The organism is Flavobacterium hydatis (assembly GCF_000737695.1).
In the GTDB taxonomy this organism is placed as follows: domain Bacteria; phylum Bacteroidota; class Bacteroidia; order Flavobacteriales; family Flavobacteriaceae; genus Flavobacterium; species Flavobacterium hydatis.
Genome location: NZ_JPRM01000006.1, coordinates 230,686 through 288,356 on the forward strand (window position 1 = coordinate 230,686; position 57,671 = coordinate 288,356).

Genomic DNA, 57,671 nt, shown 5'->3' on the forward strand with positions numbered 1-57,671 from the left:
AGCAACTTCAAACATTTGTACTGCACAGGTATTATTATCTGTAATGGCAGGAATGTATGCAGTATATCACGGACCAAAAGGATTGCAATACATCGCAGACAAAGTTCACGCTGCAACTGCAACACTTGCAAACGAATTAAAAAAATTAGGTGTAGAGCAAACTAATACTGCATTCTTTGATACTATCGTTGTAAAAGCTGATGCTAAAAAAGTACGCACAATTGCAGAACAAAACGAAATTAACTTTTACTACATCGACGATAACACAATTTCTATTTCGTTAAACGAAACAGTGAGTGTTGCCGAAGTAAACGAAATCATTTCTGTTTTCGCTACAGCTACAAATCAACAAGCTACAACAATCGATAGCTTAACAAATACAAATCATTTCCCAGAGCATTTAAAAAGAACATCATCATTTTTAGAGCACGATGTTTTTAATAAATACCATTCAGAAACAGCTTTGATGCGTTACATCAAAATGTTAGAACGTAAAGATTTAGCTTTAAATCACTCGATGATTTCGCTTGGTTCTTGTACGATGAAACTGAATGCAGCTTCAGAAATGTTACCATTAAGTAGCCCACAATGGAACAACATTCACCCTTTTGCTCCGCTTGATCAAGCACAAGGATATCAGGAAATGTTGAAAAAACTAGAGCAACAATTAAATGTTATCACAGGTTTTGCTGGAACAACTTTGCAACCAAACTCTGGTGCACAAGGAGAATATGCAGGTCTTATGGTTATTCGTGCTTATCACCAATCAAAAGGAGATCACCACAGAAACATTGCTTTAATTCCTTCATCTGCACACGGAACAAATCCTGCATCTGCTGCAATGGCTGGAATGAAAGTTATCGTTACTAAAACTTTAGAAAACGGAAATATCGACGTAGAAGATTTACGTGAAAAAGCAATCTTGCATAAAGACAATCTTTCTTGTTTAATGGTAACTTACCCATCTACACATGGAGTTTACGAAAGTGCTATTAAAGAAATTACACAATTGATCCACGATAACGGAGGTCAAGTATATATGGATGGTGCAAATATGAATGCTCAGGTAGGATTAACAAATCCTGCTACAATTGGAGCTGACGTTTGTCACTTAAACCTACACAAAACATTTGCAATCCCTCACGGTGGTGGTGGACCAGGAGTTGGACCAATTTGCGTTGCGCCACAACTAGTTCCATTTTTACCAGGAAACCCAGTTATAGCAACAGGAGGAGATCATGCCATTACAGCTATTTCTGCAGCTCCATGGGGTTCAGCATTAGTTTGTTTAATCTCTTACGGATACATCTCGATGTTAGGAGCCGAAGGTTTAAAAAGCGCTACACAACATGCCATTTTAAATGCTAACTACATCAAAGAAAAATTAAGCGGTCATTACGAAACTTTATATTCTGGAGAAATGGGTCGTGCAGCTCACGAAATGATCCTAGAATGTCGTCCTTTTAAACAAAAAGGAATCGAAGTTACAGATATTGCAAAACGTTTAATGGATTATGGTTTCCATGCTCCAACAGTTTCTTTCCCAGTTGCAGGAACATTAATGATTGAGCCTACAGAGAGTGAAAACTTAGAAGAATTAGACCGTTTTTGTGATGCTATGATTTCTATTCGTAAAGAAATAGAAGCTTCGACTATCGAAGACAAAAACAACGTATTAAAAAATTCTCCACATACATTAGCAATGCTTACTACAGATGTTTGGGATTTCCCATACACAAGAGAGCAAGCAGCTTTCCCATTAGACTATATTGCCGAAAACAAATTCTGGCCAACTGTACGCAGAGCCGATGATGCTTTTGGAGATAGAAATTTAGTATGTAGTTGCGCTCCTATTGAAGCCTACATGGAAGAGTAAAAACAAAAGCTATTCTTACAAATGCCTCGATTAATCGAGGCATTTTTTTTTGATATAATAAAATATTTTTAAAATAAATTTCCAATCAGCTCCAATTTACTCAATAAAAAACTCAAAAAACCTGAATATTAATTAATAAATAACCAATTATTCCCTTAAAACAGAAATTATTCCATAATTATATGCATGCATAGTAAATATTATGGTTGTAATTATTATTTTATTTCTAAATTAGCCTAAATTATTTTGGAAAACTGCATAATGAAAATAAAAATAACTGGAATAGGTAGCTATATTCCGCATAAAGAAATAAAGAATACGGATTTTGATAAACATGTATTTTTAAACGAAGACGGAACTCCTTTTGGCTACCCAAACGAGGTTGTCATTAATAAATTCAAAGGTATAACAGGAATTGAAAACAGACGTTATGCCGAAGATCAATATACTTCTTCCGATTTAGCATTCTTCGCTTCACAAAAAGCAATCGAAAATGCCAAAATCGACCCAGAAACTCTTGATTATATTATTTTCGCACACAACTTTGGTGATGTAAAATACGGAACAACCCAATCTGATATTTTACCAAGTTTAGCAACACGTGTAAAAAATAAATTAGGAATAAAAAACCCTAAATGTGTAGCCTACGATATTCTTTTTGGATGTCCAGGATGGATTGAAGGCGTACTACAAGCAAATGCTTTTATCAAATCTGGTATGGCAAAAAAATGTTTGGTTATTGGAGCTGAAACTCTTTCTAGAGTTGTAGATGATCATGATAGAGATTCTATGATATACTCAGATGGAGCTGGAGCATCAGTGATTGAAGCTTCTGATGATGAAACGGGATTATTATCTTACGAAAGCGCCACTTTTGCAAGTGAAGAAGCTGGATATTTATACTTCGGTAAATCATATAACCCAGATTTAGACCCAGACACGAAATACATAAAAATGTATGGTCGTAAAATATATGAATTTGCATTAAGCCAAGTTCCGGCGGCTATGAAAAGCTGTTTAGACAAAAGCGGAATCGCCATTGATGATGTAAAAAAAATCCTAATACATCAGGCAAACGAAAAAATGGACGAAGCAATTATCCATCGTTTCTACAAATTATACGGCAAAACTCCACCAGAAAACATCATGCCTATGTGTATTCATGATTTAGGAAACAGCAGCGTAGCAACAGTTCCAACACTTTATGACCTATTAATACAAGGAAAATTAGAGAATCATGAAATTAACAAAGGCGACGTTGTAATTTTTGCATCTGTTGGAGCAGGAATGAACGTAAATGCTTTTGTATATCGATATTAGTTAGTTTACAGTAACACTATTCAGTTGCAGTTTACAGTATGCTAAACTGATTACTGAGACTGAATACTAAAAAGTCCGCATTTTAAAATGCGGACTTTTTAGTATATTTGCACCCTAATTAAAACTAAGAACGAGAGATTGCTTCGTTCCTCGCAATAACTATGTACGAAAAAACATTTCCGAATAAACGATTCAAACATACTTTAGAATTTCTAAAAAAACACATCACAACATCCGAAACTGTTTTGGATTTAGGAGTTGAAAATCCGTTTTCTAAGATCATGAAAGCCGAAGGATTTAAAGTAAAAAATACAACTGGCGAAGATTTAGATATCGACCAAAGCGTATTTTCTACCGAAAAACAAGATGTGGTTACTGCTTTCGAAATCTTCGAACATTTGCTAAATCCATTCACAATCTTAAACGAAATAAAATCAGATAAACTTTTTATCTCGATTCCTATGCGTTTATGGTTCTCGCCAGCATATCGTAGTAAAACAGATATGTGGGACAGACACTATCATGAATTTGAAGATTGGCAATTAGACTGGCTTCTTGAAAAAACAGGTTGGAAAATTATCGACAAAGAAAAATGGACTAATCCGGTAAAAAAATTCGGAATCCGTCCTTTATTAAGAAGATTTACCAATAGATACTATATTGTATACGCAGAAAGAAAATAGTTTTCAGTATCAGTTTCCAGTTTATTAAATATGAAATATTACATTGTTATACCGGCACATAACGAGCAAGAACTTATTGGCTTAACGCTGCAATCATTGATTTCGCAAACCGTTTTACCAAAAAAGATTGTTGTAGTCAATGATAATTCAACCGATAAAACGGAAGAAGTTGTATTGAATTATGCCAAAGAAAATCCATATATATCATTGGTAAACAAAACCTCGAGTGCTATACATTTGCCAGGAAGCAAAGTAATCCAAGCATTTCATAAAGGATTTGAAACCCTTGATGATGATTATGATATCATTGTAAAAATAGATGGAGATTTAATTTTTCCACCTAACTATTTCGAAACTATCACCTCTCACTTTCAATCTGATCCTAAAATCGGAATGGCTGGAGGATTTTGTTATATAGAAAAAAATGGAGATTGGGTATTAGAAAACCTAACTGATAAAGACCATATTCGCGGCGCATTAAAAGCTTATCGAAAAGAAACTTATCAGCAAATTGGAGGTTTAAAAGCCTCAATGGGTTGGGATACGGTAGACGAATTACTTTGTAAATATTATGATTGGAAAATAGTTACTGATTCTTCTTTACACGTAAAACACCTTAAACCGACGGGGGCAAACTACAACAAAACAGCTCGTTATAAACAAGGTGAAGCTTTTTACACCTTAGGATACGGTTTTTGGATCACAGCGATTGCATCTGCAAAGTTGGCTATGATGAAGAAAAAACCTTTACTATTCTTTGATTACATTAAAGGATTCCTGAAAGCAAAAAGAGCAAAAACACCATTATTGGTAACTGATGCACAAGCAAAATTCATTCGAAATTATCGTTTGAAAAAAATGAAAGAAAAGCTTTTTTAGTTCAAGCATTCAAAAAACTATAAATTCAAAACCGTAAACTGGCAACTATTTTCGTAATTTAGCCCATATTCGTAAAAACTATGATGCTCATTCGTTATTTATCCCAAATAGGAAGATACTTCTTGATGCTTAAAGAAATTTTCAACAAACAAACCAAATGGTCTGTGATGAAAAAACTAATCTTTAAAGAAATTGATGACTTAATTATTGATTCCCTTGGTATTGTTTGTTTCATTTCATTCTTCGTAGGTGGAGTTGTTGCAATACAAACCGCATTAAACTTAACAAATCCATTAATTCCTAAATACTTAATTGGTTTTGCAACCAGACAATCTGTAATTTTAGAATTTGCTCCAACATTTATTTCTGTTATTATGGCGGGAAAAATGGGATCTTTCATTACATCAAGTATAGGAACTATGCGTGTTACAGAGCAAATCGATGCGCTGGAAGTTATGGGTGTAAACTCATTAAACTATCTTGTTTTCCCTAAAATAATTGCTTTATTACTATATCCATTTGTAATTGGTATTAGTATGTTCTTAGGTATTTTTGGTGGTTGGCTTGCTGGAGTTTACGGCGGATTTACAACTAGTGATGATTTTATAATGGGTGCTCAAATGGAGTTTATTCCGTTTCACATTACCTATGCGTTTATTAAAACCATAATTTTCGCCATGTTATTGGCAACAATCCCATCTTTTCATGGTTATTATATGAAAGGTGGAGCGCTAGAAGTAGGAAAAGCAAGTACAGTAGCTTTCGTATGGACATCTGTATCGATTATCCTTTTTAATTATATACTAACACAATTGTTATTAGGCTCATGATAGAAGTAAAAAACATAGAAAAATCATTTGGCGACAGCAAAGTACTTAAAGGTGTTTCGACCGTATTCGAAACCGGAAAAACGAACCTAATTATTGGGCAAAGTGGATCTGGAAAAACCGTATTATTAAAAAGTTTATTAGGTATTCATACTCCAGATTCTGGAACAATTGAGTTTGATGGCAGAGTTTATTCTGAACTTGATCCAGATGAAAAAAGAGAATTACGTACAGAAATCGGAATGGTATTTCAAGGAAGTGCTTTGTTTGACTCTATGACTGTAGCCGAAAATGTAGCTTTCCCTCTTAAAATGTTTACCAAAGACACGGGTTCTAAAATTCAGGATCGTGTAGATTTCGTTTTAAAAAGAGTAAATCTAATTGATGCACACAAAAAACTACCTTCGGAAATTTCTGGAGGGATGCAAAAACGTGTGGCTATTGCCCGCGCCATTGTAAACAACCCAAAATACTTATTTTGTGATGAACCAAACTCTGGTTTAGATCCAAATACTTCGACTTTAATTGATAATTTAATTAAAGAAATCACCGAGGAGTATAACATCACTACTGTAATTAATACACATGATATGAACTCTGTGATGGAAATTGGTGAGAATATTTTATTCTTAAAAAATGGAGTAAAAGAATGGCAAGGTACTAAAGAAGAAATTTTCGTAACCGATAATAAAGCTATTGTCGAGTTTGTTTATTCTTCTAATTTGTTCAAAAAAGTAAGAGAAGCTTATTTAAAAGGATAATCACCTTTATATATTATGTTAAAAATCCCAAATTTCAATCTAAATAAAATTGAAATTTGGGATTTTTATATTTGCGTCTAATCGTAGATTTTAATCTCTGGCAACCAACAACTCGACTTCGGCATTTGGATTAAAAAGATATGTTCTTCCTGAGCTTATTTCTAAACATTCAAAGCGTTTTGTTCTTACGGCTACTTTCTTAAAAACTTTCCCGTTGTGAATTCTGAAAACACTACCGTATGGAATCTCAAAAATATAATTTTTATCATTCTGCTTGTCGTATTGCTTCAAAGCCAATGATAAAGTAGTATCAGTATCACTACTTGCCGTTGGGTTCTTAAAATGTCTCGCAAGCAGTGGCAACAAGTGACTAGGAAATATCTCTGGACGAATAAAAGGAACCATCAATCGCTGAAAAGAATATTTCCATTCATTACCATGAGGTTTAATTTTTCTTCCAAATTTTTCGAACGCAACCAAATGCGAAATTTCATGAATTAATGTAATCAGAAACTTGTATTTATTCAAGCTAGAATTTACTGTAATCTCATGTTTACCGCTTGGCCCTTTTCTATAATCACCGTGACGAGTTTGCCTTTCGTTTACAATCTTAAGATGTACACGATTATCAACAATCAAGTCAAAAACAGGCTTTACGGCGTGTTCTGGGATATATTTAGATAGCGTTTCGTTCAAAACAATTTTTATTATAAATTATGAATTATGAGTTATAAGTTTTCTTTAAAATAATAATGCTTCACAACACCTTCTCTCAAAATCAAAACTTCTTATAACTTATAATTAATTACGGATTAGTAGAAGAAACTTCTAATACTTTACCGTTAAAATATTTATTTCCATTTAATGTAAAATCATAAATATAAGTTGCCATTCCGTTAGCCGAAATTGGCGCTTGATATCCTGGGAAAGCTTCTTGTAACATTTCTGTCTGAACAGAACCTAATGCCAAAACATTAAATGAAATTCCTTTTTCTTTATATTCTTCTGCCAATAATTCCGATAATGTAATTACAGCACCTTTGCTAGAACTATAAGCAGCAAGTCCTGCAAATTTAAGACTTCCGCGAACTCCTCCTATAGAACTTATGGTTACCACATGACTTCCTTTTTGAAGATAAGGCAAACAAACTCTCGTAAGATTTGCTACCGCAAAAACATTTACTTTATAAATACTCTCAAAATCTGTCTGAGTAGTTTCTGCAAAAGGTTTTAAAAGCAAACTTCCCGCATTATGCACTAATGCATCTACTTTTTTCCAAGTCGAAGAAAGAAAATCTTCTACTTTATATAATTCAGATTCATTAGATAAATCAATAGAAAGACAAGTTACATTAGAATGCTCCAAAAGCAACTGAGGAATTTTTCTAGAAATAGCCAATACTTGATGTCCCGCATTTGCAAATTGCAATGCAAGCTCATAACCAATCCCTCTACTCGTTCCTGTAATAATAATATTTTTCATGTAGCAAAAATAAGGAAAACCAATAAAAAAGCATAGTTTATTTAGTCATCAAAATCTCTTTTGTCGGAGAACTTGCCATATGAGTCACTGCAGGCAACAATTCCTGAATAAATGAAGTCATATGAGGAATATCCATAACTTTAAATTCATCCGAAACATGATGATAAAATTCAAAATTTTCAAAATCGAAAGTACTTATCGATTGGCAAGGAACTTTGAATGCTTCGAAAAAAGGATAATTATCTGATCTAAAAAACAATTGATATTCGGCTTCTTTAGGTAAGAATCCAATCGTTTTATCACCTGTATATTCATTGATTTTTGTCGCCATATTCGATTTATCAAAACCAGTAATGTAGGCTAAGAAATCTCGTTTCATTGGCACACCAATCATTTCTATATTAAGCTGTGTATATAAATTAAAGTTTTTAGCTTTAAGCTTTGTCGCCAAATGCTTAGAACCTAAAAGCCCTTTTTCTTCACCAGCAAAAAACACAAAAAGTACGCTTCGTTTATTCGATTTAGTTTCGCTAAAATATTTAGCCATTTCTGCAACAGCCGTAACTCCTGAAGCATCATCATTTGCTCCGTTATTTATAAAATCACCATTAACTCCTTTTTTATCAATCCCGATATGATCATAATGCGCGCTCAAAATCACAAATTCATTTTTCAGTTTCGCATCTGTTCCTTCTACATATCCAACTATATTATATGCAGGAGTTTTAAACGTAGATAATGTATCACGATAAGAAGAGAAATAAGGTTTAACCTTATTCTTTTTAAAGAAATCTTCCAGATAAATAGCAGCCGCTTCAATTCCCTTAGTTCCAGTTTCTCTACCTTCTAATTCATCCGAAGAAAGATATTTTAAAATCGACGCAACATCATTTTCTTTTACTTTATAAGTAATTTCTAACTTAGAAGCTGTTTGCGTAGTTTCGGTTGTAACTGTATTATTGGATTTACATCCAAAAAAGATAAAGGGAAATAAAAGTACTAGTTTTTTCATTATGTAAAGTTTTGGTTTATCTATATAATTTTAATGCTTAGCTACAACTAATTTTAACACATAGAAACATAGCTTTTTTATTCTCAAAAAAGACATTTCACTTATTTAAAAAACACATAATAAGCTATGCGAAAGAAATCTATTTCTGCTTGGTATTCTTATTTCACACATAAATTCTATGTTCCTATGTGTGAAATAAAATTTTATAGATTAGGTCAAGCTCATTATAGATTCTTATATAAAAATAAGTATGTGCTAAGTTGTAAATATAATTATTTTTTATTGCAAAAATAAAACCCTTTCAAGGCCGAAAAGCCGAAAGGGTTTTTATACAATTAATAAGAATACAATTATCCCGCGATAACTGCTCTTGAAATTACTATTTTTTGAATTTCAGAAGTTCCTTCATAAATCTGTGTAATTTTTGCATCACGCATAAAACGCTCAACATGATACTCTTTTACGTATCCGTTTCCACCATGAATTTGTACCGCCTCTACAGCCGTATCCATTGCAACTTGCGAAGCAAATAATTTTGCCATTGCACCACTTACATCATAGTTATTATGTTGGTCTTTATCCCAAGCTGCTTTCATACAAAGATGACGTGCTGCTTCGATATTTACCGCCATATCTGCTAATTTAAAAGCAATAGCTTGGTGATTGCAAATTTCAGTTCCAAAAGCTTTACGTTCTTTAGAATATTTTAAAGCAAGTTCATAAGCACCAGAAGCAATTCCTAAAGCTTGAGAAGCAATACCAATTCTTCCACCTGCTAATGTTTTCATTGCAAATTTAAAACCAAATCCATCTTCACCAATTCTGTTTTCTTTAGGTACTTTTACATCACTAAACATTAATGAATGAGTATCTGAACCACGAATTCCCATTTTTTGTTCCTTAGGACCAACAGAGAAACCTGGCATATCTTTGGTCATGATTAAGGCATTGATCCCTTTATGTTTTTTCTCAGCATCAGTTTGTACAATTACAATATAAACAGATGCAGTATTACCATTAGTAATCCAGTTTTTAGTACCGTTTACTAAATAATGGTCACCCATATCAATTCCAGAAGTTTTTTGTGATGTAGCATCACTACCAGCTTCAGGCTCACTTAAGCAAAATGCACCGTGAATTTCTCCAGAAGCTAACCCTGGTAAGTATTTTTGTTTTTGTTCTTCGGTACCAAAAGCCTGAAGTCCCCAACAAACTAATGAATTATTTACCGACATTACTACAGAAGCTGAAGCATCAACTTTCGAAATCTCTTCCATAGCAATTACGTATGAAGTTGTATCTAAACCACTTCCTCCGTATTTTGGATCAACCATCATTCCCATGAATCCGAGTTGTCCCATTTTTTTTATTTGTTCCGTAGGGAAAATTTGCTTTTCGTCTCTTTCTATCACACCTGGTAACAATTCGTTTTGAGCAAAATCTCTAGCAGCTTGTTGAATCATTAAGTGCTCTTCGGTAAGATTAAAATCCATAGTATTATAAAATAAAAGTTGCTTTTTGTTAAAAAAATATATTCAAAGGTACTTTTTTATACTGAAATTTTCAATTCTGAATTGCATTTTTGACTAAAGAAAAACGAACACTATATCGTTATCGTAATAATATCAAGAACTTCGCCTAGTGAAGCCAGTTTAGCAACTCATAAAATTTTAGATGAAGAAGCACTAATAGTTACCAAAAGTCGCAAAAAATGAGATAATTACATCTGAAATTTCATCTAAAAATAATCTAAAAAAGCCTACTCTACATTGTAAAAAAAGCAACTAAACCTGTTTAAGCCAAAATTCATGTTCAAAAAACTAAACAATTTCGGTGACCATAACAAGCAATAAAATTCTATATTCCGATTACAATTATACTATGCAAGCATAAAAAATGCTCTTTTAAAGAAAAAAAGATGAAATATAACTCCAATTTCGATCAATAAATGTCATTTTCGACCATAATATCCTCATCAAAAAATAAGATAATTCAGCGAATATTTTCATTTCATAAACAACTAACAGCCAAAACAATAACTTTCAAATGGATATTTTCTTACATAAGTGATTTTCGCAAAAAATACAGCCCTTTTACCATTAAAATATAGAAATTAAAAGTATTTTTGTCAAAATCACATAAATTACGAGAATATGAAAAACTTATTACTATTACTTACAGTAATTTTAACTTTGCAATTCACAGAGGTAACGGCTCAAAAATCTTTCGATATTGATGGCGTTACTGTTCCAAGAACAATGCAATTTCAAAGCAAGACATTATCCTTAAATGGTGCTGGTGGAAGATCAAAAATGTGGTTAGAGGTATATGTTCAAGCGCTGTATTTATCGCAATTAAGCCAAGATCCGAAATTTATTATTGATAGTGATACCGAAATGGCTATTCGAATTGAGATTACTTCTTCGATGGTATCATCAAACAAATTGACAAAAGCCATGAATAGTGGTTTCGAAAAATCGGCTGGAGATAATCTGGAAGCGTTACGCCCAAGAATCGAACAATTTAAAAGTTTTTTAAGTGATGAAATCACCCAAAAAGATGTTTTTAAACTTATCTACTATCCTATCGACTCATCTGTCTGGGTTTATAAAAATGATGTTCTGAAAGGAAAGGTTCAAGGTTTTGACTTCAAAAAAGCACTATTCGGAATCTGGTTATCAGACAAACCTGCTGATGAAAAATTAAAAAATCAACTATTAGGTAAATAATTATCTTAACTACTTAAGATTAAATAGCTCCAGTAATCAAATTTACTGGAGTAAAATTTTCATGCCTCAAAAACAAAAACCTCAAAGAAATCTCAGAGAAAAGGAATCATTTTATCTATAAGATTTATTCTTGCAAAAAAATAAAACTATTTTAAAAGCACACACACCTTTTTCAATTCATAAAAAAGGCAACTGAACTATGCTAGAGAAATAAAAAATTAAAAGTATTTTTGCAAAAAATTAAAATTCAATAAAATGAAAAACTTTTTACTATCCCTTACATTAATTCTGACTTTGCAATTTTCGACTGTTACTGCTCAGCAATCATTCGATATAGAAGGTGTTATAGTTCCAAGAACAATTCAATTTCAAAACAAAGCCTTATCGTTAAATGGCGCTGGCGCTAGATCTGCAATGTGGTCGGGACTATATGTACAAGCATTATACTTATCGCAATTAAGCCAAGACCCGAAATTTATCATTGATAGTGATACCGAAATGGCTATCCGAATCGAAATTACATCTACATTGGTATCTGCAAAGAAACTAACGAAATCGATGGATGATAACTTTAAGAAAACAGCCGGAAATAATGTAGAAACATTACGACCACGAATCGAAGAATTTAAAAGTTTCTTGAGTGATGAAATCACCAAAGGCGATGTTTACAAACTTATTTATTCTCCTATCGACACTTCTGTTTGGGTTTATAAAAACGAACAATTAAAAGGAAAAATTCCTGGGTTTGATTTCAAAAAAGCACTATTCGCAATCTGGTTATCTGATAAACCTGCCGACGATAAACTGAAAGATCAATTATTAGGTAAATAATATACAAGAAATACCGCTTCTCTTGGAAAACAAAAACAAGAGAAGTGGCATTAAATAGATTCACTTTTTTTGATTTCATGTTAGAAATCCTTCTACAAGCAATTAAATATTATAGTATTTAAACTACAAATAAATTGCTAACTTTTATATTTTACACCATACTTTAAATTACATGTACTTTTTACCTTATAAAAACAGCCATGTATTTATAATTTGAACTTCTGTTTGTATTCCAATTCTTGGTTAGATAAAATCAATTTATTTTACAAAATACAAACATCATAATCACTGAAAATAAGTCTCTTAAACTTAAAGTACTTACGCTATTCTATTTCTTAGAATACGAAACTCAGACCATAAAATATCTTTTGTAAGTAGCACAATATTTCCTCGAAAACATTCTTGGTTTCGAGTTGAACCTTTATTTACAACACCTTAAAGATCAAACAAATAAACTATGTTAAAATCTCTAGAGATAAGGCATTTCCTGAAAATCGGAATGTAAATTACTTTAAAAACATAGAAATTAGGCGTATTTTAGCAAAAATCATAAAATACCATACAATGAAAAATTTATTACTTTTATTTACATTAATTCTTACTTTTCAAGCCTCAACCGTAACAGCACAAAAAACCTTTACTATAGATGGTGTAACGATTCCGAGAACAATACAATTTCAAAGTAAAGCTTTATCGTTAAATGGCGGTGGAGGAAAATCGACGATGTGGCCAGGAACATATCTACAAGCATTATACTTATTACAATTAAGTCAGGATTCAAAATATATTCTTGATAGCGATTCACCAATGGCAATGCGTATTGAAGTTACATCTTCTACAGTATCTACACCAAAATTATTAAAAGCCATAGATGATAATTTCAAAAAAACATATTCAGGCAACATAGAAACATTGCGACCTAAAATAGAAGAATTCAAAAGCTACTTTATGGGCGAAATTAATAAAAAAACTATTTTTAAACTGGTATACTCCCCTTCGGATTCCTCTGTTTGGATTTATAAGAACAGTCAATTAAAAGGTAAAATCTCTGGCGTTGAATTCAAAAAAGCGCTCTTCGGAATCTGGTTATCTAAGACCCCAGCTGATCCAAAACTAAAGAATCAATTATTAGGTAAATAATTATTTCTGAAGCTTTTTAGTTAAAAAATTAGCATAAAATAAAGCATCTGAAATATTTTAGCAAATACACATTTCGCATTATCCAATTTTTTATATTTGTGAAAATTAAACATATCGCAGAAAATGAAAGATTTATTAAAGAAATTCGAAAATAAAGAACCTGAAATCGTATTCAATTGGAAAGATTCTGAAACTGAAGCCGAAGGATGGACAGTAATTAATTCTCTTCGAGGTGGGGCTGCCGGTGGTGGTACTCGTATGCGAAAAGGTTTGGATATGAACGAAGTTTTATCATTGGCAAAGACAATGGAAGTAAAATTTTCAGTTTCTGGTCCTGCGATTGGTGGCGCTAAATCTGGTATTAATTTTGATCCAAACGACCCAAGAAAGAAAGGTGTTTTACAACGCTGGTACAAAGCTGTTTCTCCTTTATTAAAAAGTTATTACGGAACTGGTGGAGATTTAAACGTTGACGAAATTCACGAAGTAATTCCAATGACAGAAGAATGTGGTGTTTGGCACCCGCAAGAAGGCGTTTTTAACGGTCACTTTAAACCTACCGAAGCTGATAAAATTAACCGAATTGGTCAATTACGTCAAGGTGTAATTAAGGTAATCGAAAACCCTAAATTCTCTCCAGATGTAACTAGAAAATATACTGTAGCCGATATGATTACAGGTTTTGGTGTTGCAGAGGCTATTCGTCATTTTTATGCTACTTATGGTGGTGATGTAAAAGGAAAGAAAGCAATCGTACAAGGTTTTGGAAATGTAGGTTCTGCAGCTGCTTTTTACTTAGCAGATATGGGAGCTAAAGTAATTGGAATCATCGACAGAGATGGTGGATTGATAAATGAAGAAGGTTTTTCTTTTGACGAAATCAAAGCATTATTTTTAGCAAAAGATGGCAACAAACTTGTTGCTCAAAACATGATTCCGTTTGAAGAAATTAATGAAAAGATATGGACAATTGGAGCAGAAATTTTCACTCCATGTGCCGCTTCAAGATTGGTTACTCAAAACCAAATCGATGCATTAATAGCTAATGGACTTGAGGTTATTTCTTGTGGAGCAAATGTACCTTTTGCTGATAAAGAAATTTTCTTTGGTTCTATCATGGAGCAAGTAGATAGTAAAGTGAGTTTAATTCCTGACTTTATTTCTAACTGCGGAATGGCTCGTGTTTTTGCTTATTTCATGGAAAAGAAAGTACAGATGACAGATGAAGCTATCTTTAATGATACTTCGGATACTATAAAAAATGCCATACAAAAAGCTCATGCTTTAAGTGCATCTAAAACAAATATCAGCGCAACAGCTTTTGAAATTGCACTGAAACAATTAGTATAAATTATTTTATACCATAATTTAAAGACGAACCGGATTAGATTAAAATCGATTTGGTTCGTTTTTTTTATACGATTGGTTTAAAAACTTTGCCCTCATTAAATTAAAGGTTTCACGCAGATTTACACGAATTTAAGCGGATTTATACAGATTTGATTTAATCTCTTTTATTAAAACATAAAACCCTTTTTTTAAACTTTGCGGCCTTTGCGTAAACCTTAGCGCTCTTTGCGGTAAATTCTCGCCACAGATTAAAAGGATTAAAAAGATTAAGAGTTTCACGCAGATTTGCACAGATTTAAGCAAATTAAAACAGATTCTATTTTATCTCTATTTATTAAATCATAAAACTCTTTTTAAACTTTGCATCCTTTTCATAAACCTTAGCGCCCTTTGCGGTTAATTCTCTCCGATAGATTAAAAACCTTTGCGGTTAAATACCCTACCCAAATATTTAAAAACTTTATGCTTAAATCCCTTCCCCTCTTTGATTCTAAACAATTTTCAGTAATTTTATGCGTTTTATTAATACACTTATAAAAATTCAGCATAAAAATGAGTTCACCCATTTCTTCAGATAAAAAGAAATCATTACTACTCTCTACCCTTATATATGCAACGATATTACTATTGTTGTTCTTCATCCGATTTTGGCCACCAGCAAATGGTATGACAGAACTCGCTGGAGGTGGCGGAGGTGGTGGCGTTACCGTAAACTTTGGCGATAGCGATTTGGGCTCTGGTGCAAATTATAAAAGTGAAGTTCTAGAGGTTAAAAATCACGCAAAACAAACACCTGTAAAATCAACTCCTGAAGAAGCTACATTATCTCAAGAAAATTCTACAGAAGAAAGTGTTGCTATTCCGCAAAAGGAAAAAACAAAAAAACCTATAACAGTTACCAAACCCGACCCGAAACCTGTTGTTGAAAAACCTAAAGTTTCGAATTCGACTAACGATGCTTTATCAAGTCTTTTAAAAGGTTCTAACAAAGGAGGTGATGGCGATGATAAAGTGGCAGGAAACAAGGGAAAATCAAACGGAAATTTAAGCTCTAACGGATATTACGGAACTGGAGGTTCTGGTGGTGGAACTGGCGGAGGAAACGGAACTGGCAACGGTATAGGAACAGGTAGCGGATACGGTTCTGGAAGTGGCGGAGGATCAGGAAGCGGTTCTGGTGGTGGATCAGGTTATTCTCTTGGTAACAGAAAAGCATTATCTAAACCAGCTCCAAACTATACGTGTAATGAAGTAGGAAGAGTAGTTGTAGAAGTTTCTGTAGACAGAAATGGAAGAACCATAAGTGCTATTGCAGGAATTAAAGGAACTACAAACACTGCAAAATGCTTACTAGATCAAGCTAAAATAGCAGCTATGAATACCAAATGGGATGCTAGTAGCGATGCTCCCGAAAAACAAGTTGGTAAGATTATTTACAATTTCAATTTGAATTAAAAATATAAGAACAATAAAAAAGGCTTTCTGAAATTATCCAGAAAGCCTTTTTTATTAAAAATTAAAATAAGTGTGCTCAAAACATTTTTATCTCGAATTAAATCAATTCACTTTTTACAAACGTTATCTTATCACTGATCTATCTCTAAAATTAAGAAAATTAGAAAATTCCCTAAACATAGAAATAATTTCTTCTGATGGATAATCTATAGCACCTAAGTCTATTGTTTTTGTTTTTGAAACATCATTTCTATGAATAACTAAAACCGTCGTAGTAGTACTATCCTTTCCTTTAATTAAACTTAATTCAACAAATTTAACCTGACTCCAATCAATAAATCTCAAAGATGAAAAAGGTAAAATAGATTTTCTTACCCAAACACCTTTTTTATTTACTATTAATATTGGGCCATTATCCAAAAGTTTAACCCAAGACAGAATACCAACGAGAGAAAACGCAAGAAAAGCTATAGTAATTAAACCATCAGGATTAAATTTTTCCCAATAAAAAAGCTCCTCAGATAATTTATAAAACATAAAATATGGAATACCCGTAAAAATGACAATCATCAAAGCCACATTCAAAATATATCCTTTTGCATTTATCTCTCTATTCTACAAAATGCGAATATTTTTTTTAAAACAAATACTACTTAGGACTTGTTGCGATAACAAACTTAAGATTGTTTTTAACCCCTATTTGTAACACATCTACCAAATCTTGCACTTGTAAATTAAACGGAATCCTTACGATTACTGTTTGCTCTTTATCTGTACCTAACTTAGACATTAACGTTGTTTCTAATTCTTCAAAATCTACTGGCTGTTTATCAATGTAGAATTTTTTATCTTCTGTAACTGATAAGCTTATAAATTGTTTGTTTGTTTTTTCATTTGCTTTGGCTTTTGGTAATGTCATTTTTATAACATTAGGATTTGCCAATGTAGATATAATCAAGAAAAACAATAGCAAGAAAAACATAATGTCACTTAGCGATGAAGTTGCCACCTCGGCATGAAATCTTCTTTTTCTTTTAATAGACATATCTTATGATCTTTGAATTATGTTTACAAATTCAAGTATTTGTTTCTGAATTTTTAATGCGAAATCATCTATTTTCCCATTCAAAAGGTGGTACGCACTATAAGCGATAATACCAACAATTAAACCAGAACCACTACTAATCATTTTCTCGTATAAACCTCCAGAAATATTACCAATACTAATATTCTCAGTAACCGAAATGCTATAAAATATCTTAATAACTCCCGAAATAGTACCAATAAAACCTAACGTTGGTGCAATACCTGCAATAAGTCCTAAATGACCTAAACGTCTTTCCATTTCTCCTATTTCTATATCAGCAGCACGATCCATATTCGATTCTATCTCGGCAATTGGTCTTCCTATAACCAGAACTCCTTCTTTAAGAATATTTCCTGCAGCAGTATTACTTCTTTCTACAATACTTCTTGCCATATCCAGATTACCAGAATTAAGGTTTACACCTACATCCATCATTAATCTAGGGTCAATCTTTGAAGCTTTGCTTATGTATAAATAACGTTCGATGATAACGTAAAAAGTATAAAATAATAAGATGGCAATTGGAATCAGGAATACTCCCCCTTTTAAAATAAATCCTAAAACAGAAATCTCTGTATTAGGTGCAATTTTTTCGATAACTACGTTAGATGCGGCATTTGCAATAGTATCCGCTTGTAATTGAATGAAGCTAAACATATATTAATTCTTGTATTTGATAATTAATTCTAAAAAATATTCCAATTTTGCAATAAAGATACTTTTCGCTGTTATATTAAACTAAAAAAAACGAAAATTATTTCAATCAACAACTATTTTACTCAAAATAAATGAACTATCAAGAAACTACCGAATGGATGTTCAACCAGCTCCCAATGTACCAACTACAAGGGGCTTCGGCATATAAAAAAGACTTAACCAATACATTACATTTGGTTGACCACTTAAACAATCCACAAAATTCATTAAAATGTATTCATGTGGCTGGAACAAACGGAAAAGGATCTACCTCGCACATGCTTGCTTCGGTATTGCAAGAAGCGGGTTATAAAGTAGGACTCTATACATCGCCACATTTAAAAGACTTTCGTGAACGTATTAAAATTAACGGTGAAGAAATTTCAGAAGATTTTGTGTGTGAATTTATAAGCAAACACAAATATTTTTTTGAATCTAATGATATGAGTTTTTTCGAAATGTCTGTAGGTTTAGCTTTTGATTATTTTGCTACTTCAAAAGTAGACATTGCTATAATAGAAGTAGGTTTAGGCGGAAGATTAGACGCAACCAATGTCATTACTCCTCTGATTTCAGTAATTACCAATATCGACTTAGATCATACTCAGTTTCTAGGAACTACTCCAGCAGCAATTGCAGGCGAAAAAGCTGGAATAATTAAGCCTAATGTTCCTGTTGTAATTGGCGAATATACTCCCGAAACAAAACCTGTTTTTTTAGCTAAAGCTAAAGAGACTCACTCTGAAATATATTTCGCTTCAGATTTAATTACCGAAGTTTACCCTTCAGATTTAATTGGCGATTATCAGCAACATAATAAAAAGACTGTTCAAGAAACCATACATATCTTGAATACTCAAAATGAATTTAAAGTATCTGACGAAAATCTTAAAACTGGATTATTAAACGTTGTTGCCAATACTGGCTTACAAGGAAGATGGCAACAACTTGGTAAGAATCCTAAAATAATATGTGACACAGCGCATAACAAAAATGGTCTGGCTATAGTAATGAACCAAATCCAGAAAGAGACTTTCGATAACTTGCATATTGTATTAGGAGTTGTAAATGATAAAGATTTAGATTCTGTTTTACCCCTATTTCCTAAAAAAGCACAATATTATTTCTGTAGCCCTAACTCCTCTCGAGGTTTAAGCACAGTGATTTTACAGGAAAATGCTAAAAAGTATGATTTAATAGGCAAAACTTACGACTCAGTTTCGGATGCTTTTATCGCTGCAAAGGAAAATGCGACCAAAATTGACTTTATTTTTGTGGGAGGAAGCACATTTGTAGTAGCCGAATTGCCATTAAACAAAGAGGAATAGTTCAAAAAAGAATCTTTTGAGCTAGATGATAAAAATTTATTGAAAAAATTTTATTTCCAAATAACTAAATATCAATAGCATAAAAACCAGCATTAAATTATTATTATATTTTTTTCAAAAATGTTTTGGTAATGCAGAAAACAGTCTTATATTTGCACTCGCAATCACATAACGATAGCAACCTAGTAAAATAGGGCGATTAGCTCAGCTGGTTCAGAGCACCTCGTTTACACCGAGGGGGTCGGGGGTTCGAACCCCTCATCGCCCACAGATTACTCCTTACGAAATTAAGGAGTTTTTTTTTGGCTTACCGAATGTCTAAGGATTTTAAATCCACACTATCGGATTTGGGGAGATACTCAAGCGGCCAACGAGGGCAGACTGTAAATCTGCTGTGTGAACTTCGCAGGTTCGAATCCTGCTCTCCCCACAAAAAGGGTAAAAGAAGTAAAAGGCAACTTTATCAATCTTTACAAAACCCAAAACATTAAAAAACCTGTAAATCGAAAGATTCACAGGTTTTTTGTTTTAAAGTACTTTATTGTTTTATGGGTATGGATTACATATCATAGCTGTCATCAATACCCAAACCTGCAAAATGACAAAAATCAAACACAAATAGTAGTTAGCCAGAAAAGCAGAAAACAGAGAATTCTACAACTCCCCTCCTTCAAACCTTGATCGGAATATTTTTACCGACATTGAATGATTCGGCTGGAACACTTGTACTTTTGTTATCAAAATAAAATGACAGTTTTTATCTTAACAGTTTCCATTCCAGTTTATTAAAATCCCGTATTTATACGCATAGTCCGAGAATAATAATATCTTAATTTTAAACACTTTACAATCCTTTTCTTTTAAACCTGAAGGAAACATATCTTAATATCGTAATTAGTAGATTACTGACTGCTTTGATATAACATAAAGCATTCCTATCTATACTATTTTGTTATTATAACTCTAAGTAATAAGTCTGCTTTTGATGAATGTAAAGCCCGATTATTTAATCAATAATACCCATCAAATTATGAACGATTATCCGGTACTAAATTGGGTTACACTAGAAGACAGTTTTAAAGACTACCGACCTGCTATTGGTCCGGATGGTAAATCTGTAGTGTTTGAACGAACATCCTACGCTTCTCAATTGAGGCCATTGGCCACCAAGCTCTTTATTGTTCATAATTTAGATAACGCTATTCCGCAACTTTTTCTTAATGACTGTGATTCTTTCCAACAAACCAGACCTGCTTGGACTGATGATACAATAGCATTAAATTTACAATATGACGGCAAGTCTACAGTTTGGACAGTTGATGCCACAGGCAATAACTTAAACCAGATTAAAAATACAAATCATTGTATTTACCCGCAATGGGCTATCCATTCGACATTTAAAGGTTTCGTTGTGATGAACAATAAGCTATCACATCCCCAGAGCACATTGTTAAATGCTAACGGAACTATTATTACTCCCAATCTGAATGGTAAGGATACTAATGGTAATACAGTATTAGGCGGAATGCCTGCCGTTTTCCCAAATAAATCCAAATTAATAGCGTTTGCTGGCCAGTCTTTACACCAAGGAAATACTAATTACAATCAGGAGAAAAACTATATTTTCCTTAATGCTGAGAACGGGAAAGATTTTTTATCGATGCCCATGAAACCTTTAGCTAATTTAAATCACTTCGATAAGCAATTTCAAGGGCGAGCTCCTGCTATTTCACCAGATGGAAACTATATTGCTTTCGAAAGTAACCGAGATGGCCACTACGCAATCTATTTATTTAATTTAAGTAAGCCTGAGAATCCTCCCATTAGGTTAACAGACCCAACAGTTAAACTTAATGCACAACACCCAAAATTCTTCCCTGATGGTAGTCGATTAATTTTTAGTGCAGTATATCCCGGACATATTTATAGCTCTATTGCCTGGATTGATATTTCTGAATACTTATAAGATTTTTGGTTTTCTTCCGACATTTATCATTTGATTATTATTGATAGTACTTTCATTTAAGCTATAAATCTCAAAACAATAACACTAAATAATAACTTTTTATAACGTTCCTTTGCTGGCGCGCGAGATATCGGACTTTCTTACTATTATTTTATAGTTTTTTCTTTAAGTCTTGCTTTCCATATTTCGTCCCATTCATTTTTCAAAATACTTAAAATTATTGCGTCAATTCTGTTTCCGCTTTGGTCAAAACTACGGCTTCTTAATATCCCCTCTTCTGTACAACCAACCCCTTTCATTGCGTTTATACTTCGTATGTTTTTACTATTAGCTCCAAGCCCAATCCTTATAACTCCCAATTTATCAAATGCAAAGTCGAACATTAAGTATTTGCAATTTTTATTTATTCCTGTTCCTTGATATTTTTTTCCATACCAAGTATAGCCAATTTCAATAGTATTCAGCTCTAAGACAATATTGTAAAATCTCGTGCATCCAACATATTCATTAGTCCTTTTATCAAAAATAATAAATGGATATTCTTTTTCGCTTTCTCTTTGACTGATAGCCTTGTCGATATATTTCGATAAATTTTCTTTTCCGTTTGCACCTCCAATATTAAATTCCCAAATCTCAGGTTCGTTAATTGAAAAGTCCAAAAGATATTTAAAGTCATCTGCTTTTAAAGGTCTTAAAAGCACCGTTTCATCTTCTAAAATATAGTCTGTTTTGTAGTCAAATTTTATTTCGCTCATTTTAAATCTTATGTATTTTGGTTGTCTTTAAGTTGTTTTTATAGCATTATCACCAATTCGTTTATATCATCCATAAAATTGCATCAATACAACTTCTTTTAATAGACTTTGCTCAATAACTTGGCTTTCATTGAAGCAATATAAGAATATTTTTACTACAATTAAAACCGAAACAGCTCATAAACAAGTCTGTAAGAACCATTAAGAAATTTCCCCTGCTAACTCTAGCGTCTCGCTCGTGAACACAAAAAAAGACAACAATCTAAATAAAAAACAAAACTGGCAAACCAAAATTCATCTACAATTTGCGAAAAATATCTTCATAGATAATAATTTGGATTGCGTTCACGAGCGAGACGCTCGCGTTAGCAAGTATAACCAATTTCAATGATATTCATTTCCAATACAATATTGTAAAATCTCGTGCACCTAATACAAACATTAGCGCAGTTTTTCATCAGGAACTCTTTGGAAAATTAGCACTATTTTTTATAGGAATTAATAAATCATTTTAGTTAATCATTTCTTAATCCATTACGAAAGTCATTAGTATTAACATAATTTCGTCCTATCAATTCGTATGAAATAGGCTATGTTTTAAAAAATTACTAATTACCGCGATATCTCAAAACAAATCATAAAAACAACTTTTATATTAAAAAATTGATTTACACAACACTTTTAAATATTGCGATTTTTCAAGGAATAGTCTTAGGCTTAATTATTTTAAAGTCTTCCTTATTCAATAGCAAATCAAATAAATATCTGGCAGGCTTACTATTTGCACTTTCAATCGTTTTACTAAATTATGTTTTTGAACTTGAAGATGTGTTTACATCCTATCCCTTAGTACGTTTTCTAGACGCTATCGATTGGGTATTTCTATTACCTGTTTTCACATTTCAGTTTATCATAAACCGCATTGATGATACGGTAAAAAACAGACAAAAAACTTACTTGTATTATATTCCATTTGTCTATAACAGTATTCTGAGCGTTACAATCTGTCTTGACAGTGTAGCAGGAATTTATAAAATTCCTGAGTCCTACATGTACCTAATCAACATACTTCAGCTGATTCAGCTTTTACTAGCCATTACCATCGTCCTGTTCTTACCTCTTTACTCTTATTTTATGATAAGACATTTAAAAGACCCTCAAGAGAAAAAATGGGTTATTACCTTATTAACTCTCATGTATTTGCTATTATTTGTCTGGTTAACTACATATTTGGTCGGCCTATTTTTTCATTCAGACATTTCTTTAACTATGAGTGGTATCGCTTTATCGGCAACATTCATAATGCACTGGACAGCTTATATAGGCATTTACAAATACAAGCTTGCCAAGAACAAAGATGCCATCTATAATTTTCTAAATAACGATTTAGCTCTTTCATCTGCCAGTATTCAAATTATAGAAAACAGCCAAACAGAAGAAAATAGTACTACGGAAGAACATAGAGAATCTATCACAGCAGATAATCTTTACTTTCAGAAACTGGAACTTCTTTGCAAAGAGCAACACATTTATACTGACAGTACATTAAACAGAGAAAAAGTTGCCGAAAAACTAGGCATAAGCCCAGGATATGTTTCGCAAATTATAAACACGATAACAGGGGACAACTTTGCCAATTACATAAATAACTATCGGGTTGAGGCAGTGAAGGAAATGATTTCAAATTCTGAATATGAAAACTATAATTTGTTAACGATGGGATTAGAATCTGGGTTTACCTCAAAAACGACTTTTTATAAAGCCTTCAAAAAAGTTACGGGTCAAACACCAAATGAATACAAAAACACCAGCAAATAAGTACCGATTTGTCCAATTTTAAGCTTTTGAAACCTTTTCTGTTTTTTCTTATGCGAATTTTGGCATCAAATAATTCAAATCAATTTTTATGAAAAAATTTTTATTACTAGCTGTTGTTACAGTTTTAGGGTTCACAAATGTTAATGCTCAAAAAATTAAATTTGGCGTTAAAGGAGGTTTAAACTTTGCAAATATCAGCGGAGATAATACCAAAGATGCTGATCTCGTAACATCATTTAATTTTGGTGTATTATCAGAAATTCCTATTTCAGAAAAATTCTCTTTTCAACCCGAATTAATGTATTCTGGTCAGGGATATAGTTTCAATGATAATACAGTTGCCTTAAGTTATCTGAACATTCCTTTAATGGGAAAATATTATGTAACAAAAGGATTGAGTGTTGAAGCTGGACCACAAATAGGCTTTTTGCTTGCTGCTAAAAATGAAAAGACAAACGTAAAGGATTCGTTTAATACTGTCGATTTTGGTGTTAATTTTGGTTTAGGATATAAACTTGATAACGGACTTAATTTTGGCGTAAGATATAATCTAGGATTAACTGACATTAATAATGTAGATAACTCTTCTTTTAAAAATAAAAACAGCGTATTTCAAGTATCAGTCGGTTATTTCTTTTTCTAAAGCTTAATAATTTCAGCACTTTTATCACTTAGAACTGTCTGGAAAATATTAGCTCTACCAGTTTAATTTGTATCTAGTTTTCCTATTACAGATTTTTAACATGGCCGGAGTTAAAAGTTGAAAATATAAATAATTAAACCATAAATCCTTATTCTTTTTTTGAATAAGGATTTATAGTTTAAACACGCCTAGTATAGATATTGATTGTTGTTGTTTTTAGTTTTTAAAGTAAGGCAATATGTATTTCTCTAAAATCATTTCTGGTTGTTGTGTTTTTCCGTTTCTATAATTTCCAGATGTTATAACGACAACTGTTTCTAAACGAGGAATAACAAAAATATATTGGCCTCCAGCCCCTCTAGCTTCAATAGATTCTATACTTTCTCCTTTTACCTGATAGGTATTATGCCACCATAAATATCCGTATCCATTTTTGTCTTTAGTATTTTCTAAAGCGCGATAATCCTTAAATGATTTTTTTACCCATTCTTTAGACAGAATACGTTTTGTTTTCCATTTCCCTTCGTTAAGATATAATTCTCCAAATTTCAGCATATCTTTAGAAGTGAGATACATTCCACCACCAAAATAGGGGTTTCCATTCAAATCACTAAACATGATGTAGTTCGAAATTTCTAATTTTTGAAATAAATTTTCATCAATAAATTGTTCTAATGACCCTGAAACAACAGAATCCATCGCAATTCCTAATAAATATGGATTTGCAGATCCATAATTAGCTTTAGTATTGGGTTTGTTTATCATCGGAGCACTCAATATTGTTTCAATCCAATCTTTTGATTTTTGATAGTTATCTTCAACCGCGGGAGATTTCGGATTTGCATTAATACCATAATCAATTGCATCTAATCCCGAACTCATTGTTAATAGACTTTCAAGATTTATTTTCGTTTTTAAACTATCTTTTAGAGATTGATATTTTGTAGGCAAAAAATCAAATATCGACTCTTCAACACTTTTAAATAATAATTTATCTTTAGCAATACCAACTATCGCAGATGAAATACTTTTGGACGCTGAACGCATATCGTGTGAAATATTTGCGTTATAACCATCAAAATAATTCTCATAAATAAGTTTGCCTTTTCTTGAAATTAAAACAGAATGAGTATTGGGTAATGAATCTTTTAAAATAAGGTTTTCTAATTCGTTAAGTTTAAGGATAGATGTTGTAGCATTTGTTTTAAACCCGCCTATTTTCCAGTCGGTTGTAGATTTTTTTAAATCTATTTCTGTTATTATATTATTTCCTAAATATATCCCTAATTGAATTTTATTAGGCATCAATTTTCCTTTAAATTGCAATCCGGTTTTAAAATCAGAAAAGGATATAACATCTTTCTCCTTCTGAAAATTGTCGCACCAAGTTCCCGTAAAGCGGTTGTCACCAAAGATAGGATAGGCTTGATATTCATTGTTATCACCATTTTCAACACTTAAATAAAAATCTGGTGATTTTAGTTCGTCCACCATCAAAATATTCCAGTCCCCTACAAAAAAATTGTTTTTTGATTTTGTTAATTTTAAATGATAAAGCAGGAATCCAGATTTTATAAAACCATTTATTTCTTTACCATCCTTAGAGAGAATGCCTTTAAAAACCAAATTTTCAGCAAAAGATATATTTAGCTGATAAGCATTTGTTGAATTAAAAGTATAATCAATAATGTTTGCGCTATTATAAATTTTAAACGTTGCTTTTTCAAGTCCTAAATTTTCAATTTCAACTTTTAAATTAAATACTTTCGGGTTTTCAATTTTTCCTTCCCAACTATCTGTGTATTCAGCCATATTTTGAGCATTGGCATAAAAAGAAAAAAGAATTAAGTATAAGAATAGGACATTTTGAAATTTCATTTTTTTCATAAATTTAACTGTGCAGTACAAAGATGAAATTTTTAATCTTATCAAAATTGTATAAAATTAACATCGTCAAATTTATCTAAATAATTTTGCTGGAGTTGTATTATAGATTTTTTTGAAACTTGAAATAAAATGACTTTGGTCGTAAAACCCGCATTGATAACAAATTTCTGTCATCGAAATTTTATTTGAAGCGATTAAACAAAAAGCTTTATTTATTTTTACTAATCTAATGTAATTTCCAAGACTTGTACCAAAATATCTACTAAACTCTCTGGACAAATGAATAGGGTGAATTCCTAAAATGGAACTTAAATTATTTAAAGAATAATCCATTTGTTCTTCTAAAAAAAGTTCTTTAAGCTTATTTACCCAGTCTGGTTTTTTAGAGCTCTCTTTTTCAGTTTTTTTTATGGCACTAAAAAGATCAATCATTATTGACTGGATACCTAAATCTGAATATTGATCGTTTATTTTCGATTCAATATATATTTTGTTCATCAAATTTTTAGTTAACGGATTTTTTAGACTTATGCTCCCTTCAAAATCTGTAATTTTAATATCATGATTTAAAAACCAATTCTCATTTAACTCAACATGAAAGCCTCTTGTAAATTCAGGCGGTTTTATATTATGATGTGCATCTTGCCAATTATGAAACAGTAAACTACCAGGCTCTAAATAATAAGATTCTTTTTTGTTAGATTCGAAGAGTTTACCTTGCAGTAAATAAGTGAAATATGGGTTTTCGTGATAATGCCAATCAACCTTGTTATGTGTATATTCTGTATCTGTAATAATAATATTTTCAAAATTTGACTTTTGATAATGTGTTCCGTAAAATTCTCCTTCATTTAATTTGTTCATCTCTTTTTTTAAAGCTTTTGTGATACAATGAGGACTAATTAGTAAAAACCATCACAGATTTACCCAATTTTAAAGGGCTTTCTACCATAACTAATGTTGATATTTATCTTAGCTAAGATAGAAAAAACTTTATTATCAGTAATTTAATACTCGCGCTGATAAAGCCTTATAAATAAAATTTATTTTAAAGAAAAATCTAAATTGATAAGACATAGAAAAACTCCATTAGAAATAATGGAGTTTTTGGGATGTTTTATTCTGTTATATAAACTGGTCCTATTTGGACATATTCTGCTTTTTTATTTTTCTTATTTACTAAGATTACTATGTGACTATCAAACAAATTCATGACTTTAAGTTCACTGAGTTTTTTTTTATCATTCTCATTATACATTTTTGAAGATTGAGCAAATTTCTTAAAGCAAACAATTTTCTTAGGTTTAATATTATTTACAATTTTAAATTCCTTAAAATAAATTGCACCATTTTTTATATCATTATTATCCTCAATAGTATATTGCTTTGAATCATATTTGGACTCATAAATATACTTACCATCTAATTTTAAAAAAAGGGTGTCTTTTATTTTTTCTTGCGCCTTTAAAATTGTCATTGAAAAAAAAGATAGGCAGATAATTAAAACATATGCTTTTATGATTTTTATAATATTAATTGAACCTATTCCTTAACTCTTGCCAATACAGAAACAGAAATATCAATAGATAATATTTGTATTATGGAGTTAGATTACACTCACGAACGAGATGCCCGCATTCGTAAGGAAAGCAATACTAAATTACTTTTATCATAGTCATTAGAATTTATCTAATGCGTTCAGCTGTAAAACTTTCTGCAATAACATAAGGTTGATTAAGGTAAAAATCATTTGGGCTCACATCTTCGTTACCAAAAATCAAAATTTTACTCTTTGACTTATGGCTGTAGCCTTTATCTCCTCCAATTACTTCATTATTAACTTTAAACAATAAATTATGTTTTACACAAACTTCTTTTATTGCATGATTTAGAGATTTAGGAATCCTTATGTTTCTTTTATTATATAGTTTATAATGTTCTTCAATGTTCCATAGAATATCAGTGACTGTAATCCAATTCCCTGTCTCTTTTTCCAATATAATGGAAATGTCGCCAATGAACTCATTAATATTTTCAGGTATTCCAGCTATTTCACATTGGAGTTCATTTAGTTGATACATAATTAATGCTGGATGGCTATCTAATATTATTAATTTAGTATATGGCAGTAGAATGCTCCAGAAGAAGCCGTCATATTTCTCAGTATTGCTACAAGTTATTTTCCATTCTTCATACTCAATTGGAATATCATAACTGGTCTGATTAATTGAAAAAATCATTTCCAATGTATTGTCAGATGTTTTGAAGCTGAAAGAGTCAAGTTTTAAATTACAGTTTTGGTAAAAATCATACGTTTGTGTCCTTTCAATTAAATTTTCAATCATAGAGTCTCTGTTTTTGTAATTGAACATATTAAATTAAGATGAAGATTCTTTTAAGTAGTTGTCAGTCTGTCTAAAACAATTTCTCTTCTGCTGACGCGAGCGTCTCGTCAGCAAGAGTTTAAAATTAGATATAGTATTTTCATTTTACATGTGATTTAATTACTTGATTTTATCCTTTTTCGATTCAATATTAATAACTAATATCATTTCTAAAATTGAAAACAAAATAGCTTTTTCATGAAGTATGATGTTCTACTAGTTAATTTCCATTACATTATTATAATAATATAATTCGACCCATTTACCATCTACTTTTTTTAACAATACGGCTTTCTTTTCACTAGACCCCATTCCAACTGCAAAAAACCGATAAAACAAAAAAGCATGCTTTTTATCTTGAGTAATTAATGGTCTAGATAAGTACATACCGTATCCATATTTTTGGTTTTCGGGACTGTTAATCCTTTTTTTAGGTGTTATTATTAATTTGGGGGTTGTAAAATCTCTTTTCTTCCAATTATATACCACGGTATCCGTTTGATATTTCTTTTTTAGTATTCCTATTTCTGTTGAATCTATTTCCCATGTATAAGGAGGGTATTCATTTGGTGCAAAACGGATTTCTCCTTCAAAGAGATTTCTCTGATTGTAAGCGTTTTCATAATACTTCAATGCTTCCGTTATCGGTACTGCTTCTTGAACTAAAACTTCAATATTTTTTGCTCGAGGTTCATTTTTTAAAAAATCATCAATTATTTGTTTTTCCACTTTTGTAGATGAACAAGAAATGAATAGAATGCTAAAAATTAATGTTATTAGGCTTCTCATTTATAAACAAATGCTTTTAAAAATCTGAATATTCCCAATCAACTTCATACTTAAAAACTCCATTTTTTGTTTTTTCAAGTATAAATATTTTAAAATAGGATTGAAATCCCGCAGGTGGATAAATAATTTTAACTTTTTTTATTTTTTCAACTTCTTCCTTTTTCTTTTTAAAAAACTTATATCCATCATTCTGTAGTTCACTCGGATCCTCAAGTTTTATTTTATTTAGAATATCTAATGAGCAACTTTCTTTTTTATCTTTTTTTATATCAAACTTGAATCGTTCTCCTTTAATTCCAAAATATGTCAGCCCATTTTCTTTGACCTTTGTATTACCATTTGAAAGAGAATCAAACATTACATACTTAACAGGTTTTAAAAATTTATCCCCGCCTTTATATAAAGTAAAATAATCACTGGATTTTGTTTGTGCACTTATAAGATTAATTGTTAGGAATACTAACAAACAAATATTCTTTTTCATAATTAATTACAATTAGAAGGTCCATTATAAAAATTCTCATTAATCAGATTAGTAATTTTAGTTTTCTCCGCAGCAGGTAAATTATCCCAAGCAATCGTAGTCACATCAGTATCAAGTTTCCCTAATCCTGCCCATGCAACTGCCTCATAAAAAACGCTGCTTAACCCTATCTAATTTAACAACTATTAATATTTTAATCATGAATCATTTTAGTAATAATTACCATCATTTATCTCTTTAAACACTATCCATTCTCCGTTTTCTTTTTTCATAATGACAATAGAATTAGGTAGAATAAATTGTTTTTTAGTAGTCGTTTCAGATTTTGAAAATATTACATACTCTTCATTTTTATAAAAAATTGGTTCCGAAAATGAAAAAACTAAAATTTCACCTTTTTTATCCGTCATGTACTCATTATAAACTGATGGTTTAGGGAAAACTTTTTCTTTTACGAATTTAATTTTAGCTTTACTAAAATCATTTTGATTCCATAATTCACTTTTTAGCCAAACTTCAGTATTTTTATTACGATATTTTTGATTCATTATATCCCAATATTTTTCATTATATAATGGAGGCTTTAAACCTACACTATTTTCAATCGTATTACTATCCACAACTGCAATAGATTTCTCTTTTAGGAGATCTATTGCATAATTGTTGTTTATCTTATTTTCAATAACAATAATTGTATCATTATTTTTAAGTTTAGAATTTAAATAAGCATTAATAGGTGACAAGTTTCCTTTAACGGAAGAACAACTATAAACTGATAATGTCAGTGTAATTAAATAAAAAAAATACTTTTTCATAATGCAAAAATTAATTAATAGTACATGGTTTCCCTACTGGAATTTGTCCATTAATAACAGAATTAACACTCTCACCATTATACCTTCCAACAATTCTATTATACTCTAAACTTCCCTCTGGGAATTTTGTTTTAAATATAGGCGCTTCCTGCAAACCTCCCCAAGCTAAATCTGTATAGATTTGATCAGGAACTCCTCCATTAGGAACGGGGGATCCTGTTTGAAATTCTTGTAATGCAGCTCCAATTGCATTTACATATGTATTTGCCATTTCGTCATGATGAGCAGAATCTTTAGAACCAGGGTATTTTTTATCAACAAATTTTTGAAACAAGGTTGGAAAATCGTTAAAAATTGCTGGATTATTACTAGCTGTATAATCGTCTACTAAACTAAAAAAGTAACAATGTATCATTTCATGTAATAAATTTGAAGCTCTAAATAATCGTGTTGCACTTGTATAATTTGAACTTATCTTAATATTGTACTTATTTAAACCAGAAGGAGAAGCGGCAGCTGATCTAGGAATTAGTGAGCTTGATTCTATGGTGACAGTAAATACTTTGCTAGATCCTAATTTATTTAATACAGCTGCAATATCAACATTTGCTATCTTTTTTAATTGTTCTAACACCTCTTTAGGACACGGTTCTAGATTATCGTCTGTAATAATTTGTTCTACAATTGATATAGCAATACTTGTACTGCCGCCACCACTACTGCCGCCGCCAGGAGAAGTAAAACCTCCTGGGCTTGTTCCACCAGTTACAGGAGAACGCGGACTTATGACCACTGGAGATCCCTGACTAATTGGTTTAGGCTTTCCTTTTACAGGCACCTCTCTTAAATCAATTGGGTCTGGTTCTGTTTCTGGCGATCCAGATATTTTACCATCATCTTCATAAGAAATGACAAAAAAAACAGGTGCTATTTTATTTGTTACAGCCCCTTCTTTATTAATTTCATCACTGGAACGTACTGTTAAAATTCCATTTTCAACAACTTGATTGTTTTTAAATCTGGATGCTCTTACAAAACCCGTTTTTAAATCCCATGCAGCCATGTAGCCGTTGAAATCGCCTTCTTCAATTGTTTGACTACCTGACGGAACATTTTTATCGGGATATATTTCAAACAATAATGCCTTAAAATTACCTTCATTCAATTTATAAAGATATAATTTCTGTGACCAAATTTCTTCTTTATCTTCTTTTAATTCAATAACTGGTACGATAATAGTTTCTGTTCCATCTTCTGATTTTGTACTCTTTGCTTCACTCCAATTATATTTTAAATTCTGAAATAATTCATAATTGATACCATTAGATTTGTATTGATCAAACCATATTTTCGCCGCTAGAATACTTTTCCCTTGAGGTGTTTGTTCATCAATTACCAACTTTTCGGTTTCACAACCCAATGTGATGAGAAGAAAACAGCATAGTAACATTTGTGTAATTCTTTGTAATTTATTATTCATAACATTAAAATTACCTTTTTCACTTTGCTTTATGCAGGCAGAAAAGGATTTATTAATCCTTGTACTTTTAAGACGGTTAACATTTTGTTAAAATGATATCCTGATTGCTAATATATAGTTTTTTTATTACAAAATAAATTAAACCCATTTTATATTCTTTAAAAATGTAAGTTTTTATCATTATTAAATTTACAGTGTAAATAGTTTAATGCAGCGAATCCCTAACAACCATTTTATTAATCTCATCCAGAAATTCAATTTCATCCATAGGAAGTAATTGCGTAACTATTTTTAATATTAATGCAATATCGATAGAAGAATCTTTGGTTGTTTTTGAAATTCCTACCGCTTCATGATCTAATGCCAGAATACATAATTTTAGCATATTAGAAATAACGCATGAAAGCTCACAGTAATTCGATACTCTGATTTCTGCGGTATAAATACCCACTTTATCATTTGTGGGTTTTATTGTCGTGAAATATCTAGCGATTAATTGTCTAAAGTCTTCAGGTTTATCAACTTCTTTTACTTCCATAATTTTGTTTTTTACACGTTAAACAATTACTTATATTCTCTATTTTTGTTTATTACACGCAAGGAAAGCTGACTTAGTACTGTATCGAACCATTATGGATTGTATCTTACCAAGTGGACTTGTTTTTTACCAAAACCTGTTTTTTAAAAGAATTTTAAATATCTTTGAACTATGAGCACAGCAACAAAACCGAAACATATAGGCCGAAATATTAGCCGAATTAGAGAGCTACGTGGTATGAAACAAGAGGCTTTGGCTACTGCAATTGGAGTAAGCCAACAATCTATATCTAATATTGAAGGAAGCGAAGCAGTAGAAGAAGATAAATTACAAGCAATTGCCAAAGTTTTAGGAGTTTCTGCGGAAGCAATTAAAAATTATAGCGACGAAACAGTTTTAAATAATATTCAAAATAATTACGAAGGAGCAGTAATTAACAGTGGTCCAACCGTAAATCATAATTGTTCATTCAATCCACTTGATAAAGTAATTGAACTTTACGAACGTTTAGTTCAAGCCGAAAAAGAAAAGGTTGAATATTTAGAGAAATTATTAAAAGGAAAATAAATCTTTTAAAACCACAAAAACTCCATTATTTCTAATGGAGTTTTTTTTCAACAACAATCAAACAACTAAAAGTAAAAATAAAGTCTTTAATCAATCCTAATAGTTTATTTCACTTTAGCAACTACCGATACTTCACTCGTCAGATTATCTCTCATTAAGGTTACAGAACTAAGTTTTCCGTTGCTGAAATTAAATTTTAATAAGTTTGGATAATCTATAATTTTAAATAATCCGTTTTTAAGATATACCAACTCATTATCATTTTTCCCTTTAAAATGATCCAATAACATAGATTCAACATAAAGACGGTTATTCTTTTCTACAATTTTGGTTTCCACTCCCTGTGCATAAAGGAAATCATCATACGTTCCTATTAGTTTTTCTTTTAGGCTGGCAGGCATTTCCTGAGTTTCCTCATTAGATGTCTTTCCATTCCAATCCATCAGGCTAAGAAGCTTTTTTTGTGTCTGTCCCATCACAGGAAAACGATTCGGTTTTTCGCCATTAGTAAGAAATGTAAATCCGTTTCCATCTGTCATAGTAGCAAAAACACTACCTCCTACTCCTGTATTTGAACCATTACATATAAACCAATCATAGTTATTATAACCAAAAGACTTTTGCCATCCGTAACTCCACCCGCCAACTGCATCTTTTAAAGCTGTTACTTCTGTTACTTTTTTTGCAACATTATAAGAAATCACTTTATTGTTTTTATTGCGCAAAGCATTTTGCATCTCGATAGCAATCTTAGCTAAATCTGTAGGTGTAGACCACATTCCTGATGCTCCAACTTGTGGTGTGATTGGCAAACCTGTTCTAATAACCTTTTCGTTTTCGTCATGAACAAGTGCTACATTTTTAGGGAATCCTTTTTCATCAGGCTGTATCATTGTGGTGTTTTTTAACCCAAGAGGAGAGAAAATATATTCCTTCGCCAATTCTCCAATAGGTTTATTAAAAGTATCCTCTAATGCCATCTGAACAATTACATAACCACCGCCGCTGTATGCCCAACCTGTTCCTGGCGTAAACAAGAAATCGATTTCTTTGTCATAACGTGGAATCTTTCCTAAAAGGCTTTCTTTTATTGTCGGGATTGTATCGCCTTCATAATGATCTGCAAATCCGCTTTGTGTTGTACCTGCCGTATGATTAAGAAATTGTCTCCACGTTGGGCGATTATTTTCGATAAACTTACTCTTTGGCAAATGCCAGCGTTTTAGATAACCATCTATAGGATCGTCTAATTTAATCAATCCTTTTTCTTCAAGGATAAAACAAAGAAGTGCTGTTATTGGTTTAGAAATTGAAGCGGTAGAAAAAGCAGTGTTTTGATCTATTTTCTCTTTAGAGTCTATTGATTTTACACCAAATTGGTTTGTGTAAACAATCTTGTAGTCTTTAAAAACAACAAGACTAAATCCCGCCAGTTTATGCTTTTCTAATTGTTTATCAATATTTAAACTGTCTGTAAGAAAGCTATAATCTTTCTCTTTTAGTGCTACTTTTTTGTTTGTTTGAGCACTTGCAACTGTTACTATAAGAAGTAATAAATAGATAATGTTTTTCATTGTATCGTAATTTTCAAGGTTAAGAATTTATTTCGATACAAAGATGCGGGAGAAGTTAAACCTACGCGACCGAATAAAAATATTCGAACGCATTTGTTCTTAAAAACTAGTACGAATGTTTAAAAGTACTAGTACGAGTAATTACAAAATACTAAATTACAATGCTTTGCGATAATCTGTAGGAGTAAAACCAGTGTGTTTTTTGAAAGCGGTATTAAAAGAAGATTTTGAATTAAAACCTACATCATAAAGAATTTCCAGAACGGTGACCTTACTTTTTGTAGCATCTTTTAAAATATTCATAGCACTTTCTATACGATAGGTATTAATGAAATCGTAAAAATGTTGTTCTAACCTATGATTAATTAAAAGCGAAAGATCCCTAACAGGAATTGCAATACCCTTAGAAACATCCTGAATTGTTAAGGAAGGATCTAGAAACGGTTTTTCTTCGGCCATATACTGCTGCAATTTTAATAAGTCTTCATTATATTCTTTTTCACTTATAGCTAATTGCTCATTATTTTTTTCTTCTAAAACAATATCCGAAACTAGTTTTAATTTTGAATCTATGCTCCTGAATAAACCAGGATTATTCAATGCTTTAAATAAGTACCAACAAACAACAAGTAAGTGAAGTACGAGAAGACCACTTTTTATCCAGTCAGAGACATAAAGATAATCAGAAAACTTTAAGATATTTTTTAAGAGAGCAACCGAATACAAAATAGTCAATACAACCGTAAACTGAAATAGCCAATTATAAGAATTAATACTTGTACCTGCACAATTTTCGAGATATAGTTTTTTTGCTTTTCTTAAAACCATAAAAACAGCAATGATATATACAATAAACTGAACGTGTATAAGTATATGATTGAACTGTATTTCAATCTTACTTTGAAAGTTTTGAATAAAATTAATCTTAGACGCAACATCTACAGCATAAAAACGAGGTATAAAAATTGCATTTGCAATTACAAAAGGAAGCGCATGCAATAAGTGTTTTGGTTTAAGCCTAAAGTCTGAATAACAAACAGATAACACATATAGATAAAAAACAGGAAGTTGCAAGAAAACAAACAAACTTCTTAACATTCCAAAATTTGAAGGTCTATCAATTATTAAGTTAAATAAAGTTTGGCTAGTATCTATCGCTGATAATATTAAAAAAGTAGCAAAAAGATAATTACTTATCTTATGATTTGTCTTAACAGCAAACAAAAAAAATGCAAGAAATAAAGAAATAAACAAGGAAACTACCGTTACAATAACTAATAAATCAATCTTACCCATTTATATTATTAAGGTTTAAATATATATTTTTATAATTGACACACAAAACAGTCAAACTATCCCGATCTAAATATGCCTTTACGCAATAATTTAACTTTTTTTGAGCGAATATAAGAAATATTATCACTCCAATACATCCTCTTTTTTTAAATCGAAATAGATTTTTTTTCGGTATTCCATAGACAGAACTCTACTATCAGTGAAAACATGAAATATCTTTATCACAAATAATTCTACTTAATACACATAACCTAAAAGAAATTTTACAACAATCAAATTAATTGAAATGAACAAATCAATCCATTTATTTGCCATTACCGGAGGTCCCGGATGCGGCAAAACAACTATCATCGAAGAACTAAAAAAAAGAAACTATCATTGTGTAGACGAAGTAGCTCGAGAAATAATCAAGGAACAGGTAAAATCAAACGGAAACGCATTGCCTTGGGCAGACAAAGAAAAATTTACATCATTAATGCTAGAATACTCCATCGAATCTTATATAGAAAATAAAGACAATGCATTCATCACCTTTTTTGACAGAGGAATCCCAGACACTTTAGCCTATGCAAATTTAATCGGATTAAAACCTTATACACAACTTTCAGAAGCTGTTAAAAAATACCGATATAATCCAATTGCATTTATTCTGCCTCCTTGGGAAGAAATCTACCAGACAGATACTGAACGCAAACAATCTTTTCAAGAAGCAATAGATACCTATAAAGCAATAACAAACACCTACAATGATTGTGGTTATCAATTAATAGAAGTACCCAAATTAGAAGCGAAAGATAGAGTAGATTTCATCTTATCGTCAATCAACAATCTTCTTATCTAACAAATCTTATTTTATTATCAATAATAGCATCCCAAAGCTGCAGTTTTTTCAAACTCCATTCTGCCACCGGGTAAATTCCATGTTTTCTAACCGTTCTTATTTTTATAAACTGCCAAAAACATATCATTTTTAACAAGCAAAACCCTTACCGAAAAGAATATTTTTTCTTCTATTATAACTTAATCCTAAGAATAAAAAACCTCTAATACATACAAAATTCCTTTTGCCAGCAACCATAACAAAGCTGCCATCCCAAGAAAACCCCAAGCCCATGAGCCATTTCTTCTTTTCCAACTAAAGAAGAATGTTGGAATCTCCCAATATTTAATAACAATAAAAATGCAAACTCCAATTAATGACACCCAAATCATTTCGCCTGACTTAATACTAAAACTATAAAACAAAACAGACGAAAAGAAAAGAACAGTGACAGACTGTAGGTAAAAATAGTTTTTATAATTATGGCTATAATTAACCTTTGCAGACAGGATTAAAAATGAAATAACCAACAACGAAGTCAATGCCGTTATAATATACGATAACGCAACGTTTGATTGCCATAAAAATACACCAGCTATAAACAGAGCCAGAACGGTACAAGTTGCAAGCGAATAAATACTTCTTTCTATGTAAACATCCTTATAGGGAATCAGAACTGGATAAATATATTTTTCGAGCGAACGCCAAACTGGTAATGCATAAATTGCAGCAAGACCCGCTACTACAACTTCATAATTATAAAACACGTCTTCGGGTACTTCATACAACACATACAAAATAGAAAGCGTGAGAATAATAGCAGGAAGACAAATTGTTTTTACCACTTCCCACTTATCCTGTTCCCAGAAATTATTTCTTATTTTATAAATATATCCACGAACAAGATAATTTTTAGTAAACAATGCTGTAGATTGACTCCACAATAAAAAGAACCCAACATGAATAATAACTGTTCGCAATACCATATCATCTACACGACATCCTAAAAAAACACAAACAGCACCAATCAGCAATAATTCATAAGTCAGTAAAACTTCCGAAAATAACAACTTAAACAAAGGCTCAAACTGCCTTATAAGCATCCTTATAATTGCTCCCCAATAATTACGCAACAAACCTATTACTGCACATACCGCAATAAATGCCGCTAAATACAACATCCAATTTGTAAACGATTGTGCTTGCATCCATAATTCGATAGCCGAATTTTTTACAGGAGTATATAAAACATGAGAATTTGCAAAGATTTCATTAGCCAATTTATCTCTTTCACTATCATTTAACGTAGGAAACTGACTTTTGTATTTTTCCCAATACACATTGGCATCAGAACCATTTTTCTGTAAAACTGCAAATTCATATAGAACTGTTTTTTGTGATTCGTCAAGAGATGTAATTTGGCTTGTAATACTACCAGATGTAGCTCTTGCATACATACCCACACAAAAAAATAATAGAAGTAATAATATTCTTTTCAAAACTAAAATAGATTTATCTAATCAAAAGTACTAATAATAAAACTATCCGAAACTAGCGTAAAAAACTTTAAGAATGCTATTTCGGGATCAACGCTAAATATTATGGAGAAACATATTCATTAATTATTTTTACCGCAGAGAACGCAAAGATTTTCGCAGAGTTCACTACCATTTAAGTTCTGTTTACACAATTCAAGCACACAAAGCTTTGTGAACTTTGTGTTTTTACTAAGCTTAGCATATTTAAAAACTTTGTGTTCTCTGTGTTTATTTTTTTTGCCACGAATTTACACCAATAAAAAATCTGCTTAATCTGCCTGCTTTTTTTTGCCACGGATTTAAAAACAATCAAAACTAAAATCCGCATAATCTGCGTTCCTTTCGTAGATTTCCGTAATTACTTGAAACAAATACACAATCTATTTTATTCATTACCTAAAAACGAAAAACCCGTTTGCCAAGGCAAACGGGTTTTATAATAATATAGAATCTTAGTTATTATGCTTCGAATGGAAGTATAGAAACGTATGATTTATTATCTCTTTTCTTTTGGAACTTTACAACCCCATCAACTTTTGCATGTAAAGTATGATCTTTACTAATGTAAACGTTTTCACCTGGATTATGTTTTGAACCTCTTTGTCTAACGATGATGTTCCCAGCAATAGCAGCTTGACCTCCAAAAATCTTAACGCCTAAACGTTTTGATTCTGATTCTCTACCATTCTTCGAACTACCGACACCTTTCTTGTGAGCCATGACGTATGAGTTTAAATATTGTTATTATTCTTTAGTAGCTTCTTTTTTTGCTTTTGGAGCTGCTTTTTTCGCTTTAGGAGCTTCTACTTCTTCAGTAGCTACTTCTTCTGCTACAACTGCTTTTTTAGCCGCTGCTTTTTTAGTTCCTCCTGCTGCAGTAATACCTTCAATTACAATTTGAGTAAGATATTGTCTGTGACCATTTCTCTTTTTGTAACCTTTTCTTCTTTTCTTTTTGAAAACGATTACTTTGTCTCCTTTTAAGTGTTGTAACACTTTAGCTTCTACTGAAGCACCTTCTATAGCTGGGGCGCCTAAAGTTACATTCCCATTATCATCTAATAAAAGAACTTTGTCAAAAGAAACTTTTGAACCTTCTTCATTAGCTAATCTGTGAACGAAAACCTTTAAGTCTTTGCTTACTTTAAATTGTTGCCCTGCTATCTCTACGATTGCATACATACCAAATTGATTTATTGATTTTTAAGGTTGCAAATATACAATTAATAATTTACTGTGCAATTTCTTAAAGTAAAATTATTAAACTCTCTTTAAATCCTGTTTTTCAAGACTTTTCAAATAGTTAAAAATCACTATTGTAGTAAAACACTGTTAAAGATTAATCAAAAGATAACCCGTTTCCTAAATCCTAATTAAAAAAAGTTATTTTTGGTGTAACTATTTTAATTAATCTTTACTTATTAGTTGTAAATGAAAAAATTATTAACCTCTATGAAAAAACCATTAATTATGCTAAGTGCAGCACTTATGTTAGGTGGAGTAGCTTCGGCTCAAAAAGTAGCTTTCGAAGAATACGATTTAGATAACGGCATGCACGTTATTCTGCACAATGACTCTTCGGCACCAGTTGTCGTAACCTCTGTAATGTATCACGTAGGATCAAAAGATGAAACTCCAGACAGAACTGGTTTTGCTCATTTTTTCGAACACTTATTATTCGAAGGAACCCAAAATATAAAACGTGGTGAATGGATGAAAATTGTAACTGCCAATGGCGGAACCAACAATGCCAACACATCAGACGACAGAACCTATTATTACGAAGTTTTCCCATCTAACAATCTTGAATTGGCAATATGGATGGAATCTGAAAGATTAATGCATCCTGTAATAAACAAAATTGGGGTTGATACCCAAAATGAAGTTGTTAAAGAAGAAAAAAGAACGCGTTACGACAATCAGCCTTACGGAAACATTCTTCCTGAGGTAAAGAAAAACATGTTCAAAAATCATCCTTATCGCTGGACAACAATTGGATCTATGAAAGATTTAGATGCAGCAACTCTTGAAGAATTTAAAGCTTTCAATAAAAAATTCTACACTCCAAACAATGCTGTTCTTGTAATCGCAGGAGATTTTGATAAAGCCAAAACAAAAGAATGGATTCAGAAATATTTTGGACCAATCCCAAAAGGACAAACACTACAGAAACAAACCTATACAGAAGATCCAATAACTCAACCTATCAAAGCAACATACGAAGATCCAAACATTCAAATCCCGATGTTGGTTGCTTCTTACCGAACTCCATCTATGAAAACCAGAGATGCAAGAGTGCTAGATTTAATCTCTTCTTATTTAAGTGACGGAAAAAGCTCAAAACTATACAAGAAAATAGTCGACGATAAAAAAATGGCTTTGCAAATTGGAGCAGTTGGCTTTAGCCAAGAAGATTACGGAATGTACATTTTATATGGACTACCTATGAATCCTTATACATCTGCCGATTTATTAAAAGAGATTGACGAAGAAATTGTGAAACTACAAACAAACTTAATTTCTGAGAAAGATTACGAAAAACTACAAAACAAGTTCGATAATAACTATGTTAACTCTAACTCTAATGTAGAAGGAATTGCTGAAAACTTAGCGTCTTATTATCTACTTTATGGTGATGTAAATCTTATAAATACCGAAATCGACCTCTATCACTCTATCACTAGAGAAGAAATTAGAGATGTTGCAAAAAAATATCTGAATCCTAATCAACGTTTAATTTTAGACTACGTTCCTAGCACAAAGGCACAAAATTAAGACTCTTAGAATCATGAAAAAAAGACAAATTATTTTAATCCTTTTATTCGTAACAGGAATTATGCAAGCACAAGATCGCCCGCAACCAAAACCAGGAAACTCACCCGTAGTAAACATAAAAAAACCACAAACCTTTGTTTTAGCAAATGGTATGAAAGTTTTAGTTGTTGAAAATCACAAGCTACCACGAGTAAGTTTCAACTTAACACTAGACAATGCTCCATTTGTAGAAGGGAACAAAAAAGGTGTGGATGAATTAACAAGCAGCTTGATTGGTAATGGAACAAAGAAAACAAGCAAAGAAGCTTTTAACGAAGAGATAGATTTTTACGGAGCAGGCATCAACTTTAGTTCACAAGGTGCTTTTGCAAGTTCACTTTCTAAATATTCAGGAAGAATTCTTGAACTTTTAGCTGAAGGTGCATTACAACCTAATTTTACTCAAGCTGAATTTGATAAAGAAAAAGCAAAAATACTTGAAGGACTTAAAGCCGATGAAAAAAGCGTTCCTGCAATCGAAGGAAGAGTTGTTGATGCATTAGCTTTTGGAAAAAATCATCCTTCAGGAGAATTCATCACTGAGCAAACACTAAAAAACGTAACTCTAGCAGATGTTGAAGCCAATTACAAAAATCATTTTGTTCCAGAAAATGCCTATTTAGTAGTTATTGGAGACATAAAACTCAAAGATACTAAAGCTGCAGTAGAAAAGCTTTTTGGAAAATGGGAGAAAAGAACACAACCAAAAGAAACATATCCTAATCCTGTAAACGTTTCTAATCTTCAAATTAATTTTGTAGATGTTCCAAATGCTGTACAATCTGAAATAGCATTAGTGAATACGGTAAACTTAAAAATGAATGACCCTGATTTTTTCCCTGCAGTAATCGCAAATCAAATTTTAGGCGGCGATTTTAACAGCTACTTAAACATGAATTTACGTGAAGCTCACGGATGGACTTATGGAGCAAGTTCAGGTTTAGGCAGTGGAAAATACACTACAAAATTTAAAGCTGCATCTGCAGTTAGAAACGCTGTAACTGATAGCGCTGTAACTGAATTTGTAAAAGAGATAAAAAGAATCCGAGCTGAAAAAGTTTCTGATGAAATCTTAAAAACAGTTAAAGCTGGATACATTGGTAGATTTGTAATGCAAGTTGAGAAACCTCAAGCTGTTGCGAGATATGCTTTGAACATTGAAACAGAAAATCTTCCTGCAGATTTTTATGAGAAATACATTCAAAACATCAACAATGTAACTGCCGATGAAGTACTTAGAGTAGCCAACAAATATTTCCTAATAGACAATATGAGAATTGTAATTACAGGAAAAGGCTCTGAGGTTATTCCTGGATTAGAGAAACTAAATATTCCTATTAGTTATTTTGACAAATATGCTAACCCAACAGAAAAACCAGTATTAAAGAAAGAAGTCCCTGCTGGAGTAACTGCTAAAACAGTTTTTAGCGATTACATAAAAGCTATTGGTGGAGAAAAGGCTGTTGCATCTGTAAAAACAATTGCAATGCTAGGATCAACTACAATCCCTCAGGCTCCTTCTCCATTAAGTTTTACATCTAAAATGGATGCAAAAGGAAAAATGATGGTTTCGCTTGCTATGGGACCTATGAATTTAATGAAGCAAGTTGTTAACGAAAAAGGAGCTTACATCGAGCAACAAGGACAACGAAAAAATCTTGAAGGAAAGGACCTTACAGATATGAAAGCTAGCGCAGTTCCGTTTGAAGAACTACAGCTTTCTAAAAAAGACGGATTAACAATAGATCATATCGAACCGATTAACAACAGCGATGCTTATGCTATAAAAGACGGCAAAACAACTTATTTTTATGACACCAAATCAGGATTAAAAGTTGCTGAATCTAAAACTGCTGAGCAAGCCGGACAAACAGTTACTCAAACTACAAATTTTGGAGACTATAAAGAAGTAAAAGGAGTTAAAGTTCCTTTTAATATCGTTCAGAATGTAGGTTTTGAATTAAACATCAAAATGTCTCAAGTAAAAATCAACGAAGGAGTTTCTGATGCAGATTTCCTTTAGAAGATTCTGAGACACTAAGTTTCTGAGATACTAAGATTCTCAAAAGCTTTGTCAAAGTTTTAAACTTTGACAAAGCTTTTTTTTGTGTTTTACTTTTTACAAATAGCATTTCGCCACCAAAAATCTACTTCTTCGCAGACAGATAAACTCCTATTAAAACAATAAAAGCACCCAAAAGCTGAATTGGCGTAAGCGATTCATTATCTAGAAAGCCCCAGAAGAAAGCCACTATAGGTATTAAATAAGTTACCGATGTAGCAAATACTGGTGATGACATTTGTATTAATTTAAAAAACAAAACATTCGCGATTCCCGTTCCTACTACTCCAAGGATAATTATATACAGGATTGAATTCTGCACTTTCTCATCATGCATCACTTCTCCAAAACCTGTAAAGCTCAAAATTACAATTGAAGGAATTAGCAATACCGCAAAATTTCCTGTAGTAATACTCAAAGAGCTTAAATCTGGCAAATATCTCTTAATCAGGTTTACATTTATTGCATAACAAAGTGAAGCAATCACAACCAAAATAGCATAATAATAGTTTTGCTCTGGATGGCTTAACGCTCCGTTAAAAACTAAAAGCAAACAACCTATTAAACCAATAAAAACACCAAAAATTTGTCGCCTTTGAAATTGAATTCCAAAAATAACAGCCCCAATTACCAATGTATTTAATGGTGTAAGCGAATTTAAAATTGCAGTGATCGAGCTATCAATTTGAGTTTCGGCAATAGCAAAAAGATAGGCAGGCGTAAAAGTTCCGAACAAAGAAGTCAAAGCGATATATTTCCATTGTCTTTGCGGAATTTTAGCCAAACTCTTAAAACCAACTAGCAATAAAAACACAGCTGCAAAAATAATTCGCAAAGAACCCAATTGAATTGCAGTTAAACCAACAAGTCCCTTTTTTATCAATATAAAAGAACTTCCCCAAACCAAAGCCAATACTGTTAAGTAAACCCACTTCAATTGTCTTGAATCCATAATAGCTGTTTTAATGCAAAATTGTAATAAATTTATGAATTCCCCATTCGTTTTTTATTAATTTTGCGAACAAAGCCTCTTTTAAACTATTTAAAACAAAACAATATGAAAATCGTAAAATCAATCGCAGCTTTAGCAATTGCCAGCCTTTTGTTTATAAGCTGTAAAAAGAATGAAAATGAAGCAGAAACTAAAGAAGTAGCTACAACTGAAGCAGCTGCCCCTAAAGCACACAAAGAAATTGCTGCTCAGAATGTACAAACTGCAAGCTTTAATATCGAAGGAATGACTTGCGCAATGGGATGTGCTAAAACTATCGAAAGCGAATTATCTGACTTAGATGGTGTACAAGAAGCAAAAGTAGATTTTGAGAAAAAAACTGCTACTGTAACTTTTGACAAAACTATTCAAAATCCAGAAAACTTAACTAAAATAGTTCAAGCTACCGGAGACGGAAAAACATATAAAGTTTCGAATATGAAATCGTAATCCCAACGATTTTAATCATAAAAAAAAAGAGCATTCATAACGAATGCTCTTTTTTTATAACTCTATTTTTTTCTACTTCCACTTAATAGTTTCCATTAGATGTTGCATATCGTTTTTAATATAACTTGCTGCTGGCATAATCGAATCAAAATTAGGCTTAGCATAAAAGTAAACCGAACCCGTTACAAAGTGCTTAATACTGTCTGTGATGTAAAATTGTGAGTTTGTAGCTGCGTTCCCATCAACTTGGTAAAACATACCATATAATTTTTTATCAGGGTTTAAATACGGCTGTTCTAATATATCATCTGCTTTTATAACATGCTCATAGGTTAACTTCTGAGCATCTTTTAATAATTTATTAATATCACCATTTACTGGTTTATAAGTAAGATAAATTGTCGCCTTCATTTTTGGGTATGAAATTGTAAATCCGCAATCCTTCTCCCCTTTTATAACCGCATCAGCATTCATTTCAAAAGCAAACGGACATTGATTTTCAAAATTCACATATTTAGCTTCTGCGTAGTCTAACCTTAAATAACTTGCAGGTTTTGGCACAACATCGTCTTTACAACTAAATACAGTTATCGTCATTATAAAAAGTGCGATTATGGCAATTGATTTTTTAAGCATTTTTATTCTATTGTTACTTTTATTTGTTTTATTCTTTTACTATCTACAGCTTCTATTGTAAAAACACAGTTCTGGAAAGTGATTTTTTGATTTTTCTTCGGGAAGTTTCCAATGATTTCCAAAATAAAACCTCCTAATGTTTCGGCTTCTCCTTTTTGTATCTCAAACAAATCTTCATCAACATCAATGATTCTGTAAAAATCTTTTAAATTTATTTTCCCTTCAAACAGGTAATTTTTTTCATCTATTTGAGAGAAATTAATATGTTCATCGTCAAACTCGTCACTAATATCTCCTACAATTTCTTCGATTACATCTTCTAAAGAAACCAATCCCGAAGTCCCACCATACTCATCAACAACAATTGCCAAATGACTTTTCATACTCTGAAAGTCTTTAAGCAAATTATCTAACTTTTTATTTTCAGGCACAAAAAATGGTTCACGTATAAGTGTTACCCAATCAAAATCTTTCTGATCTATATAAGGTAGTAAGTCTTTAACAAACAAAACTCCTTCTATCTGATCAATATTATCTCTGTAAACAGGAATTCTAGAATATCCTTTTTCTATTATTTTAGGATAGATCGCCGAAAAAGGCTCTGAAATTTCTAATGCAAAAATATCAATTCTAGGGCTCATTACTTGCTTTGTATCGGTATTTCCGAAAGAAACAATTCCCTCTAGTATTTTTTGCTCTTCTGTCGATGTATCATCAGAGTCTGTAAGCTCTAAGGCTTGCGACAACTGACCTACCGAGATACTAGTTTTTTGCTTTCCTAGTTTATTATGCAAATAAATAGTTGCAGCACGCATTGGCAAACTTACAGGAGAAAGCAATTTATCTAATATTGCTATAGGATACGCAACTCGTTGTGCAAACTTAAGATTATTACGACTAGCATAAACCTTAGGCAAAATTTCACCAAACAACAATATCAAAGATGTAACCAGGATTACTTCGAGAATAAATTTTAAAACAGGCGAAATAACTGCGCCAAAAATATCTCTACCTACAAAAGAGAACAAAATAACAACTCCAATATTAATGAAGTTATTTGCTACGAGTAATGTTGCTAAAAGTTTTTTGGGTTTATCCAAAAGGTTAGAAATAATTCTTCCTTTGGACACGTTTTCTTGTAATGCTTCATCTATCTCTTTTTGAGACAGCGAAAAAAGGGCTACTTCGGCGCCAGAAACGATGGCCGAACAAAAAAGTAAAATAAAAATTCCAAGAAAACCAATAATCAGATTGGTATCTAAGGTGTTTGCAAGGTATAAACTGGGCTCTGGGTCCAAATTAAAAAGAATTAGTTAAACAATCAAAATGGCAAATCATTTATAGGTAAGCCATCGTTCGAAGCGTCAAAGTTAGTGTTTTTTGATGATTCTGAAGAAGGATTTTGCTTCTGTGCCTCCGTCTCTTTTTTGGTTGTCAAGAAAGTGAATTCAGTTACCTGAATCTCTGTTGTATGCTTAGTCGAACCATCTTCGGCTTGCCATTGACGGGATTTTATTCGACCTTCGATATAAATTTTATCTCCTTTAGATAAATATTTCTCACAGATTTCTGCGGCTTTATTGCGAACTACCAAATTATGCCACTCCGTAGAAGTGATCTTCTCATTGGTCGTTTTATTTATATAAACCTCATTAGTTGCTAATTGAAATCGCCCAATGCAATTTCCACCATCAAAATAATGCATTTTTACATCGTCACCTAAATGACCTATTAACATCACTTTATTTAATGTTCCGTTCATGGTTTACTATAGTATTTCTATCAAAGATACATTTTTTTGGAAACTTATTTATTCTGATTCAATAAAATTATGAATCACGATAGGAAATGGATAAGTTTTTAAATCCTGCGCATTAATCCCGTTTAAAATTGTCTCTTTTAACTTTATCTTCCAAAATTTGATATACAAATGCTGATGCGATAATTTATGAATAATACTTTTCGGATTACATTCTTCTATACCTATTATAGAATACTCCTTAAAAAAATCATCTTTAACACGCATCGAAACAAAATCGAAATCTTTTTCGGCATCTGTTTCTAACAATGGAAACTCATACAAATTATGCCAGATTCCTTTAGCTGTTCGTTTTTGCAAAACTGTATTCCCCAATTCATCCTCAACAACCAGATAATTAAAATATCTATTTGTTACTTTTAGTTTTTTAGATTTCACTGGCAACTCGCTTACTTTTTTCTTTTGCAAGGCGGCGCAACTATCATCAAAAATACAAACAGAACAATCCGGACTTTTAGGAACACATTGTAATGCGCCAAACTCCATTATAGCCTGATTAAAAATCGCTGGGTTATCTTTTGGCATTAACTCGTAAGCCAAGGCCGCAAATTCTTTTCTGGCAGAAGCAGCTGCAATATCAGTTTCAACATCAAAGTATCGTGACAAAACACGAAACACATTTCCGTCGACAACCGGAACGGCTTCATTATAAGAAAAAGAAGCAATTGCTGCTGCCGTATATTCTCCTACACCTTTTAGCTTTAATAAATCATTATAACTCCCAGGGAAAACTCCATTTAATTCATTGGCTATGAATTGTGCTGTTTGATGTAAGTTTCTAGCACGAGAATAATACCCTAATCCCTGCCAAAGTTTTAAAACTTGCTCTTCATCGGCGTTAGCTAGATCAAAAACAGTAGGAAATGCTTTTGTAAAAGACAAAAAATAAGGCATTCCTTGAGCTACTCTTGTCTGTTGAAGCATTATTTCTGATAGCCAAATAGGGTAAGAATCGGTAGTATTTCGCCATGGTAAATCACGTTTATTTTGTAAATACCATTTTATCAATTGTTTAGAAAAACTCATCATTAAATATTAGACAACAAAAGTAAAAGTTTATGTAATTAAAATTTAACGAATTAGCTTGAATATTTGTTTTTTTAATTCCTATATTTGCAAACTCAAAAAATAGTATACCATTATAAATAGGAAAGAAAATGACGAAAGCAGATATCGTAGCGAAAATTTCAGAAAAATTAGGTCTTGAAAAAGGTGACGTTCAAGCAACTGTAGAGACTTTTATGAATGAAGTAAAAACTTCATTAGAAACTGGAGACAATGTTTATTTAAGAGGGTTTGGTAGTTTTATTGTAAAAACCAGAGCTGAAAAAACTGGAAGAAACATTTCTAAAAATACCACTATTAAAATTCCAGCACACAACATTCCTGCGTTTAAACCTGCAAAAGTTTTTGTAGAAGGAGTAAAGACGAATAACGAAGCAAAATAATACTATTAATTAATCATAAAATCGATAAGATATGCCAAGTGGTAAAAAAAGAAAGAGACATAAGGTAGCAACGCACAAACGTAAAAAAAGAGCGAGAGCTAACCGCCACAAGAAGAAAAAGTAGTTTTAAACTACTTTTTTCTTTTTAAACGTTCATTGAAATTGGAGTTTGACAGTCTCAGTACGAAATTACAGTTTGCAGCCTAAAACTGCCTACTGCTACTGAAACTGCCAGCTTAACTCCTCCGGGTTCAATACCTGTTAAAAAATATTGTTTAATCCATCCTAACAATTCAGTTATGAGTTATACGTTATGAGTTTAAGAGTTGCAAAAACTATGAACTGAAAACTGTTAATTGAAAACTAAAAAGTTCGGATAAAAATTTACAAATGAATAAAGAATTAATCATTCGATCAAGTTCTGATTTCGTAGATTTTGCCTTATTAAAAGATGGAAAACTAATTGAATTACACAAGGAAGAAGAGAAAAGCAATTTTCAAGTTGGTGATATTTTTATAGCCAAAATACGAAAACCCGTTGCTGGTCTTAATGCTGCTTTTGTAAATGTAGGCTTCGAAAAAGATGCCTTTTTACATTATCACGATTTAGGGCCTAACTTAGCTTCCCAACTGAAATTCATAAAACTTGTAAGCGCAGGTAAATTAAAAGATTTCTCCCTAAAAACCTTTCAGTTTGAAAAAGAGATTGATAAAGACGGCACCATTACTGATATTTTAAGTGCTAATCAATCTGTTTTAGTACAAGTCGTAAAAGAACCAATATCTACTAAAGGTCCAAGAATTAGTGCAGAACTATCTTTGGCTGGACGTTTTATTGTTTTAGTTCCTTTTTCTGATCGTGTTTCTATTTCACAAAAAATAGAAGACAAAAAAGAAAAGGATCGCTTAAAAAAACTTGTATTATCGATCAAACCTAAAGGATTTGGTGTTATTGTTCGTACAGTAGCCGAAGGCAAAAACGTAGCCGAATTAGAAAAAGATTTGCAGAACCTGCTTAGCAGATGGACTGCAATGTGTAAAAAATTACCAACTGCTCATCATCCATCCAAGGTATTAGGAGAGCTTAATAGAGCTTCTTCAATATTAAGAGATGTATTTAATGATACCTTTAGTGGTATTCAAATTGATGATGAAGAGTTGTACCATCAAACGAAGGATTATCTGCAAGAAATTGCACCTTCAAAACAATCGATTGTTAAGTTTTATCAATCAAATGATACTCCAATTTTCGAGAAATACAATATAGAGAGACAAATCAAAACTTCATTTGGTAGAACCGTTTCCATGAGTAAAGGGGCTTATCTTATTATCGAACATACTGAAGCTTTACACGTTATAGACGTAAATAGCGGAAACCGTTCTAATAAGGCCACTAATCAAGAAGACACCGCCATGGAAGTTAATATGATTGCTGCCGCTGAAATTGCCAGACAATTGCGTTTGCGTGATATGGGTGGAATAATCGTAGTTGATTTTATCGATATGTCTAATCCTGAAAATAGGAAAATTTTGTTCGACTTCTTGCGAGAAGAAATGAGCGACGATAAAGCAAAACATAAAATCTTACCTCCTAGCAAATTTGGATTAGTTCAAATTACAAGACAAAGAGTAAGACCCGAAGTTAATATTAAAACTAGAGAAGAAGATCCTAACAATGAAAATGGTGAAATTGAAGCACCAATTTTAATCATTGATAAGATATCATCTGATTTAGACAGACTTTTAAAAACCCACAAAAAGGTTGTGCTTAATACACATCCATTTGTGGCAGCTTACCTCTGTAAAGGTTTTCCATCAATACGTTCAAAATGGTTTTTTGAACATAAAAAATGGGTGAAAATCATACCTCGTGACGCTTACACGTATTTAGAATACCATTTCTATGATAAAGATGGAAATGTTATTAAAGAATAAAACAAGAAACCGCTTTTCGAAAGATTAGCGGTTTTTTTGTACCTATATGTTAAAAACCAAATCAAGAATCAATTTTAAAAGCTGTGGAGACGAAAAAAATTACCACAAAGAACACAAAGTTTTTAAATATACTAAGCTTAGTAAAAACACAAAGTTCACAAAGCTTTGTGTGCTTAAATTGTGTAAACACAGCTTAAGTCTTAGTAAACTCTGCGAAAATCTTTGCGTTCTCTGCGGTAAAAAATAATTGATGAATATATTTTTATATGTTTCTCCGCAACATTTAGTGTTGATCCCAAATCATCTATAAGCATTCTAAAAACACACCAATAAATCAAAGTCTTTTTCCTAGATTTGATTAAGATTTAAAATAATAAAATCAACTGAAAAATGCATCCAACGAAACAATTAAATGCTATTATAAAGAAGATTATCAAGTATTGTTCTTTAATCGTTTTTATATTACTCGCATCCAAAACCTCAGCTCAAAACGACACCATTTTCTTTGACCAAAACTGGAAAAAATCCAACAAAGAAACTGCTCTCTATTACAGAATCAAGCCTATAAAAATAAAGACGAAGACTGCTGTAGGATACAAAATAACAGATACAGATTCTCTTTATGTAATTAATGATTATTATTTAAAAAGTAACAAAATACAATTTCAAGGTTACTCCAAAGATTTAGAAGCTGAGTATTTAGTTGGTAATGCCAAATGGTATAACGAAAATGATGATACATCCGAAACGAGAAACTTCAACTACCAAGTTAATAACAATACACCCAGATTTAGAATTCCAGAATGGCCAATTCTTTATTTAGGATATTCAATTGCAACCAAAAGCCAATTTACTGGTGGATTAGAATTCTGCCTGGATTGCAAGGAAGAAAACAAACTCTTTTTAGGGCTAGGATACGGGATTACAAGTTATGATGGCAAATATTACGGTTTACCAGACATGCATTTATCTTATAACATTCAGAAATCTCTTTTTATAAAAGCTGGTGCATCAGATAAAAATGCATATGCTCTTGCGGGTCTTACTTTTTTAAATATGATAGATTTAGGTTTTGGCTATTCAGCACCTTTTGACAGAGAAAAAATTCCTGTAGTTAAAGGTTTTACCTTTGGAGTTACTTTTAGATTTACCAATAATAAAAATGTTTATGGTCGTTTAAGAATGTTTTAATTCTGTCGCATTATTCTCTCACAACCTCAACTCTTCGTCTAATTTCATTCCCTAATTCATCTACAACCGTAATATAATGGAATCCTGCAGTCATCACAATAGGTTTTTCATGAAAGACTTTAGTCTCGCCTTTATACACGTTATCTACATACCAAAACAATTGGCTTTCTCTTTGCGAATACGCCACTTTAAAAATTACAGGTTGTACTTCGCTATTAAAATCTTTGGTCAAATAGATTTTACTATTGGCTTTAGGATAAATAAAATCCATCGCAGCTGTTTGTGTCCCAACGCAATTATCTCTAAATGGTGGTAACGGCATATATTCTATATGCTTGCTTTTGTAATACCAAGCCATAACGGGCGGCAAAACAAACCAATTTTTCACAACCATATTTTCTATACTTTCACAACTACTATTTACCTGAAACTTTTCCGTTTGATCTAAATGTACAAGTTTATGATACGGACAAACAGAAGTCGTTTTTCCTTTTCGGGCAACCCATTGTTTTATTTTCGGGCAACCATCTTTGGCCAAATGTCCGCTTAAACGACAAACCTCAACCTCATCTAAATCTCCATAAGGTGTTGTAAACCATTTTTGTCTTGGTAATAAATTAAATACATCAAACAAAATTGGCGCAGCACTTGTAACTCCTGTTAGGGTTGGTCTTCCCTCACCTGTAGCATTTCCTACCCAAACTCCAACTACATATCTAGAATTTGTTCCTATTGCCCAAGCGTCGCGATTACCAAAGCTTGTTCCTGTTTTCCAAGCAATTTTTAGCGAACTATCATAAAACTTCCAAGCTTCATCTCCTTCCGGTCTATTTACCTCTTCCATGGCGTTATACGTTAACCAAATTGAGCCAGCGCCTAAGATATTCTTTTGGGTACTTTCGTCGCCAAAATCGGGCTCAAAATCGTTTTCATAATTTAATTCTGTAAACTCATTTGTTCGATACTTTCCGTTGCTTTTATTAAAATAATTTATCGTCGATGACATACTCGCATAACTACGGCATAAATCCCATAAATTACTTTCGGCTCCACCAAGAATAAGCGACAATCCATAATGATCTGGCGATTTTGTGATGTTTCTTAATTTGAATTTCTGAAGCTCTTCATAAAATTTATTCACACCAAAATCCTGTAACATCAATACTGATGGAATATTAAGCGAACGCGATAAGGCTCTATGTGCTGGCACAGCTCCATCAAATGTTAAATTAAAATTTTGAGGTGTATAACCCGCAATTTGGGTTGGTACATCGGCAACTAGTGTATTAGGCAGCAATTCTCCATCATCGAGCATTGCAGCATACAATAATGGTTTTAAAATACTTCCTGTACTTCTTGGCGCATCTATAATATCAACATCTTTTTGGTGATCACCGTCTGTTGGAGAATTCCCTACATAACTTATTACATTTCTATTAGAAACATCTATTACTAAAATTGCCAGATTATTAACCTCATTCTGTTTGTATTGATTGTAATAATATTTTGCAATTTGGTTTACCCTATTTTGTAAAGCAAACTCAACAGTAGTTTTTACTCTTGTTCCTTCTTGATTTTTGGCAACACGCTGTAATAAATGTGGTGCTACTTGTGGCAAATCATACGGTTTTTTAGGCAAAGGTTCTTCTATCGAAAGTTCGTAGGTTTGCTTATCAATAATACCTTCTTGGTTAAGCTTACGCAAAAGGCGATTCCGTTTCTCTAATAATTTTATTTGATTCTTTCCTGGATAAATTAAACTCGGTGCATTTGGCAAAACCGCCAAAGTTGCATTCTCCGCCCATGATAATTGATTAGATTTTACTCCGAAATATCTCCATGATGCCATTTCTAATCCTACAACATTTCCACCAAAAGGCGCGTGAGCAGCATATAATTCTAATATTTCATCTTTAGAATACCCTACTTCTAATCTTGTCGCAAGAAAAACTTCGATTAGTTTTTCAAAATAAGTTCTGCCTTTTCCTTTTCTCGATAATCGGATTACTTGTTGTGTAAGAGTACTTCCGCCTCGAACTACTTTCCCCGCTTTTCTATTTTGTTTAATTGCATTGACCATAGCAACAGGATTAAAACCGGGATGCTTGTAGAAATATTCGTCTTCAAAATATACTATACATTTTTTGAATTTATCCGGAACACTATCTTGTGCAGGAAAACGCCATTGTCCGTCACGAGCAATCTTCGCTCCCAATAACTCTCCTTCCTTACTCTCAATAACAGTAGAATATGGTTCTTGAAATAATGTTCGTGGTAATGAAAAATAATAAATCACCACTAACAAAAATGCTAGTAGTGATTTTATCTTATTTTGTTTAATCCAATTTATAATGCGTTGAAAGAACGCTTTTAATTTATTTTTCAAACTTTAAATTATTTAACCGCAAAGGTCACAAAGTTATTCGCAAAGTTCGCTAAGCTTTTTTTGGACGCAGATTACAGACATTCAAGCAGTAGCCAAAAAAGGAACGCGGATAAAACAGATTCGCTAAGACGAAAACACAGATTAAAACGGATTTTCTTTCTATTATTTTTAAAAATCCGTTTTAATCCGCGTCTTTACTTTTGTAAATCAGTATCATCAGCGTTCTTTTATAGACAATCCCTTTTAATTTACATTTAATATCTATAGGCAACGTTTTATTTCACCACCTCAACCCAGAATCCTTTAGTTCTTGCTAAGAATGTATGATCGTACATTGCTTCACATTGCAATCCTGGTAAATAATAGTTTCCTAAATAAGATGCATTCAAGAGGATTTTAAATACTTTGGTTTCACCCGCTTTTAATCCGAAATAGAAATTTGTTCTATCATCACGAATATCAATATAATCGGCAACATTATTAGTTGCGTCTCCATAATCGGTGAAACGTGTATTTACAATTTCGAATCCTGAAGGTAATATTTGTGACAATGCTACATTTTCTACACGTTCGTTTCTTTGGCTTCTAACTGTTACCTCAGCAATAAACTCTGTTCCTTGCGTAATCTTAGAAACATTTATGACTCCGCCTTTTCTATTTTTGAAAACAATACCAGCCGACACATCACTCTGAACTACATTTTCCTGTCCTATTGGTAAAATTCCAGTATTTAATACTCGAACATAAATGGTGTTCTTTTTATTATTTTTTAAAGTGATGCTGTTAGTTCCTGTTTTAACCACTAAGCTTCTGTCTGCAACTGTTTTTGAAGTTTTTATAACTTGACTTTTTCCGTCTTTGCTAAACTGTACGTCTATTCCTTTTACACCGTTGTTTAATGAGAATTGAGCCATCGCATACAAAGAATAAGCTGTAGTTTGCGTGCTCATCCATTGGTCGCTTGCCATATTTTTAGCCAATTTTGTAGCCATCGTAAATGCTTTTTGTTTCTGTCCTAACAACAACATTGTTTCTAGAGCCATCGCACGATTTCTGTCGCTTGAACCATAATAGTAATAATTATACTCTGACGATTCATCATCGATTTTACTACTTAATAACAAACTCGAAGCAGCACTTTTTTGTCCTGCCAGAACATAAGCCGCAGCCAATCGTAATTTACTTTCGTTAGAAATTCCTTTGGTTTCACGTAATCTATTCATCGAAGACAAATCAGACGAACCTGCCAAAGCCAATGTGTACAAACGATACGCTTGCGCCATATCATTTCCGTAACGTGGTTCAAATCGCCATTGTTTTGCTTCTCTTTGTTGATAAGACAACCATTTTGATTTAAAATTGATTGGTAGTACATATCCTTTTTTCTCTGCCTCAATCATAAAATGTCCTGCATATGAACTTCCCCAATCATCGGCAATTGAATTTCCTTGCCAGTACGAAAGTCCTCCGTTTGGTAATTGGAAACTTCCTAATCTTGTAATTCCTGCGGTAACATTTTTTTGGATAAGTTGCTGACGTGTTGCATCAATATCAGCAACATCATTTAAGAATAATTGCGGGAATACTGATGAAGTAGTTTGCTCTACACAGCCATGCGGATACTGAATAAGGAATTGTAATCGACCATTTAAATTAATAGTTGGCATAGACGACACTTCTAATTTAGCTTTATTACTTCCCGAAACTCCAAATGTTTTCCATACAATCGTTTTAGAACTATTAGGCTCTAAAATTACGTCTGTAAAAGTATTCGTTACAGGGTTTGGATTCGTCATGTCTATTTCGACATCATAAACCGATTTCTCTGTTCCTGATGTAGCAATAACCTGCACTTTGGCAATACCGGTCATTCCTCCAACTTCTAGATTAAAATAAGCCATTTTTTCGTCTGGCTGTGTAAATGTCAATCTTTGAGCTGGACTTCCTACAACTCTTAATCCATTGCTTGTTTTTATTTGTACAGTTACGTTTTTGATGTTTTTTTCCATTGCAAAAATCGTAACAGGAAGTGTTACTTTCTCTGATGGAGAAATTTTTCTAGGCAATGAAGCCAATACCATTAACGGACTACGAACTGGCGTTGCTTTTTCGACACTTCCGTATGCACTTGTATTAGCATCTCCAGCCACAACCATTGTTCGTACAGAACCAATGTATTTTGGTAATTTTACCTGATGTGTTTTAGTTTCTCCTTTTCCTAATTTAAACGGTCCAAGATAAATAACGACTGGTTTAAAACGATTTGCTTTCTTCGCTTTTCCACCGCCTAAATCCTGGTCACCACCAATACTAAATATCTGATTTACTTTACCGCCATACGCTCCAATAACATCATCGTATACATCCCATGTTTTTACTCCCAAAGCTTCACGTACATAAAAACTATCCCAAGCATTTGGTGTTTTAAATCGGGTTAAATCAAGTAAACCTTCATCGACAACTGCGATTGTATAGGTCATTTCTTTTCCTGATTTCTCACTTACTTTTATAGGAAACGTTTGTTCTGGTTTCAATACATCTGGCATTGCAATACTTGGTGCAAGAATCGTAGTTTTATCTATTACTTCAATGGGAACGATTCCGTACATACGAATTGGCGAATCATTTTTGGTCGATGCATGTGGTTGCAAAAGTGTAATATTAAAATACACGTTTGGCGCCATTGCTCCAGTAATCGGAACTTCGACTTTAGTTTCTCCTTTTTGAGTTTTTACCCAAAGTGTTTGTACTACTTTCGAACCATTTTCTATAGATACTAAAGCGCGTCCTCCTTCGCTTGACGGGAAAGATATTTGTGCTTTTTCGCCAACGGCATAATTCTTTTTATCGGTAGAAAAAACAAGCATATTAGCTGTAGATGCATCTGTGTTTCTTGTTTTTCCAGACCATATTGGCCAATCTATATTTACAGTTATTGCCGATGCGTGTCCGCCAACTTCATCCGAAACACGAATTAAGTAACGTCCCCATTCTTCATCTGTCAATGCAAACTGAAAACTTCCTTTTCCGTTTGAATCTGTATTTACATTAAATGTTCTGTAAGCTGTTGTAGCATTCGACGAATTATAATTGGATAAATTATCACTCGAAGCATCCCACCACCAGCG

At 32.2% G+C, this 57,671-nt stretch carries 52 protein-coding genes and 2 tRNA genes (2 of these 54 only partly in view); 25 read left to right on the forward strand and 29 right to left on the reverse strand.

Features of this window, described 5'->3' with window-relative positions; translation table 11 throughout:
• From gcvP to IW20_RS05575, 6 genes are all read left to right on the forward strand, one after another.
• Positions 1 to 1,876 carry the 3' portion of an aminomethyl-transferring glycine dehydrogenase gene (gene gcvP / locus IW20_RS05550; protein ID WP_035619711.1) on the forward strand. It extends 974 nt beyond the left edge of the window, so the window shows 1,876 of its 2,850 coding nt (coding positions 975-2,850); the start codon falls outside the window, past its left edge; the stop codon is at positions 1,874 to 1,876.
• 261 nt (positions 1,877 to 2,137) lie between these two features.
• Positions 2,138 to 3,196: a 3-oxoacyl-ACP synthase III family protein gene (locus IW20_RS05555; RefSeq protein WP_035619712.1), complete on the forward strand. Its 1,059-nt coding sequence runs from the start codon at positions 2,138 to 2,140 to the stop codon at positions 3,194 to 3,196.
• Between the two features lie 161 nt (positions 3,197 to 3,357).
• On the forward strand, positions 3,358 to 3,879 hold the full coding sequence (locus IW20_RS05560; protein ID WP_035619713.1) for a methyltransferase domain-containing protein: 522 nt from the start codon (positions 3,358 to 3,360) through the stop codon (positions 3,877 to 3,879).
• A gap of 30 nt (positions 3,880 to 3,909) precedes the next feature.
• Positions 3,910 to 4,758 carry a glycosyltransferase gene (locus tag IW20_RS05565; protein WP_035619714.1) on the forward strand — a complete coding sequence of 283 codons (849 nt, stop codon included), beginning with the start codon at positions 3,910 to 3,912 and terminating at the stop codon, positions 4,756 to 4,758.
• Positions 4,759 to 4,838: 80 nt separating this feature from the next.
• Positions 4,839 to 5,588: an MlaE family ABC transporter permease gene (locus IW20_RS05570; protein WP_035619715.1), complete on the forward strand. Its 750-nt coding sequence runs from the start codon at positions 4,839 to 4,841 to the stop codon at positions 5,586 to 5,588.
• Positions 5,585 to 6,346 carry an ABC transporter ATP-binding protein gene (locus IW20_RS05575; RefSeq protein WP_035619717.1) on the forward strand — a complete coding sequence of 254 codons (762 nt, stop codon included), beginning with the start codon at positions 5,585 to 5,587 and terminating at the stop codon, positions 6,344 to 6,346. Before IW20_RS05570 ends, IW20_RS05575 begins: the two co-directional genes overlap by 4 nt.
• A 90-nt stretch (positions 6,347 to 6,436) precedes the next feature.
• On the opposite strand, the gene IW20_RS05580 is transcribed toward IW20_RS05575, so the two are convergent.
• The 4 genes from IW20_RS05580 to IW20_RS05595 form a co-directional block, all read right to left on the reverse strand.
• A complete protein-coding gene (locus IW20_RS05580) occupies positions 6,437 to 7,042 on the reverse strand; it encodes a SprT-like domain-containing protein (RefSeq protein WP_035619719.1) in 606 nt (201 codons plus the stop codon).
• Between the two features lie 109 nt (positions 7,043 to 7,151).
• Positions 7,152 to 7,829 carry an SDR family NAD(P)-dependent oxidoreductase gene (locus tag IW20_RS05585; RefSeq protein WP_035619720.1) on the reverse strand — a complete coding sequence of 226 codons (678 nt, stop codon included), beginning with the start codon at positions 7,827 to 7,829 and terminating at the stop codon, positions 7,152 to 7,154.
• Between the two features lie 37 nt (positions 7,830 to 7,866).
• On the reverse strand, positions 7,867 to 8,841 hold the full coding sequence (locus IW20_RS05590) for a M20/M25/M40 family metallo-hydrolase (RefSeq protein ID WP_035619721.1): 975 nt from the start codon (positions 8,839 to 8,841) through the stop codon (positions 7,867 to 7,869).
• Positions 8,842 to 9,191: 350 nt separating this feature from the next.
• Positions 9,192 to 10,334 (reverse strand): acyl-CoA dehydrogenase family protein, encoded by a 1,143-nt coding sequence (locus IW20_RS05595; RefSeq protein ID WP_035619722.1) that lies wholly within the window; start codon positions 10,332 to 10,334, stop codon positions 9,192 to 9,194.
• Positions 10,335 to 10,994: 660 nt separating this feature from the next.
• Between IW20_RS05595 and IW20_RS05600 the strand changes: the two genes are divergently transcribed.
• The 5 genes from IW20_RS05600 to IW20_RS26180 all read left to right on the forward strand — a co-directional run bounded on the left by IW20_RS05600 (position 10,995) and on the right by IW20_RS26180 (position 16,346).
• Positions 10,995 to 11,570: a chalcone isomerase family protein gene (locus IW20_RS05600; protein WP_035619723.1), complete on the forward strand. Its 576-nt coding sequence runs from the start codon at positions 10,995 to 10,997 to the stop codon at positions 11,568 to 11,570.
• A 255-nt stretch (positions 11,571 to 11,825) separates the two neighbouring features.
• The gene (locus tag IW20_RS05605) at positions 11,826 to 12,401 is read left to right on the forward strand and encodes a chalcone isomerase family protein (RefSeq protein ID WP_035619725.1); all 576 of its coding nucleotides are present in this window, start codon (positions 11,826 to 11,828) and stop codon (positions 12,399 to 12,401) included.
• A 564-nt stretch (positions 12,402 to 12,965) separates the two neighbouring features.
• Positions 12,966 to 13,541: a chalcone isomerase family protein gene (locus IW20_RS05610; protein ID WP_035619726.1), complete on the forward strand. Its 576-nt coding sequence runs from the start codon at positions 12,966 to 12,968 to the stop codon at positions 13,539 to 13,541.
• 123 nt (positions 13,542 to 13,664) lie between these two features.
• On the forward strand, positions 13,665 to 14,891 hold the full coding sequence (locus tag IW20_RS05615) for a Glu/Leu/Phe/Val dehydrogenase dimerization domain-containing protein (RefSeq protein WP_035619727.1): 1,227 nt from the start codon (positions 13,665 to 13,667) through the stop codon (positions 14,889 to 14,891).
• 552 nt (positions 14,892 to 15,443) lie between these two features.
• The gene (locus tag IW20_RS26180; protein ID WP_035619728.1) at positions 15,444 to 16,346 is read left to right on the forward strand and encodes a hypothetical protein; all 903 of its coding nucleotides are present in this window, start codon (positions 15,444 to 15,446) and stop codon (positions 16,344 to 16,346) included.
• Positions 16,347 to 16,469: 123 nt separating this feature from the next.
• Here IW20_RS26180 and IW20_RS05625 read toward each other — a convergent pair whose 3' ends face one another.
• The 3 genes from IW20_RS05625 to IW20_RS05635 all read right to left on the reverse strand — a co-directional run bounded on the left by IW20_RS05625 (position 16,470) and on the right by IW20_RS05635 (position 18,090).
• Positions 16,470 to 16,931, reverse strand: a complete 462-nt coding sequence (locus IW20_RS05625; RefSeq protein ID WP_123869444.1) for a hypothetical protein — start codon at positions 16,929 to 16,931, stop codon at positions 16,470 to 16,472.
• A 64-nt stretch (positions 16,932 to 16,995) separates the two neighbouring features.
• Complete coding sequence (locus IW20_RS05630; protein ID WP_035619731.1) at positions 16,996 to 17,391, reverse strand: ExbD/TolR family protein; 396 nt, start codon at positions 17,389 to 17,391, stop codon at positions 16,996 to 16,998.
• A 3-nt stretch (positions 17,392 to 17,394) separates the two neighbouring features.
• On the reverse strand, positions 17,395 to 18,090 hold the full coding sequence (locus IW20_RS05635) for a MotA/TolQ/ExbB proton channel family protein (protein WP_035619732.1): 696 nt from the start codon (positions 18,088 to 18,090) through the stop codon (positions 17,395 to 17,397).
• A gap of 131 nt (positions 18,091 to 18,221) precedes the next feature.
• On the opposite strand from IW20_RS05635, the gene IW20_RS05640 reads away from it, so the two are divergent.
• The 4 genes from IW20_RS05640 to IW20_RS05655 all read left to right on the forward strand — a co-directional run bounded on the left by IW20_RS05640 (position 18,222) and on the right by IW20_RS05655 (position 21,423).
• Positions 18,222 to 19,457 carry a bifunctional folylpolyglutamate synthase/dihydrofolate synthase gene (locus IW20_RS05640; RefSeq protein ID WP_035619734.1) on the forward strand — a complete coding sequence of 412 codons (1,236 nt, stop codon included), beginning with the start codon at positions 18,222 to 18,224 and terminating at the stop codon, positions 19,455 to 19,457.
• 193 nt (positions 19,458 to 19,650) lie between these two features.
• Positions 19,651 to 19,725, forward strand: a tRNA-Val gene (locus tag IW20_RS05645).
• 81 nt (positions 19,726 to 19,806) lie between these two features.
• Positions 19,807 to 19,887: transfer RNA gene (locus tag IW20_RS05650), tRNA-Tyr, on the forward strand.
• Positions 19,888 to 20,442: 555 nt separating this feature from the next.
• Positions 20,443 to 21,423 carry a PD40 domain-containing protein gene (locus IW20_RS05655; protein ID WP_035619736.1) on the forward strand — a complete coding sequence of 327 codons (981 nt, stop codon included), beginning with the start codon at positions 20,443 to 20,445 and terminating at the stop codon, positions 21,421 to 21,423.
• Between the two features lie 146 nt (positions 21,424 to 21,569).
• Here IW20_RS05655 and IW20_RS05660 read toward each other — a convergent pair whose 3' ends face one another.
• A complete protein-coding gene (locus IW20_RS05660; protein WP_035619738.1) occupies positions 21,570 to 22,178 on the reverse strand; it encodes a GNAT family N-acetyltransferase in 609 nt (202 codons plus the stop codon).
• Between the two features lie 663 nt (positions 22,179 to 22,841).
• Between IW20_RS05660 and IW20_RS05665 the strand changes: the two genes are divergently transcribed.
• Both IW20_RS05665 and IW20_RS05670 read left to right on the forward strand, forming a co-directional pair.
• The gene (locus IW20_RS05665; RefSeq protein ID WP_035619739.1) at positions 22,842 to 23,996 is read left to right on the forward strand and encodes a helix-turn-helix domain-containing protein; all 1,155 of its coding nucleotides are present in this window, start codon (positions 22,842 to 22,844) and stop codon (positions 23,994 to 23,996) included.
• Positions 23,997 to 24,084: 88 nt separating this feature from the next.
• Positions 24,085 to 24,639 (forward strand): porin family protein, encoded by a 555-nt coding sequence (locus tag IW20_RS05670; protein WP_035619740.1) that lies wholly within the window; start codon positions 24,085 to 24,087, stop codon positions 24,637 to 24,639.
• A gap of 216 nt (positions 24,640 to 24,855) precedes the next feature.
• On the opposite strand, the gene IW20_RS05675 is transcribed toward IW20_RS05670, so the two are convergent.
• The 9 genes from IW20_RS05675 to IW20_RS05715 form a co-directional block, all read right to left on the reverse strand.
• Positions 24,856 to 26,526: a serine hydrolase domain-containing protein gene (locus IW20_RS05675; protein WP_035619741.1), complete on the reverse strand. Its 1,671-nt coding sequence runs from the start codon at positions 26,524 to 26,526 to the stop codon at positions 24,856 to 24,858.
• Between the two features lie 72 nt (positions 26,527 to 26,598).
• The gene (locus IW20_RS05680; protein WP_035619742.1) at positions 26,599 to 27,390 is read right to left on the reverse strand and encodes a helix-turn-helix transcriptional regulator; all 792 of its coding nucleotides are present in this window, start codon (positions 27,388 to 27,390) and stop codon (positions 26,599 to 26,601) included.
• Between the two features lie 253 nt (positions 27,391 to 27,643).
• Positions 27,644 to 28,003 (reverse strand): hypothetical protein, encoded by a 360-nt coding sequence (locus IW20_RS05685; protein ID WP_035619743.1) that lies wholly within the window; start codon positions 28,001 to 28,003, stop codon positions 27,644 to 27,646.
• A 208-nt stretch (positions 28,004 to 28,211) separates the two neighbouring features.
• The gene (locus IW20_RS05690) at positions 28,212 to 28,871 is read right to left on the reverse strand and encodes a hypothetical protein (protein WP_035619744.1); all 660 of its coding nucleotides are present in this window, start codon (positions 28,869 to 28,871) and stop codon (positions 28,212 to 28,214) included.
• A 255-nt stretch (positions 28,872 to 29,126) separates the two neighbouring features.
• Positions 29,127 to 29,699: a hypothetical protein gene (locus IW20_RS05695; RefSeq protein ID WP_035619745.1), complete on the reverse strand. Its 573-nt coding sequence runs from the start codon at positions 29,697 to 29,699 to the stop codon at positions 29,127 to 29,129.
• 16 nt (positions 29,700 to 29,715) lie between these two features.
• Entirely contained in the window at positions 29,716 to 30,183 is a 468-nt protein-coding gene (locus IW20_RS05700; protein WP_035619747.1) for a hypothetical protein, read from the reverse strand.
• 209 nt (positions 30,184 to 30,392) lie between these two features.
• On the reverse strand, positions 30,393 to 30,998 hold the full coding sequence (locus IW20_RS05705; protein ID WP_035619749.1) for a hypothetical protein: 606 nt from the start codon (positions 30,996 to 30,998) through the stop codon (positions 30,393 to 30,395).
• Between the two features lie 10 nt (positions 30,999 to 31,008).
• Positions 31,009 to 32,478, reverse strand: coding sequence for a hypothetical protein (locus tag IW20_RS05710; protein ID WP_123869442.1), 1,470 nt, complete (start codon positions 32,476 to 32,478; stop codon positions 31,009 to 31,011).
• A 205-nt stretch (positions 32,479 to 32,683) separates the two neighbouring features.
• Complete coding sequence (locus tag IW20_RS05715) at positions 32,684 to 33,016, reverse strand: hypothetical protein (protein ID WP_035619751.1); 333 nt, start codon at positions 33,014 to 33,016, stop codon at positions 32,684 to 32,686.
• 171 nt (positions 33,017 to 33,187) lie between these two features.
• Here IW20_RS05715 and IW20_RS05720 point away from each other — a divergent pair, with 171 nt between their 5' ends.
• The gene (locus IW20_RS05720; RefSeq protein WP_035619752.1) at positions 33,188 to 33,583 is read left to right on the forward strand and encodes a helix-turn-helix domain-containing protein; all 396 of its coding nucleotides are present in this window, start codon (positions 33,188 to 33,190) and stop codon (positions 33,581 to 33,583) included.
• A gap of 104 nt (positions 33,584 to 33,687) precedes the next feature.
• Here IW20_RS05720 and IW20_RS05725 read toward each other — a convergent pair whose 3' ends face one another.
• Both IW20_RS05725 and IW20_RS05730 read right to left on the reverse strand, forming a co-directional pair.
• Positions 33,688 to 35,157 carry a serine hydrolase domain-containing protein gene (locus tag IW20_RS05725; protein ID WP_051885580.1) on the reverse strand — a complete coding sequence of 490 codons (1,470 nt, stop codon included), beginning with the start codon at positions 35,155 to 35,157 and terminating at the stop codon, positions 33,688 to 33,690.
• 156 nt (positions 35,158 to 35,313) lie between these two features.
• Positions 35,314 to 36,453, reverse strand: a complete 1,140-nt coding sequence (locus IW20_RS05730) for a helix-turn-helix domain-containing protein (protein ID WP_035619753.1) — start codon at positions 36,451 to 36,453, stop codon at positions 35,314 to 35,316.
• A gap of 286 nt (positions 36,454 to 36,739) precedes the next feature.
• On the opposite strand from IW20_RS05730, the gene IW20_RS05735 reads away from it, so the two are divergent.
• Positions 36,740 to 37,294, forward strand: a complete 555-nt coding sequence (locus IW20_RS05735) for an AAA family ATPase (RefSeq protein WP_035619755.1) — start codon at positions 36,740 to 36,742, stop codon at positions 37,292 to 37,294.
• A gap of 185 nt (positions 37,295 to 37,479) precedes the next feature.
• Here IW20_RS05735 and IW20_RS05740 read toward each other — a convergent pair whose 3' ends face one another.
• The 3 genes from IW20_RS05740 to rplU all read right to left on the reverse strand — a co-directional run bounded on the left by IW20_RS05740 (position 37,480) and on the right by rplU (position 39,993).
• Positions 37,480 to 38,772, reverse strand: a complete 1,293-nt coding sequence (locus tag IW20_RS05740) for a hypothetical protein (RefSeq protein ID WP_240478457.1) — start codon at positions 38,770 to 38,772, stop codon at positions 37,480 to 37,482.
• Positions 38,773 to 39,270: 498 nt separating this feature from the next.
• Positions 39,271 to 39,531 (reverse strand): 50S ribosomal protein L27, encoded by a 261-nt coding sequence (rpmA, locus tag IW20_RS05745; RefSeq protein WP_025539465.1) that lies wholly within the window; start codon positions 39,529 to 39,531, stop codon positions 39,271 to 39,273.
• A gap of 24 nt (positions 39,532 to 39,555) precedes the next feature.
• Positions 39,556 to 39,993 carry a 50S ribosomal protein L21 gene (gene rplU, locus IW20_RS05750; RefSeq protein ID WP_035619759.1) on the reverse strand — a complete coding sequence of 146 codons (438 nt, stop codon included), beginning with the start codon at positions 39,991 to 39,993 and terminating at the stop codon, positions 39,556 to 39,558.
• Positions 39,994 to 40,263: 270 nt separating this feature from the next.
• Here rplU and IW20_RS05755 point away from each other — a divergent pair, with 270 nt between their 5' ends.
• Both IW20_RS05755 and IW20_RS05760 read left to right on the forward strand, forming a co-directional pair.
• The gene (locus IW20_RS05755) at positions 40,264 to 41,586 is read left to right on the forward strand and encodes a M16 family metallopeptidase (RefSeq protein ID WP_035619943.1); all 1,323 of its coding nucleotides are present in this window, start codon (positions 40,264 to 40,266) and stop codon (positions 41,584 to 41,586) included.
• 13 nt (positions 41,587 to 41,599) lie between these two features.
• The gene (locus tag IW20_RS05760) at positions 41,600 to 43,648 is read left to right on the forward strand and encodes a M16 family metallopeptidase (RefSeq protein ID WP_035619760.1); all 2,049 of its coding nucleotides are present in this window, start codon (positions 41,600 to 41,602) and stop codon (positions 43,646 to 43,648) included.
• A gap of 124 nt (positions 43,649 to 43,772) precedes the next feature.
• Here the strand turns inward: IW20_RS05760 and IW20_RS05765 are convergent, their stop codons facing one another.
• The gene (locus IW20_RS05765; protein WP_035619761.1) at positions 43,773 to 44,639 is read right to left on the reverse strand and encodes a DMT family transporter; all 867 of its coding nucleotides are present in this window, start codon (positions 44,637 to 44,639) and stop codon (positions 43,773 to 43,775) included.
• Positions 44,640 to 44,744: 105 nt separating this feature from the next.
• Between IW20_RS05765 and IW20_RS05770 the strand changes: the two genes are divergently transcribed.
• Entirely contained in the window at positions 44,745 to 45,128 is a 384-nt protein-coding gene (locus IW20_RS05770; RefSeq protein WP_035619762.1) for a heavy-metal-associated domain-containing protein, read from the forward strand.
• Between the two features lie 72 nt (positions 45,129 to 45,200).
• Here IW20_RS05770 and gldD read toward each other — a convergent pair whose 3' ends face one another.
• From gldD to mutY, 4 genes are read right to left on the reverse strand one after another with little or no spacing between them, the layout of a single operon-like run.
• Positions 45,201 to 45,764, reverse strand: coding sequence for a gliding motility lipoprotein GldD (gene gldD / locus IW20_RS05775; RefSeq protein WP_035619763.1), 564 nt, complete (start codon positions 45,762 to 45,764; stop codon positions 45,201 to 45,203).
• Positions 45,765 to 45,766: 2 nt separating this feature from the next.
• Positions 45,767 to 47,062, reverse strand: a complete 1,296-nt coding sequence (locus tag IW20_RS05780; RefSeq protein ID WP_035619764.1) for a gliding motility-associated protein GldE — start codon at positions 47,060 to 47,062, stop codon at positions 45,767 to 45,769.
• Positions 47,063 to 47,085: 23 nt separating this feature from the next.
• Complete coding sequence (locus IW20_RS05785) at positions 47,086 to 47,526, reverse strand: single-stranded DNA-binding protein (RefSeq protein ID WP_035619765.1); 441 nt, start codon at positions 47,524 to 47,526, stop codon at positions 47,086 to 47,088.
• Positions 47,527 to 47,574: 48 nt separating this feature from the next.
• On the reverse strand, positions 47,575 to 48,609 hold the full coding sequence (mutY, locus tag IW20_RS05790) for an A/G-specific adenine glycosylase (RefSeq protein WP_035619767.1): 1,035 nt from the start codon (positions 48,607 to 48,609) through the stop codon (positions 47,575 to 47,577).
• Between the two features lie 131 nt (positions 48,610 to 48,740).
• Between mutY and IW20_RS05795 the strand changes: the two genes are divergently transcribed.
• The 3 genes from IW20_RS05795 to IW20_RS05805 all read left to right on the forward strand — a co-directional run bounded on the left by IW20_RS05795 (position 48,741) and on the right by IW20_RS05805 (position 52,157).
• On the forward strand, positions 48,741 to 49,031 hold the full coding sequence (locus IW20_RS05795; protein WP_024981932.1) for an HU family DNA-binding protein: 291 nt from the start codon (positions 48,741 to 48,743) through the stop codon (positions 49,029 to 49,031).
• A 390-nt stretch (positions 49,032 to 49,421) separates the two neighbouring features.
• Positions 49,422 to 50,966, forward strand: a complete 1,545-nt coding sequence (locus IW20_RS05800; protein ID WP_035619769.1) for an Rne/Rng family ribonuclease — start codon at positions 49,422 to 49,424, stop codon at positions 50,964 to 50,966.
• Positions 50,967 to 51,356: 390 nt separating this feature from the next.
• Positions 51,357 to 52,157 (forward strand): hypothetical protein, encoded by an 801-nt coding sequence (locus tag IW20_RS05805; RefSeq protein WP_035619771.1) that lies wholly within the window; start codon positions 51,357 to 51,359, stop codon positions 52,155 to 52,157.
• A 10-nt stretch (positions 52,158 to 52,167) separates the two neighbouring features.
• Here IW20_RS05805 and pbpC read toward each other — a convergent pair whose 3' ends face one another.
• Positions 52,168 to 54,543: a penicillin-binding protein 1C gene (gene pbpC / locus IW20_RS05810; RefSeq protein WP_035619773.1), complete on the reverse strand. Its 2,376-nt coding sequence runs from the start codon at positions 54,541 to 54,543 to the stop codon at positions 52,168 to 52,170.
• Between the two features lie 275 nt (positions 54,544 to 54,818).
• Positions 54,819 to 57,671 carry the 3' portion of an alpha-2-macroglobulin family protein gene (locus tag IW20_RS05815; protein ID WP_035619776.1) on the reverse strand. Its footprint extends 2,826 nt past the window's final position, so the window shows 2,853 of its 5,679 coding nt (coding positions 2,827-5,679); the start codon falls outside the window, past its right edge; it ends in the stop codon at positions 54,819 to 54,821.

Excerpts from the sequence above, each read along its gene's own strand:
- IW20_RS05555 (WP_035619712.1), top strand. The coding sequence starts at position 2,138 with ATGAAAATAAAAATAACTGGAATAGGTAGCTATATTCCGCATAAAGAA.
- IW20_RS05560 (WP_035619713.1), top strand. The coding sequence starts at position 3,358 with ATGTACGAAAAAACATTTCCGAATAAACGATTCAAACATACTTTAGAA.
- IW20_RS05565 (WP_035619714.1), top strand. The coding sequence starts at position 3,910 with ATGAAATATTACATTGTTATACCGGCACATAACGAGCAAGAACTTATT.
- IW20_RS05570 (WP_035619715.1), top strand. The coding sequence starts at position 4,839 with ATGATGCTCATTCGTTATTTATCCCAAATAGGAAGATACTTCTTGATG.
- IW20_RS05575 (WP_035619717.1), top strand. The coding sequence starts at position 5,585 with ATGATAGAAGTAAAAAACATAGAAAAATCATTTGGCGACAGCAAAGTA.
- IW20_RS05585 (WP_035619720.1), bottom strand. The coding sequence starts at position 7,829 with ATGAAAAATATTATTATTACAGGAACGAGTAGAGGGATTGGTTATGAG.
- IW20_RS05590 (WP_035619721.1), bottom strand. The coding sequence starts at position 8,841 with ATGAAAAAACTAGTACTTTTATTTCCCTTTATCTTTTTTGGATGTAAA.
- IW20_RS05595 (WP_035619722.1), bottom strand. The coding sequence starts at position 10,334 with ATGGATTTTAATCTTACCGAAGAGCACTTAATGATTCAACAAGCTGCT.
- IW20_RS05600 (WP_035619723.1), top strand. The coding sequence starts at position 10,995 with ATGAAAAACTTATTACTATTACTTACAGTAATTTTAACTTTGCAATTC.
- IW20_RS05605 (WP_035619725.1), top strand. The coding sequence starts at position 11,826 with ATGAAAAACTTTTTACTATCCCTTACATTAATTCTGACTTTGCAATTT.
- IW20_RS05610 (WP_035619726.1), top strand. The coding sequence starts at position 12,966 with ATGAAAAATTTATTACTTTTATTTACATTAATTCTTACTTTTCAAGCC.
- IW20_RS05615 (WP_035619727.1), top strand. The coding sequence starts at position 13,665 with ATGAAAGATTTATTAAAGAAATTCGAAAATAAAGAACCTGAAATCGTA.
- IW20_RS26180 (WP_035619728.1), top strand. The coding sequence starts at position 15,444 with ATGAGTTCACCCATTTCTTCAGATAAAAAGAAATCATTACTACTCTCT.
- IW20_RS05630 (WP_035619731.1), bottom strand. The coding sequence starts at position 17,391 with ATGTCTATTAAAAGAAAAAGAAGATTTCATGCCGAGGTGGCAACTTCA.
- IW20_RS05635 (WP_035619732.1), bottom strand. The coding sequence starts at position 18,090 with ATGTTTAGCTTCATTCAATTACAAGCGGATACTATTGCAAATGCCGCA.
- IW20_RS05640 (WP_035619734.1), top strand. The coding sequence starts at position 18,222 with ATGAACTATCAAGAAACTACCGAATGGATGTTCAACCAGCTCCCAATG.
- IW20_RS05655 (WP_035619736.1), top strand. The coding sequence starts at position 20,443 with ATGAATGTAAAGCCCGATTATTTAATCAATAATACCCATCAAATTATG.
- IW20_RS05660 (WP_035619738.1), bottom strand. The coding sequence starts at position 22,178 with ATGAGCGAAATAAAATTTGACTACAAAACAGACTATATTTTAGAAGAT.
- IW20_RS05670 (WP_035619740.1), top strand. The coding sequence starts at position 24,085 with ATGAAAAAATTTTTATTACTAGCTGTTGTTACAGTTTTAGGGTTCACA.
- IW20_RS05675 (WP_035619741.1), bottom strand. The coding sequence starts at position 26,526 with ATGAAAAAAATGAAATTTCAAAATGTCCTATTCTTATACTTAATTCTT.
- IW20_RS05680 (WP_035619742.1), bottom strand. The coding sequence starts at position 27,390 with ATGAACAAATTAAATGAAGGAGAATTTTACGGAACACATTATCAAAAG.
- IW20_RS05685 (WP_035619743.1), bottom strand. The coding sequence starts at position 28,003 with ATGACAATTTTAAAGGCGCAAGAAAAAATAAAAGACACCCTTTTTTTA.
- IW20_RS05690 (WP_035619744.1), bottom strand. The coding sequence starts at position 28,871 with ATGATTGAAAATTTAATTGAAAGGACACAAACGTATGATTTTTACCAA.
- IW20_RS05695 (WP_035619745.1), bottom strand. The coding sequence starts at position 29,699 with ATGAGAAGCCTAATAACATTAATTTTTAGCATTCTATTCATTTCTTGT.
- IW20_RS05700 (WP_035619747.1), bottom strand. The coding sequence starts at position 30,183 with ATGAAAAAGAATATTTGTTTGTTAGTATTCCTAACAATTAATCTTATA.
- IW20_RS05705 (WP_035619749.1), bottom strand. The coding sequence starts at position 30,998 with ATGAAAAAGTATTTTTTTTATTTAATTACACTGACATTATCAGTTTAT.
- IW20_RS05710 (WP_123869442.1), bottom strand. The coding sequence starts at position 32,478 with ATGAATAATAAATTACAAAGAATTACACAAATGTTACTATGCTGTTTT.
- IW20_RS05715 (WP_035619751.1), bottom strand. The coding sequence starts at position 33,016 with ATGGAAGTAAAAGAAGTTGATAAACCTGAAGACTTTAGACAATTAATC.
- IW20_RS05720 (WP_035619752.1), top strand. The coding sequence starts at position 33,188 with ATGAGCACAGCAACAAAACCGAAACATATAGGCCGAAATATTAGCCGA.
- IW20_RS05725 (WP_051885580.1), bottom strand. The coding sequence starts at position 35,157 with ATGAAAAACATTATCTATTTATTACTTCTTATAGTAACAGTTGCAAGT.
- IW20_RS05730 (WP_035619753.1), bottom strand. The coding sequence starts at position 36,453 with ATGGGTAAGATTGATTTATTAGTTATTGTAACGGTAGTTTCCTTGTTT.
- IW20_RS05735 (WP_035619755.1), top strand. The coding sequence starts at position 36,740 with ATGAACAAATCAATCCATTTATTTGCCATTACCGGAGGTCCCGGATGC.
- rpmA (WP_025539465.1), bottom strand. The coding sequence starts at position 39,531 with ATGGCTCACAAGAAAGGTGTCGGTAGTTCGAAGAATGGTAGAGAATCA.
- rplU (WP_035619759.1), bottom strand. The coding sequence starts at position 39,993 with ATGTATGCAATCGTAGAGATAGCAGGGCAACAATTTAAAGTAAGCAAA.
- IW20_RS05755 (WP_035619943.1), top strand. The coding sequence starts at position 40,264 with ATGAAAAAACCATTAATTATGCTAAGTGCAGCACTTATGTTAGGTGGA.
- IW20_RS05760 (WP_035619760.1), top strand. The coding sequence starts at position 41,600 with ATGAAAAAAAGACAAATTATTTTAATCCTTTTATTCGTAACAGGAATT.
- IW20_RS05765 (WP_035619761.1), bottom strand. The coding sequence starts at position 44,639 with ATGGATTCAAGACAATTGAAGTGGGTTTACTTAACAGTATTGGCTTTG.
- IW20_RS05770 (WP_035619762.1), top strand. The coding sequence starts at position 44,745 with ATGAAAATCGTAAAATCAATCGCAGCTTTAGCAATTGCCAGCCTTTTG.
- gldD (WP_035619763.1), bottom strand. The coding sequence starts at position 45,764 with ATGCTTAAAAAATCAATTGCCATAATCGCACTTTTTATAATGACGATA.
- IW20_RS05785 (WP_035619765.1), bottom strand. The coding sequence starts at position 47,526 with ATGAACGGAACATTAAATAAAGTGATGTTAATAGGTCATTTAGGTGAC.
- mutY (WP_035619767.1), bottom strand. The coding sequence starts at position 48,609 with ATGAGTTTTTCTAAACAATTGATAAAATGGTATTTACAAAATAAACGT.
- IW20_RS05795 (WP_024981932.1), top strand. The coding sequence starts at position 48,741 with ATGACGAAAGCAGATATCGTAGCGAAAATTTCAGAAAAATTAGGTCTT.
- IW20_RS05800 (WP_035619769.1), top strand. The coding sequence starts at position 49,422 with ATGAATAAAGAATTAATCATTCGATCAAGTTCTGATTTCGTAGATTTT.
- IW20_RS05805 (WP_035619771.1), top strand. The coding sequence starts at position 51,357 with ATGCATCCAACGAAACAATTAAATGCTATTATAAAGAAGATTATCAAG.